Consider the following 57,671-nt stretch of genomic DNA (forward strand, 5'->3'; position numbering starts at 1 on the left):
GTTTAAAAACCCCCCCCCGCCCCGGGGGGGGGGGGGCCCCCCCGCGGGGGGGGGGGGGGGGGGTTTTTTTTTTTCCGGGCGGGGGGGTGGGGGCGCAGAGAACATAGAATCTCTGCGCCTCAGCGCCTCTGCGCGAACCCCATCTCTGTTTCAGTTGACGGGAAAGGCAGGGCCTTCAATCCCCCACCACGGCCCCCCAGGGCGCCACGCCTGCCGGCACCGTAGCAATGGTCTGCCCCGCCACCAGGTCCACCACCGAAACATCGTTCGACAGGCCGTTGGCGGTGTAGGCCCGCGTGCCATCGGCATTGAGCGCGAGATGCCACACGCGCTTGCCCACCGGGATCGTGGTCTTGACCGTGTGGCTCGCCACATCGACCAGGGCGATGCGATCGGCCCGGCCCAGCGCGACCACGGCCGTCTTGCCATCGGGGGTGAAGCGGATGCCGCAGGGCATGATCTTGTAATCGGCCACGCCGGGGATCGCGAAGTGGATCGTGGCCGTGATCGCGCGCGTCTGCGGATCAGCGATCTGCACCACGCCGCCCACTTCGGCCGCGATCCACAGCTGCTTGCCATCGGCGGTGAATTCCACGTGGCGCGGGCGCTTTTCGGTTTCCATGGTGGAAACCACCGCATGGCTGGCCAGGTCGATCCAGCTGACCGCGTTGTCTTCTTCCGAGGTCACGACCAGCCACTTGCCGTCCGGGCTTTGCGCAATGCCTTCCGGCTCCTTGCCCACCGAAACCTGGAACGCCACGCGGCCGCTGGCGAGATCGATCGCGCTGACGGCAGCATCGTTTTCGTTGGCCACGAACACGGTCTTGCCATCCTGGCTCAGGAAGAACTGTTCCGGATCCTGTCCCGCGCCGATTTCGCGCAGGATCTTGCCGGTCTGTCGGTCGATCACTTTGACCGCGTTGTCGTTGCTGACGCAGACCAGCACGAAGCGCCCGTCCTTTGACAGGGTGATGCCGCGCGGGCGTTCGCCCACTGGCCAGGTGGCAAGGGACTTGCCACTCGCGCCGTCGATCACGCTGATCGAATTGCCGCGTTCGTTGCTGACATAGACGGTCTGCGCCTGCGCGGTGGCGAGCGGCAGCAGGGCGGCAATAGCGGCGAGCGCCGCGCGAGCAGTCAAACGCATGGGGCAGGATCCTCTTCCGTCATACGCACCTTAGGCGGCGCCTGCCGGCCTGGGCATTCGACCAAAGGTCAATTTCTCCCATGGCTTGCATGGTTCATCACCATCCGCAGTGTCACGGAGCTTGCCAAGCCCAAGATTCGTGCCAGACCATAAAACTGGGAAAGGGAATGACGCGATGAAGTTCACCGGACGACTGGCGCTCTGCGCGGCAGCCGGGGTTTTTACCCTTGCCGGCGCCACGCATCTCCTGGCCCACGGCGATGTGACGCCGCAGCCCGTCGATACCACGGCGCTGCCCGATATCCAGCCCAACAACGACACCTGGTTGCAGCACAATCCCTATCGCGGCAATGCCAAGGCGATCGAGATCGGCCATCACGCCTATGCCCAGAACTGCGCGCGCTGCCACGGCATCGATGCCATTTCCGGCGGTATCGCGCCCGATCTGCGTTACCTGGAACTGGGCGATTCCGGCGATGAATGGTTCGTTCAGCGCTATCACCATGGGTCGGTGCGCGACGGCAAGGTCTATATGCCGCCGATGGGCGAGATCCTGGGCCAGAAGGCCGGCTGGGCCATCCGCGCCTGGCTTGAAACCGTGCACGAGGAATAAGCCGGTGGCTGTCACGCGCCGCACCCTGCTGGCTGGCCTTGCCGCTGCTGCCGTCCTGCCCCGCGCGGTGGAGGCAGCCCCTCTGGCCAAGGTCAAGGCCAGCGGCATGCTGCGCGTGGCGATCTACCAGGACAACGCGCCATGGTCGTGGGACGAGGGCGGCCAGATCAAGGGCATCGATGCCGATCTCGGTCGCGCCCTGGCCGCAGCACTCGGCGTGAAAGCCGATCTGGCGATCTTCCCGGCCGGCGAAAGCGTCGAAGACGATCTGCGCAATGCAGTGTGGCGTGGCGGGCTGCTGGGGTTCCAGGCAGCCGATGTCATGCTGCATGTGCCGTTCGATCCCGCCTTTGCCGCCGCGCAAGACCAGGTGGCGATCGTCGCGCCCTATGCGCGGGAACGCTTCGGCCTGGCCTGCGCCACCGGCAAGGGCCTGGAATGCGAAGGCATTCCCGTCTCGTTCAAGGGGCACAAGCTGGCCGTCGAAGTGGCCACGATCCCTGATTATTACCTGATGGGCCAGTTCGGCGGCGCGCTCGCCAAGGATGTGGCACATTATCCCAATGGCGTGTCGGCGGTTTCGGCCCTGGTCAAGGGCGATGCCGATGCCGCCATGGCGACCACGGCGCAGCTCGAATACGGGCTCAAAGGCCAGGCCAGCGGCTTTGCCCGGCGCAAGGGGCCCTTGCCGATGATGACCAGCCCCGGCTGGGATGTCGGCATGGCCGTGAAGGAATCCAGCCGCACGCTGGGTGATGCCCTGGAAGAGATCGTGGGCCAGATGCAGAAAGACGGCCGCCTGGCCGCGCTGTGCCAGCCCTATGGCGTGAACTGGCAGGCGCCGCTGGCGGGTTGAGGCCCACCCCTCCGTCAGGCCTACGGCCTGCCACCTCCCCACCATGTGGGGAGGATACGAGATCCTCCCTGGCGCGCAGCGGCGGGGAGGGGGACCGCGCGCGCAGCGCGTGGTGGAGGGGCAATTGTTGCGCAGCAAACCTAGTGCCAAGGTCCAATTGTAGCCCGCGCACGATGGAATAGGTTCCCAGATGTCAGGTGGGCGGGGCAGGGGGCACCGGCCGCAGCAAACCACCATCCGCCCCCCATAATCAGCGCAACGTGATCAGCCCGCACGAGAGGCTGCACGATCAATCGGAGGTGTGATGATGAAGGGATTTTTCAAGGCGACTGCAGCCTGTGTGCTGGCCATCGCCATGGCCGCTCCTGCGCTGGCCGATGGCGCGCCCGCTGCGGGCCCTGGCGATGCCGACCTGATGGCCGATGCCACCACCACGGGCGACGTGCTGACCTATGGCATGGGGCCGCAGGCGCACCGGTTCAGCCCGCTCACGCAGATCAACACCGTCAATGTCGCCAAGATGGTGCCGGCTTTCGCAGCCTCGCTCGGCGGGGAAAAGCAGCGCGGCCAGGAATCGCAGCCGATCGTCTATGACGGCATGATCTATGTCACCGGCTCCTATTCGCGCGTCTTTGCGTTCGATGCGCGCACTGGTGAAAAGCAGTGGGAATACGATGCCCGCCTGCCCGACGGCATCATGCCCTGCTGCGACGTGGTCAACCGCGGCGCGGCAATCTATGGCGACAAGATCATCTTCGGCACGCTGGATGCGCACGTCGTGGCGCTCAACCGCAAGACCGGCAAGGTCATCTGGAACAAGACCGTGGCCGATTACCAGGCCGGCTACAGCCAGACCGCCGCGCCGCTGATCGTCAAGGGCCTGGTCATCACCGGGGTATCGGGCGGTGAATTCGGCGCGGTCGGCGTGGTCGAGGCGCGCGACGTGAACACTGGCGAACTGGTGTGGAGCCGCCCGGTGATCGAAGGCCACATGGGCACTCTGCGTGGCCAGCCCAACGGCATGACCGGCAAGCTCAATGCCACCTGGCCGGGTGACTTGTGGAAGACCGGCGGCGGCGCCACCTGGCTTGGCGGCACCTATGACCCGGAAACCAACCTGATCTTCTTCGGCACCGGCAACCCGGCGCCGTGGAACAGCCACCTGCGCCAGGGCGACAATCTCTATACCGCCTCGACGCTGGCGATTAACCCCGACAACGGCCAGATCGTCTGGCATTACCAGACCACGCCGCACGATGGCTGGGACTTTGACGGGGTGAACGAATTCATTCCGTTCGACGCCACGGTCAACGGCAAGGCGATGAAGCTGGGCGCCAAGGCCGATCGCAACGGCTATTTCTTCGTGCTCGACCGCACCAACGGCAAGTTCATCAGCGCCAGCAAGTTCGTCATGCAGACGACCTGGGCCAACGGCTTCAACGCCAAGACCGGCCGCCCCAACTATATCGACGACAACCGCCCCGGCGCGCCTGACATGGCCGGCGGCAGCGAGGCCAAGGGCAAGACCGTGTTCGCCAGCCCTTCGTTCCTGGGCGGCAAGAACTGGATGCCGATGGCCTATTCCGACCAGACCGGCCTGTTCTACATCCCGTCGAACGATTGGGGCATGGACATCTGGAACACGCCGATCGCCTACAAGAAGGGCGCGGCCTATCTCGGCGCCAGCTTCACGATCAAGCCGATTGCCGAAGATCACATCGGCGCCCTGCGCGCGATGGACCCCAAGACCGGCAAGATTGTGTGGGAATACAAGAACAAGGCGCCGCTGTGGGGCGGGGTGATGAGCACCGCTGGCGGCCTGGTCTTTACCGGTACGCCGGAAGGCTATCTCAAGGCCTTCGACGCCAAGACCGGCCAGGAGTTGTGGAAGTTCAACACCGGCTCGGGCGTGGTTGGTTCGCCGATCACCTGGGAACAGGACGGCGAACAGTATGTCGCCGTGATGTCGGGCTGGGGCGGCGCCGTGCCGCTGTGGGGTGGCGAGGTCGCCAAGACCTTCAAGGAAATCAGCCAGGGCGGCGCGCTCTGGGTGTTCAAGCTGCCCAAGTCATGATGGGTCGGGGCGGAAGCTGGGGGGCTTCCCGCCCCTTGCCCTTCACCGGGGTGCTGGCAACAGCGCCCCGGGCCGTTGTGGGGCCCGTTGTGGAAGGCGGCGGGTCCCGCACACCCTTGCGGGTGCGGAGCGCACCTTCCCCCTCTTGCTTTTCCGCGCGGCCGGCCGATAGTGCCGCCATGGCCAACGCCACACCCGAACGCATCCTAGTTGTCGATGATCACCCGCTGGTGCGGGACGGGCTGCGCAGCCTGCTTGCCGTTACGTTCGAGCATTGCGACATCCTGGAAGCGGCAGGTGTCGAAGAAGCCGCCACGGTGCTTGCCAGCCATGGCGATTGCGATCTTGTCCTCCTCGATCTCAACATGCCCGATGCCACGCGCCTGTCAGGCCTGGTGCAACTGCGCGAAGCATTTCCGATGGTGCCGGTGCTGATGGTCTCGGGCAGCTTTGACCGCGCCCTGGTGCAAGAGGCGCTCTCGGCCGGCGCGGCGGGTTTCCTGCCCAAGTCGATGAAGCGCGATGGTATCGTCAATGCGCTGCACATGGTCATGGCCGGCGAAATCTACATTCCCGATACCGGCCTTGAAGAAACGCCTGCCAGCGCCGAGGAAGCGCAGATCCGCACGCGGATCGACAGCCTGACCCCGCAGCAGAAAGTGGTGCTGCACCATCTCGTGCACGGCCGGCTCAACAAGCAGATCGCCCATGATCTCGATGTCTCGCTCACCACGGTCAAGGCCCACGTCTCGGCCATCCTGCAAAAGCTGGGCGTGTTCAGCCGCACCCAGGCCGTGATCCTGGCCAACCGCGTCCATTTCGATTGACGGTATGCGTGGATTTCCACCACCCCCCGACCCCCTCCTCTGAAGAGGAGGGCGAGTTAAGGCGTTGATCTGAAAGCCCCATCCTCTTTAGAGGAGGGGGTTGGGGGTGGTGCGAAGCCTGAAACTACGGTCCCGCGCAGGGGCTTCGACAAGCTCAGCCCGAACGGGCTTTAATGAAAAACCTCCGTTCGCCCTGAGCCTGTCGAAGGGCCTGTCCTGAGCCTGTCGAAGGGCGCCAAACTCCGCCCGTTTCAATGCATCATCGTCTGCAACAGCGCGCGCAACTGCGCCGGCTTTACCGGCTTGCCCAGCAGGGGCAGCTTCTGCCCGGCTAGGCGTTCCTTCAGTTCCTCGCTGCGATCGGCCGAAATGATGATCGCGGGCACGCTGCGGCCCAGGCTGGCGCGCACATCGTGCACGGCCTGGTCGCCGGTTTCGGCGTGATCGAGGTGAAAGTCGGCAATGATCACGTCGGGCGTTTCGGCGCCCAGCCGGTCGATCGCGGCCGGCCCGCTGCCGGCGACCAGCACCTGGCAACCCCAACCGGTCAACAGCGTTTCCATGCCCAGCTGGATCTGCGTTTCGTTGTCGATCACCAGGATGCGCCGGCCCTGGATGGCGCGATCGCGCACCGGCTTGGCCGTGGTGGGAGCAGTATCGGCCTGGCTTTCGCCCAGGGGAACGGTGATGGCAAAGCACGCGCCAGCGCCCGCGTCCGAGGTCAATTCCAGCGGATGCTGCAGCATGGCCGTGGCGCGGCGCACGATCGCCAGGCCCAGCCCTTTGCCGGGAATGCGGTGGCTGTTGTCGAGCCGGCGGAACTCTTCGAAAATGCGCTCCTGCTGGTCCTTGGGGATGCCCGGGCCGGTATCGGCCACGCTGATCCGCACTTGGCCCGGGGTGGGGCTGTCGGTCTTCACGCGCACGTGCCCGCTGCCGGTATAGCGGATAGCGTTGGACACCAGGTTCTGCAGGATGCGGCGCAGCAGGCGCGCGTCGCTGCGCACCCATACCGGCTCGGCTTCCACAGTAAAGGTCAGGCCCGCCGCGTGTGCGGTGGGGGCAAATTCAGTCTGCAACGTGCCGAGCAGGCCGGCCAGGTTCACGTCGGTGAGGTTGGGGGTGATGGCGCCGGCATCAAGGCGCGAGATTTCGAACAGGGTTTCCAGCAGGTCTTCCACCGAATTGAGCGAGGTGGAGGCCTGGTTGACCAGCGCGCGGGTGGGCAGGGCAAGCCGCCGCTCGGTCAGCGCTGCGATGAACAGCCGCGCGGCATTGAGCGGCTGGAGCAGATCGTGGCTGGCGGCGGCAAGAAAGCTGGTCTTTGACCGGTTGGCCATTTCCGCGGCGGTCTTGGCCTCCAGCAGCTGCGCCTCGATCGCGCGGCGTTCGGCCACTTCGGATGCCAGGCGGCGGTTAAGCGCGGTCAACTCGGTGGTGCGCTCGGCCACGCGGCGTTCCAGCGTTTCGGCGGTATTCTGCAGGATCTGCCGGGCGGTGGTCGGCTCTGTCACATCCAGGAAGCCCACCACCATGCCGCCCAGCGCCGTAGCGGTGGTGCGCACTTCCCAGATGCGATCGCCCACCGTGGCCAGGCGGTTGCGCACCGTGCCCTCGGCCTCGGTGCGCCAAGCCAGTGCGTCGGCCCCGTCCATCGCCAGGGTCTGGGCGCAGAAGCGCACCAGGTCTTCGTGGTTGCCGATCGCCGCGCTCGCGTCGCCGGCCAGGCCCAGCAGGCGTTGCAGGGCGCCGTTCCACGCCGTCAGGCGGCGGCCGGCATCGAACATGCACACGCCTTCCACCAGGTTGTCGAGCAGGGCCTGCAACGCCAGGTTCTGTTCGGCCAGATCGCGGGCACGGGCGCGGGCATCCTCGGCCTTGGCCTCGGTAATGTCGGTATAGATGCCAACGATGCCGCCCTCGCTGGTGCGCAGCTCGTTGATCTGGATCCAGCGCCCGTCCGACAGGGCCTGGACATGGCCGCCCGATGCCACGGCATGGCGCGCCAGCCGGTCTGACACCCAGCGATCGGGCGCCGACAGCGCGCCGGCCGGACGGCGCTGCTGTGCCAGCAGGCTGATGATTTCGTGGAACGTGGGATTTTCCGGCAGCAGTTCGGCCACTTCGGGCCAGAAGCCCATATAGGCCTCGTTGAACAGGACCAGGCGATCCTCGGCATCGAACAGCGCAAAGCCCTCGTTGATCGACTCAATCGCATCGCGCAGCCGCGTCTCGGCCGCTTCGGCATTGGCATGGGCCTGGGCCAGCTTGGCATTGACCGTGGCGAGTTCGCCCATGGCCTGTTCGAGCGCGCGGGTGCGATCGCGCACCAGTTGCTCCAGCGTGATCGCCCGCTCGAACATCGAAAAGGCCGAATGCGACAGGTCGGTCGATCGCTCCACCCGGTCGATCAGCGTGGCGTTGATCTTGCGCAGCTTGCGCAACTCGCCTTCCAGCCGCGCGATATGCTGCGCGGCATCCTCTGGCGCAGCCGTGGTAAAAGGCGCGCTATCCGTCATCGCCCGATCGCCAGCCCGCTGAACGTCTGGTTGACATGCAGCGCATGGAACTGCTCGCCATAAGTGTTGAAGCCCACCACGCCGTTGCGGCGATAGATTTCTGAAATCGGCCGGCCCAGCTGGCGCCGCTCGGCATTGATGCGGTTGAGCACGCAGTCGAAGGCGATGATGTGGTCGATTTCGCCCACCGCCTCGCGAATTTCCGCCATCGTCGCATTCAGGCTTTCCAGCTGGTCGACCGGCTCGCCCAAGGTCAGCACGATGCCTTCGTCGATCGCGCAATAGAACGTGAGGCTGCCGTCGGCATGCGCGGTCTGCACCGCCCGCACGTGATAATCGCCCCCGGCGCGCACCATCGGCGGACAGGCGGCAAACAGCGCCATGTCGGGCTTGCGCATGTCGATCCCGCCATAGACCGTGCTGGCCAGGCGCAGGTATTCCTCGGCCGCCGGCTCGGCATTGATCTCGGTTACGCGGCGGGCGCCGGCATCGGCGCCGGTCACCACCATCTTGACCGCGCCGGGCTTGTAGTGCTGGCGGCGGAACACGTGCAGCGGCCGCGTGGTCGACACGATCGCCACCACCGCGCCGGCTGCATGAAACATGCCATCGGAATAGATGCCGGTTTCCTTGAACATCAGCCCATCGCCCGATGATCCCCCCACCAGCGGAATTTCGCCCAGCGCATCCTGCACGGTCATCGCCAGCAATTCCTCGCTGTGCGACAGGCCATCGACCAGGAACAGCGCGGCGTGGTTCACTTTGCGGCCCAAGGACTGGATCGAGAGGCGCTCGCTGCCCACTTCCGCGCGCGCCACCAGGTCGCGCACTGCCGCCCGCGCCGCGCCGGCATCGAAGTGCGCCAGATCGTCAAACCGGTGGCTGACCATGTGGAAACTGTCGGCCGGAAACGCGATCAGGCTGATCGAATCCTCGTCATAGCCGGCCTCGGTCAACTCGCCCGAACTGGTGCAACCGATCATCGGAAACCGTTCCATCGACCAGCCGCGCGCCGCCCGTGCCAGCATTTCCCGGTCATAGCGGTGGGAACAGAACATCACGGCCCCCGCCAGATGTTCTGGCGCGATCGACCGGCTGATCTGGGCAAAGGCCTCGAAAGGATCGGATGCATGGGATGAAGCCACGCCAACCTCGCAGGTGCGAATATCCAAGACCCTCTCCAATCGCCGCTATTGTCTTGTTATCGTTGCCTTCGCGCGCACAGGGCGGCGATCAAGGCAGGGTCACAATACAATGGTTCGGCCGCTATCGGAAAGGGCGGCGATACAAAAATATGATGGCTTGCTCAGGATTCTCCGCGCGGCGGTGGCCCGCCTTCTTCCAGGGCCAGGGCCTCGGCATCGGTGAACAGCCGCGCATGGCCGAGAAAGCGAACACCTTCGGGCGTTTCCAACGACATGCCGGCGCCGCGCCCCGGCGCGACATCGATGGTAAGCTGGGTGTTCCGCGCATATTCGAACTGCGCCGCGCCGATCCACACCGGCACATCGCCGGCAATATGGCCCAGCAACACGTCCTGCCCGCCCACCTTGAACTCGCCGCGGGGATAGCACATCGGCACCGATCCATCGCAGCAGCCGCCCGACTGGTGGAACATCAGCGGTCCGTGCATGGCCGTCAGCCGGGCAATCCATGCATCGGCTGCCGGCGTTGACGTCACGCGGGGCGGAATATCTGCCATGGCATCGCTGCTCCAAGCCAAGCGGGGCGGGCGCTTGCCGCACCCGCCCCGGAAAATGCGCCCCTGTTGTCCGCCGGGGGCGCCTTTCATCGCGGCGCCTCAGAAGAAGCCGAGCGCCTTGGTGCTGTAGCTGACCAGCAGGTTCTTGGTCTGCTGATAGTGATCGAGCATCATCTTGTGGGTTTCGCGCCCGATGCCCGACTGCTTGTAGCCACCGAAGGCAGCATGGGCAGGATAGAGGTGATAGCAGTTGGTCCACACGCGCCCGGCCTGGATTTCGCGGCCGAAGCGATAGGCGCGGTTGCCATTGCGGGTCCATACACCCGCGCCCAGGCCGAACTGCGTGTCGTTGGCAATGGCCAGCGCCTCGGCTTCGTCCTTGAACGTGGTCACGGCCAGCACCGGGCCAAAGATTTCTTCCTGGAACACGCGCATCTTGTTGTGACCTTCCAGGATGGTAGGGGTCACGTAATAGCCATCGGCCAGGTCGCCCGAAAGCGTGGCGCGGCTGCCGCCGGTCAGCACCTTGGCGCCTTCGCCCCGACCGATGTCGATGTACGAGAGGATCTTTTCCATCTGCTCTTGCGAGGCCTGCGCGCCGATCATCGTGGACGGATCGAGCGGGCTGCCCTGGCGGATCTTCTGCACGCGGGCCACGGCGCGTTCCATGAACTTTTCATAGATCGATTCCTGCACCAGCGCGCGCGACGGGCAGGTGCACACTTCGCCCTGGTTCAGGCCGAACATGGCAAAGCCTTCGAGCACCTTGTCGAAATAGTCGTCGTCGGCGTCCATCACGTCGGCAAAGAAGATGTTCGGGCTCTTGCCGCCCAGTTCCAGCGTCACCGGGATCAGGTTTTCGCTGGCATACTGCATGATCAGCCGGCCGGTGGAGGTTTCGCCGGTAAAGGCGATCTTGGCGATGCGCTTGCTGGTGGCGAGCGGCTTGCCCGCTTCGATGCCAAAGCCGTTGACGATGTTGAGCGTGCCCTCGGGCAGGATGTCGGCGACCAGTTCGGCAAACACCAGGATCGACATCGGGGTCTGCTCGGCGGGCTTGAGCACCACGCAGTTGCCGGCGGCAAGGGCCGGGGCCAGCTTCCACGCGGCCATCAGCAGCGGGAAGTTCCACGGAATGATCTGGCCGACCACGCCCAGCGGTTCGTGATAGTGATAGGCCACGGTGTCGTGGTCGATTTCGCCCAGGGTGCCTTCCTGGCTGCGCACGCAGGCGGCGAAATAGCGGAAGTGGTCGATCGCCAGCGGCACGTCGGCAGCGGTGGTTTCGCGGATCGGCTTGCCGTTGTCGATGGTTTCCACCATCGCCAGCAGGTCGAGGTTGTCCTCCATCCGCTGCGCCACCTTGAGCAGGATATTGGCGCGATCAGCCGGCGAGGTGCGGCCCCAGGCTTCGCGTGCCTTGTGCGCGGCATCAAGCGCCAGTTCGATATCTTCGGCTGTGCCGCGCGCCACCTGGCACACCGGCTTGCCGGTTACGGGCGAGACGTTGTCGAAGTACTGGCCGCGAACCGGCGCGACCCACTTGCCTCCGATGAAGTTGTCGAACTTGGCCTTGATCGGGCTTTGGGCCGAAAACTTGGTCATGGCTTCCTGCAACATGGGGCCTCTCCTTGCATATGCTTTAAGGCGAATGACGTGTGAAACGGTGGCATGCTATGCGACCTGCCACGAAGCCCTGCGGCCCGTTCCGTGTTCTGGCCGAGAATGCGCAAAGGGGCCCCGTTCGGGCAATTGTACCTTGGGTCGAACGGGCGGATGCTGCCGCGGATTCCGCACGGTTGGCCTGTCCGAATTCGGCGTTTTTGTGCGGGGTTCCCGATTGACCGGCGCAACATCGGCGCTAGGGGGCGGATATGGGCGGACACCAACTGCAAAACGACATGACGCTGCACGGTTTTCTGGCGGCTGCGGCGGCGCGGCATCCGCAGGCGTGCGCCATCTTCGTGCCGGCCGGCAAGGGCCGCGATATCGACCAGGCGATCAGCTATGCCGATCTCGCCGCGCAAAGCGACATTCTGGCCCAGGCGATCCTGGCGCGCCTGCCGGCCGCTGCGCCCGGCGGCGAACCGGTCGTGGCGCTGCAGCTGCCGCGCACGTCGCCACTGCTCTATCTGGCGCAATTGGCCGTGCTCAAGGCCGGATGTGCGTTCACCTGCCTCGATCCCTCGTTTCCCGATGGCCGTGTCGTCGATATCCTGGAAGACGCGCAGCCCGCGCTGATCCTGGCCGAACCTGCCGCCCTGGAACGGCTGGCGGGCCTGGCCCATGGCGCCTGCGCGGTGCATGATCCGGCGCAATTGCTGGCCCAAGCGCCTGCTGGCGGTGCGGCTCTGCCCCAGGTCGGCCCGGCGCAGCTGGCCTATCTGATCTATACCTCGGGCACCACGGGCAAACCCAAGGGAGTGATGATCGAGCATCGCCAGATCGCCAATCTGGTCGCGTCCGATCTGGCCGAATTTGCGCTGGGGCCGGGAGACCGCGTGGTCCAGGGCTCGTCGGTCGCCTATGACAGTTCGATCGAGGAAATCTGGCTGGCACTGGCCAGTGGCGCCACGCTGCTGGTGATGGATGATGCGGCCGCGCGGCTGGGGCCAGATATCGTTGCCTGGCTGGCCGATCACCGCGCCAGCGTGTTTTGCCCGCCGCCAACCCTGCTGCGCAGCAGTGGCTGCAGCAATCCCCAGGCGGCGCTGCCCGATCTCAAGCTGCTCTATGTCGGTGGGGAAGCCTTGCCCGCCGATATCGCCGCGCTGTGGGCGCAGGGGCGGCGGCTGGTCAATGGCTATGGCCCGACCGAATGCGCGGTCACCTGTCTGCGCGGCGATATCGTGCGGGGTGGGCCGATCACCATCGGCCGCCCCGTGCCGGGCATGCACGCCTATGTGCTCGACGATGCGCTGGACGATGTGGCTGAGGGCGCGCAGGGCGAGTTGTGCATCGGCGGCGCCGGGGTGGCGCGCGGCTATCGCCATCGCCCCGATCTGACGGCCGAGAAGTTCATCGATCATCCGCGCCACGGGCGGCTCTATCGCACCGGCGACCTGGTGCACCGCGACGAGACCGGCAACCTGTTCTATCACGGGCGCATCGATGCCCAGGTCAAGATCCGCGGCTATCGCGTGGAACTGGGCGAGATCGAGGCGCAGCTTGCCGCACTGCCCGGCGTGCGCGCGGCCGGAGCCACGGTGCAGGATCGCGGCGGCGTGCCCGAACTGGTGGCCTATGTCGTGCCGGTCGATCCCGCCGCACCGCCCCTGGGGGATACGTTGCGCCAGGCGCTGGCCGCCAGCCTGCCGCCCTACATGGTCCCGCGCCAGATCGGCCTGATCGCGGCACTGCCCACCACCGTGGGGGGCAAGCTTGACCGCAAGGCGCTGCCGCCGATGAACCTTGCGGCCCAGCGCAGCGGGCCGGGCCGCGAGGAAGAGGCGCTGGTCCTGCCCGAGGGCGAGCTGGAGGCATTGATCGCCCGCGCGATGGCCGATGTGCTCAAGCGCCCCGATGGCGTTTCGGTCACTGCCGATTTCTTCGAAGGGCTGGGCGGGGATTCGCTCAGCGCGGCGATGCTGGTTACTCTGCTGCGCGAAGACTGGCGCACCGATTGGGTGACGGTCAGCGACATCTATGATGCGCGCACCGTGCGGGCCCTGGCCCTGCGCGCGCCCGAACCGGCAGAAACCATTGCCGATGCGGCGCTGCCGCTGCTGCGCGAAGGCGTGGCGCGCCCGCTGCTGGCCAATCTGGTGCAGGGCGGCTGGCTGGCGATGACGGTGCTGGTGGCGGCCTGGGCCTCGTGGTTCGCCGCGTTCCGCGTCGCGCCGCTGGCCTTTGCGCACCTGGGCCTGGCCACGCTGGTGCTGGTGGCGCCGCTGATCGGCCTGGCCGGGTTCCTGGTCTATCTGCCGGTGTCGGTGGCTTTTGCCGTGGCGGTCAAGTGGCTGGCGATCGGCCGCTATCGCCCGGTGCGCGCGCCGGTGTGGAGCGCCTATTACCTGCGCCACTGGATGGTGATGCAGGCGGTGCGGCTGATCCCCTGGCCGCTGTTGGCCGGCACTGAACTCAACAACGCGATCCTGCGCCTGCTCGGCGCGCGGATCGGGCAGCGCGTGCACATTCACCGCAACGTCGATCTGCGCCGGGGCGGCTGGGACCTGCTCGACCTGGGCGATGATGTCGCGCTGGGGCAGGGCGCCCACCTGGGCCTGGTCGAACTCGATCGCGGCGATATCGTGGTGGCGCCGATCACGCTGGAAACGGGCGCTGCATTGATGGTGCGCGCGGGCGTGGAAGGCCCAGCACGCATGGGCGCAGGCAGTGTGCTGACAGCGCTTTCCGTGCTCAATGCCGGCGGCACGGTGCCGGCGGGCGAAGTGTGGGACGGCGTACCGGCACAGCGCGTGGGCGTGGCGCCGCCGCCTCCGGTGATCACGCGCGCCGCCACGCGGCTCGGGCCCTGGCGCCATGGCCTGCTGCTGCTTCTCGGGCAGGGGCTGTTCACCGCGCTGGCCGCGCTGCCGGGGGAGTTGCTGCTGCTGGGCTTGTGCCTGGGCGGCGAAGTGAGCGCCAAGGCGATCTGGCACTGGATGGCAGCGCCCTCGCTCGACGGGCGGGTGATTGCGGCGCTGCTCGCCACCACGGTCCTTGCCGTGCCGCTCAACGTCTTCTGGTCGGCAGTCCTGCTGCGCGCGATGGGCCGCGTGCGGCCCGGCGTGATCGACCGCTGGAGCCTTGGCTACATCCGCCTGTGGATCAAGGCCGGCGCGGTCTTTGCCGCCGGAGAATGGCTGTCAGGCACCTTGATGTATAAACATTGGCTGCGCCTGGCGGGCATGAAGCTGGGCGACAAGTGCGAGATCAGCACGATCTTTGACGTCACCCCCGAACTCGTCAGCATCGGCGCGGAAACCTTCTTTGCCGATGGCATCTATCTCGGCGGGGCGGAACTCCGCCAGGGCACGGTGCGGGTCGCGCCGATTCGCCTTGGCCGCAATACCTTCCTGGGCAATCACGCGGTGATCCCGGCGGGCGAGACCTTGCCCGATGATATCCTCATCGGCATTTCCACGGTGGCCGATGCCACGCTGATCGCGCGCGGGCAGTCGCGCTTTGGCCATCCCAGTTTCGATCTGCCGCGCCGCCAGGTGGTGGAGGCCGATCGCAGCGTGACGCACGATCCTTCGCTGATCCGCCAGGCCAACCGCTGGTTCTGGGAACTGGCGCGCTTTTTCCTGCCGGTGGTGCCGCTGGTGCTGGGCGCCCTGTGGTTCGCCGCGATCGGCGCGGCTGCGGCGCGTGGGGCCAGCCTGGCACTGATGACCTGGGTGGTGGTGCCCGGTGCCACGCTCGCCACGATGGTGGCGCTGTGCCTGGTGGTGATGGTCCTCAAGTGGGGCCTGATCGGCCGGGTGCGGCCTGGCCAGCACGCGCTGTGGTCGTGCTGGTGCAGCCGCTGGGATTTCGTCTACGTGGCCTGGGCGCGCTATGCCAATTTCATACTGCAACAGCTGGAAGGCACGTTCCTGCTGCTGGTCTATCTGCGGCTGATGGGCCTCAAGATCGGGCGCCGCGCCGTGCTCGGGCCGCTGTTTGCCCAGGTCGTCGATCCCGACATGATCGAGATCGGCGACGGCGCCACGGTCCATGCCAATTTCCAGGCCCACACGTTCGAGGATCGCGTACTCAAGGTGGACAAGGTGCGGATCGGCACCGGCGCCACCGTCCATGCCGGCACCGTGCCGCTCTATGGCGCGGTGATCGATTCGGGCACCCGCGTGCTGGGCGGCAGCGTGGTGATGAAGCACGAACACCTGCGTCCTGGCCTTGCCTATCAGGGCGTTCCAGTGCGCGTGGTTGGCTGAAAACCGCAGAAAACCGGCGCTAAACCAGCGCGCGCTGCCGGGCGCCTATTGCTGGCATGTGTCTGCTTACCTGCCGGGCTGACAGAGTTTGCTGCAAGCGCCCGCTATTTGGCGCGCGAACAACTGCCAATTTGGATGAAATATTACACGAAAAACTGCGCCTTGTTGGCCAAATTCAGTTTGCGATCAGTTCGATAACGTAAAAGTTTACCAATTGGAAATTGGCCACCCGTAACCTCCAAGGTGTGGAGGGCGGATATGATCGATGATCGTACCAGCAGTATCAACGCGACTTGCCATCGCGCCGTAGCCGCATCGGGCCACGGTGCGATGCCTGCGCCGCCGCCGCGCACGATCGCTGCTCCCGCCATCGTTAGCATATGGCCCGCCGCCGCCCTGATGCTGGCCGGCGTGGCTGGCCTGGCCTGGGCCTCCGTCCCGCCGATCCAGCCGGGTGACCAGGTGGTGGTCATTGCTCCACCCGGTACCCCGCAGATACAGACTTTGGCCATGGTTGCCGGCGCGCAAGGCGCGCTGGTGGCACCGGGCCGCTTTGCCAATATCGCTATCGCCACGTCCCCCCGTGTGGATTTTCCTGCCGCACTGCGCCGAGAAGGGGCCTGGTTCATCTTCGCTTCGCCACGTCTGGCGGGCTGCCTCGGCGCTGCCAAGGAAGAAACGGCCCTATGACGATCCCCTCATCGCCGCGTTTCGTGCCCACTGCGTTATCCGCTCCGATGGTTGCGGCCGTGCCGCTACCGGCCACCGAACTGGATGACGTGCGCCACCGCTTCGGCCATTTTCTGGTCTATCTGCTGTGGGCGCACGTGCCGCTGCTGGCGGTCGTTGCCTGGCTGGCGGGCCAGTCGCCGATCGGGGCGGGCGTTGCTGGCGGCGTTCTGGCGCTCGCCTACCACCTGATGTGGTGGCGCCACGGCATTGCCCGGTCCACGCGCTATCTTTCCGCCGTGGCGCTGGTGGGCGAGCCGGCGCTGCTGCTGTTCCTGATGCAGGGCCATGCCTGGCAGATGGACATGCACATGTACTTCTTTGCCATGCTGGCGCTGACCATTGCCTGGTGCGATCGCGGCGCCATCCTGATGGCGGCCACGGCCACGGCGCTGCATCACCTCGTGCTGCTCTATGCCTTGCCCTATGCGGTCTTTCCCGGCGAGGGCAACATTGCCCGCGTGCTGCTTCACGCCGTGATCGTTGCATTCCAGACCGCGGTGCTGGTCTGGCTCAGCGACCGGCTGGTCGAATCCGTGCAGCGTGTCACCGCCATGGGCGAGGAAATCCGCGCCAAGAACCTGGCGCTGGAAGAACGCACCCGCGAGGCCGAGGATGCCACGCGCGCCAAGAGCATGTTCCTGGCCAACATGAGCCACGAAATCCGCACGCCGATGAACGCCATCCTGGGCTTTTGCCACCTGGCGCAGCGCACCGCGCTCAATCCCCGGCAGCAGGTCTATGTCGCGCGGATTGCCGATGCTGGCGCCTCGCTGCTGCGCCTGATCAACGACATTCTCGATTATTCCAAGAACGAGGCAGGCAAGCTCACGCTTGAGGCGCGGCCGTTCGATGTGCGCGCCACGGTGGAGCACCAGGCCCAGATGCTCAATCTCGATGCAGAGGCCAAGGGTGTGGCGCTGCGCGTTACCGTCGGCCCGCGCGTGCCGCAGATGGTGGTGGGCGATGAACTGCGCTTTGGCCAGGTCTTGCTCAACCTGCTCAGCAATGCGGTCAAGTTCACCGAAAAGGGCGTGGTCATGGTCGGCGTCGATCTGGTGGCGACGGGAGAGGGCACCGTCACCCTGGAATGCACCGTGCGCAATACCGGCATCGGCATGACCGCCGAAGCGCGCGACGCGCTGTTCACCTCGTTTACCCAGGCCGACAGTTCGATGACCCGGCGCTTTGGTGGCACCGGGCTGGGCCTGGCCATCTCGCGCCAGATTGTTGAGCAGATGGGCGGCGGCATCACCGTGGAAAGCACGCCCGGCATGGGCAGCGTGTTTACCTTCCGCGTGGTGATGGGCGATGCCGGCACGCTGGCCCGCGCCGGGCTGCTGCCGCCGCCGGGCCTGGCGGGCCTGCGCGTGCTTGCTGCCGATGACAATGCCGCCTCGCGCCAGATCGTGCACGAATTGTTGACCGGATGGAGCATGGCGGTCGATCTCGTTGCCTCGGGCGAGGAAGCCCTGGCAGCGATCGATGCAGCGGCCGCCGCCGGGCGTCCGTTCGATCTTGTCCTGCTCGACTGGAAGATGCCGGGCTTGAGCGGGATGGACACGGTCAAGGCCATGCGCACCCGCGTGCCGCATGGGCGCCTGCCGGCAACACTGCTGGTGACGGCCTATGGCGCCGACGAGTTCCTGGGGTCGGTCGATCGCGCCGATGTCGATGCGTTCCTCACCAAGCCTCTGCAACCACGCGCGCTGATCGAAACGCTGTGCGATCTGTTCCCCGAACGGGCTGAACGCGCGCCCGCCAAGGGCTCCGCTGCCGCGCCCGCGCCTGCGGCAATGGCAGACGCGGTGGCGCAGGCGCCAAGCCTGCCACAGCGCCTGTGCGGCCTGCGCGTGCTGCTGGCCGAAGACAACGAGATCAACCGCGAAATCGCCATGGAACTGCTCGGCGATGCCGGGCTCGAGGTGGACTGCGCCGAAAACGGCCGCATCGCCTGCGCCATGGTGGCGGCGCAGAACGGGGCCTATGCCGCTGTGCTGATGGATGTGCAGATGCCCGAGATGGACGGCATCGAAGCCACCGCGCGCATTCGTCGCACGTGGAGCGCCGACGCCTTGCCGATCATCGCGATGACGGCGCATGCCTATGACGAAGAACGCCAGCGGTGCCTTGACGCCGGCATGAACGATCATATCGCCAAGCCGGTTGAGCCTGCGCTGCTGGTTCGCACGCTGGAACGCTGGTTGCGCCGGCCCGATGCCGCGCCTGCCGGGGCAGTGGCCGGCCAGGGGACCGATGCCGCCTGGACCGGCCCTGTGGCAAACGACGCCGTGGCCAACGATGCGGCCGGCGCGTCCGAGGCGGTCTTGCCCGATCACCTGCCGCCCTTCGGCATTCCTGCGGCCCTGGCGCGGGTTAATGGCAAGCGCACGCTGTTGCTCAAGCTGATCGGCGATTTCGGCGATATCTATGCCGCCACGCCCGGTGCGCTGACCAGCCTGGTGGACGAAGGCCGCCTGGCCGAGGCGCGGCGCCTGGCCCATTCGCTCAAGGGCGTGGCCGGTTCGCTCGAACTGCCGCAGGTCCAGGCCGTGGCCGCGCGCATCGAGCGCTTGCTGGCCGCCGAACAGACCTTTGGCCTCGACCGCGAGATTGCCCTGCTGGCCCGCGAACTGGCCCCGGCGATCGAGGCGGCGCGCAGCCTGGCGCCACCGCTTCCGGCTCATGTCCCGTCGATCACGGAGGCAGATGGCTCGTGCGCAGATGCCGGCGCCGTTGCCCAGGCGCGCGACGGGCTGATCGATCTGGTGCAGCGGCGCAGCCTGGCGGCGCGGGCTGCCTTTGTCGTCTATGCTGATGCGCTGGGCCTGCCCGAGCCGGCGCGCCAGGGCCATCCGGTGCGCCAGGCGCTGGAACGGCTCGACTATGGCCGCGCGCTGGCCCTGCTCGAAGCAGAAGGCAGCCTTGCCGATGATGCGCCGATACAGGGGGCCGTTGCCTAATGGGCCAGGCGCTTCCCCCCTTGTCGCGGCGCGGTCTGGTGATGATCGTCGACGATGAAATCGCCAATATCGAGATCATCAATGCCGTGCTCGAAGACGAATACGACGTCTGCTTTGCCCTGTCGGGGCAAGAGGCGCTGGATCTGGCGCGCACCGCGCAGCCCGATCTCATCCTGCTCGATGTGCTGATGCCGGGCATGGATGGCTTTGCCGTCTGTGCCGCGCTCAAGCAGGATGCCACGCTGACCGATGTGCCGGTGATCTTCACCACCGGCCTGGGGGACAGCGAGGACGAGATGCGCGGTCTGTCGCTGGGCGCGATCGACTATGTGACCAAGCCGGTGCAGCCGCCGATCCTGCGCGCGCGGGTGGCCAATCATGTTGAACTCAAGCGCCTGCGCGATCAACTGGCACGGATGGCGGTGACCGATGCGCTCACCGGCTTGTCCAATCGCCGGCACCTGGAACGCACGCTGGAGGTGGAGACCACGCGGCTGGCGCGGCAGCAGGAATGGCTGTCGGTGGTCATGCTCGATATCGACTTCTTCAAGCAGTTCAACGATGCCTATGGCCACCCGGCCGGCGACCGCTGCATTGCCATGGTCGCCGCCGCGCTCACCCGCGCGGTGCGCCGTGCGACCGATCTTTCGGCCCGCTATGGCGGGGAAGAGTTCGTCTGCGTGCTGCCCGGCGCAGACCTGGCCACGGCCCAATCCGTTGCGGCCGAGATCGGGCGCCAGGTGCGCCAGCTGGGTATTCCGCACGCGCGATCGGGCGTGGATGCGTTCGTCACGGTCAGCATCGGCATCGCCAGTGCGCGCAGCGTCGCCGGGGCCAAGCCGCAGGAGTGGATCGATATGGCTGATGCGCAGCTCTATCGCAGCAAGAGCGAGGGCCGCAATCGCATCACCGCGACCGTGTTCGAACATGGCCTGCCCGGGCATGGTCAACCCGCGGGCAACGATCGCGCGGCCTATCCGACCGCGCAACTTGGCCTTCGCGCCACAGGCTGATCGCCGCGGCGCGGGCGGCGCACTGTCCAGGCCGCGCTTGCCAGCTGCTTTCCCGGCAGGCTGATCTCGTTTCATTGCCCTTTGTCACGGCTGGCAACGCCGGGTGCTTGACAAAGTGAACGTTCACGCGCATGCGTCATCACAGTTGAGAACGTTCACAAGCCGGACGCAAAGCGCCGGGTGAAAACGGGGAGAGGGATCTGATGAGCACACGTTGCCATTCTTTGCGCGCGCGCCTGGTACTGGGGGCTTCGGTCATGGCCGTGGGCCTGGCAGCCAATCCGGCCTTGGCGCAGGACACCGCCGGCGCGGCATCGGCCGCCCAGCCGGCCGCCAATCCGCAAGCTGCCACCGAAGCGCCGGAAAACGCCATCGTCGTCACCGGCATCCGTGCCAGCCTTTCGGCCGCTGCCAATATCAAGCGCAGCGCCCAGGGCGTGGTCGATGCGATTTCGGCCGAAGACATGGGCAAGTTCCCCGACACCAACCTGGCCGAATCGCTTCAGCGCATCACCGGCGTGTCGATCGACCGCTCCAACGGCGAAGGCTCTACCGTTACCGTTCGTGGCTTTGGCCCCGAATTCAACCTGGTGCTGCTCAACGGCCGGCAGATGCCCACGTCCAGCCTGGGCGATGGCGCCAGCGCGCCGTCCACGCGCAGCTTCGATTTCGCCAACTTGGCATCCGAAGGCGTGGCTGGGGTCGAAGTCTACAAGTCCGGCCGGGCCACGCTGCCCACCGGCGGCATCGGTTCGACGATCAACATCAAGACCCCGCGCCCGCTCGATCGGCCCGGCCTGCATGGCAGCCTGGCGATCAAGGGCATGATCGATACCTCGCGCAACGAAGGCAGCCCGATCACGCCAGAAGTGTCGGGCATCATCAGCGACACCTTTGCCGACGGCAAAGTGGGCGTGCTGGTCACCGGCGTGTGGCAAAAGCGCAAGGCGAGCAACAACCAGGCCAATGTCGGCTGGCGCGATGGCTATCTCGGATCGGAAAACAACTGGGGCTCGCTGCCGCAGCAGGGCGATCCGCGCTATGCCAACATCGTCAACCGGCCCGGCCCCAACGATGTCTATCAGGTGCCGCAGAACGCCAGCTATGACATTACCGACATCGATCGCGAGCGCATCAACGGCCAGCTCGTGCTGCAACTGCGCCCCACCGATACGCTGACCGCCACGTTCGACTATACCTATTCCCAGAACACCGTGCGCGCGCGCACCAACAGCGTGGGCATCTGGTTCAACTTCAACGACGTTTCCAGCCAGTGGACCGATGGCCCGGTGGCCGGCCCGGTGTTCTATGCCGAACACTTCGGCGCCAACGAAGGCAAGGACCTGTCGTATAGCGCGGCGCTTACCGAAAACCGCTCGATCAACCGCTCGATCGGCGGCAACCTCAAGTGGGACGGCATCGATCGCCTGACGCTGGAGTTGGACGCGCATCATTCGACGGCCGAATCCAAGCCCAACAATCCCTATGGCACCAGCGTGTCGGTGGGCTCTGCGGTGTTCGGCATCGCCAACCAGAAGATCGATTTTACCCACGATCTGCCGGTCATTTCGGTGGGCATGAACCCGGGCATCGATGCGCTCGATCCGGCCAATATCACGCCCACGGGCAATGCCTTCCGCAACGCCTATTTCCGTGACGAGATCAACGAGGCGCGGCTTTCGGGCCAGTTCAAGTTCGACAGCGGGGTGATCGACAGCCTCGATTTTGGCGCGGACTACACCGAGAACAAGGTGCGTTCGGCCTATGGCTATATCCAGCATGATACCTGGGGTGGCTCGCTGCCGGCCAGCCAGACGCCTGATGACCTGTTCAGCCTGGTTTCGGTGCCGGACAAGTTCAAGGGCGTTTCGGGCGCCAACGATCCCAACATCATCAAGCAGTTCTACAGCTTCAACTTCGAGAAGATGGTGAGCCTGCTCGATAGCAAGAACCAGATCTGCGGCGGCACCGGCAATTGCCTGGCGCCTTACACCGTCGATCGCCGCATCAAGGAACGCACGATCGCGCCTTATGTGCAGGTGAACACCAAGTTCGACCTGCTCGGTCGCGAGGCGCATTTCCGTGCTGGCCTGCGCTATGAAAACACCCGCGTCACCTCGTCGGCGCTGGTGCCGGTGCCCACCGGCACGCAGTGGGTCTCGGCCAACGAATTCGGCCTGATCTATGGCGGTGACAGCGCGTTCACCACCTTTGCCGGCAGCTATGACAACTTCCTGCCCGCGTTCGACTTTGACATGCAGCCCGCGCGCAACGTCAAGTTCCGTGCGTCCTACAGCCACACCATCACGCGGGCCGATTATGCCAGCCTCCAGGGTGGCCGCACGCTGGACCAGCTGTTCCGCATCGGCGGTGGCACCGGCAGCCAGGGCAATCCGGGCCTGATGCCCTACAAGTCGAAGAACATCGATGTCAGCCTCGAATGGTATTACGCGCCGACGAGCTATGTCTCGGTGGGCTTCTTCCACAAGGGCGTGTCGAATTTCATCTCGTCAGCCCGCGTCGACAGCCCGGCCTTCGGCCTGACCAACCCGGCCAATGGCCCGCGTTACCAGGCGGCGATTTCCGCGCTGGGGGCTGATGCCAGCACGGCGGCGATCCGCAACTACATCTTCACCCATTACCCTGAAAGCTCGCAGATCACCGGCACCGATGCCACCGGCAACCTGACGGGCAACATCTTTGGCACGCCTCAGGACGCGGCGGTCAATTTCCAGATCGCCACGCCGGTCAATTCCTCGCAGACCGCCACGCTTTATGGCTGGGAATTTGCCATCCAGCACTCGTTCTGGAACACCGGTTTCGGTGCAATCCTGAACTATACGATCGTGCGCGGCGATGCGACCTACGACAACACCAAGCCGTCGAGCGTCACGCAGTTCGCGCTGACCGGGCTGTCTGACAGTGCCAACGCGGTGCTGTTCTATGACAAGCACGGGCTGCAGGCGCGCGTTGCCTACAACTGGCGCGCGCAGTTCCTCTCGGGCACGGGGCCCAACCCCTATTATGTCGAGCCTTATGGCCAGGTCGATGCCAGCGCCAGCTGGGAATTCCGCAAGGGCTTCACCGTCTTTGCCGATGCCATCAACCTGACCAACCAGGGCCGGCGTGGGCACCTGCGGTCTGACAACAACGTGTTCTTCGCCTCCAGCGGCTATGCCCGCTATTCGGCTGGTTTCCGCGTCAACTTCTGACGCGGCCCTCCCCATCCGGCCGGGCGACACTGCCCGTCAGCCCGGCCGGATGGCCCTCTTTTCAACGCACTTGCCTGTGGCAGTGGGCGATGAAACAAGGGGGCAGGATTGGAAGAGCCACAAGAGAGAGGACGCCCGCACCGTGACCAGCAGCAGCCACGCCCTGCTCGACAATGCCAGCCATCGCGATCTTGCCGTGGGCACCACCGCCGGGGCGCAATGGGGCGACGGGGTAATGGGATGCCTGGTCGTCCCTTCGGAATTTCGCGCGGTGGCCGCGCACTATCCCATCGTCTTTCGCCGCGACGGGCAGAGCGGGCAGTTTGCTGCGCTGGCCCTGTTCGGTTTTGATCAGGGCGAGAACCTGTTCCTGGCCGGCGATCGCTGGGACGCGGCCTACGTGCCTTTGGCCCACGCCGTGCAGCCGTTCCTGATCGGCCGCACCCGCGATGAAGACGAAGTGCCCCAGGTGCATATCGATCTGGCCCATGCCCGCGTCGGAGCACCCGGTGGGCAGCGGCTGTTCGATGACGCCGGTGCCCCGACGCCCTATCTCGCCGCCAAGGCAGAGCAACTGGGCGCGCTCGACGCTGGCTGGCGCGCCACGCCGGCGTTTCTCGCCGCGCTCGAACACCATGGCCTGCTCGAACCCTTCACGCTCGATGTGCCCCTGGCCGAAGGCTCCACCCGCAGCCTGGTGGGCTATCACATCATTGCCGAAGATCGCCTGGCCGCGCTGGATGGCGCGGCGCTGGGCGAACTCAACGCCCAGGGCTATCTGCTGCCGATCTACATGGCGGTGGCCGCGCTTGGGCGCTTTGCCGATCTGATGGCGCGCCTTGGCCGTGCCTGAAGGCCTTCCTTGCGTGGCAGAGGTGGCGCTGGCCGATCATGGCGGCGCTCTCGATGCCGTGCTGGCCGCCGCCACAACGCCCTGCGTGGTGCGCGGCCTGGCAGCGCATTGGCCGCTGGTACAGGCCGGGCGCGACAGCGCCGCGGCGGCGCGCGCCCACCTTGCCAGCCACGCCCGGCCACGCGCCTTCACCGTGTCGCTGGCCCCGCCGCAAGCCGGCGGGCGCCTGTTCTATGACCAGGCGATGCAGGTCAATTTCCAGACCGTGCAGGAACCGCTCGATGCCATCTGGGCGCGCTTTGCCGCGGCCGAACAGGCGGCAGACGGGCGCGCGATCTACATGGGATCGATCGATATTCCCGGCTGGTTCGAAGGATTGGACGAGGCCAATCCGATGCCGCTGGAGGCAGGGCTGCCAGCCACGCAAGATGCACTGGCCAGCGTGTGGATCGGCACCGCCAGCCGCGTTGCCGTGCACAACGATTTTCCCCACAACCTGGCCGTCTGCGCCGTGGGGCAGCGGCGCTTCACGCTGTTTCCGCCCGATCAGTTCGCCAATCTCTATCTCGGCCCGTTGGACAACACCCCGGCCGGCCGCGCCGTCAGCATGGTCGATCCCGATGCGCCCGATCTGCTGCGCCATCCCGGCTATGCCACCGCGCTGGCCCATGCCCAGGTGGCCGATCTGGCACCGGGCGACGCGCTGTTCATTCCCAGCGGCTGGTATCATGCGGTCGATGCGCTGGCGCCGTTCAACGTGCTGGTCAACTATTGGTGGCGCGATACGCCGCGCTGGCTGGGCCAGCCGCAGGATGCGCTGATCCATGCGATCCTCGCCATCCGCGATCTGCCGCCGGCAGAGCGTGCGCAGTGGCACGCCCTGTTCGATCACTATGCCTTTTCCGGTGGAGAGGCCGCGCGGGCCCATCTGCCGCCCGCCGGGCAGGGCATTCTCGCCCCGCTCGATGCCGCTGCCGCCGGGCGCATCCGTGCCTTCCTGCTCAGGAGTCTCAGCCGATGACCGATAGACCCTTGCGTATCGTCGTGGCCGGTGGCGGCACCGCCGGATGGATGACCGCCGCCGCGCTGGCGCGCACGCTGGGCCCGGTCGCAACGGTCACACTGGTGGAAAGCGAGGCAATTGGCACGGTGGGCGTGGGCGAAAGCACCATTCCGCCGCTGGTCGCCTACAACCGCCTGCTCAATATTGCCGAGGCCGATTTCATGCGTGCCACCTCGGCCACGTTCAAGCTGGGCATCGCGTTCGAAAACTGGAAGGCGCCGGGCGAAAGCTATTTCCATTCGTTTGGCGGCACCGGCCGCGATCACTGGAGCGCTGGGTTCCAGCATTTCTGGCTGCACGGGCTCGCGCGCGGGCATGCCGCCCCCTATGGCGACTATTGCCTGGAACTGATGGCGGCCCAGGCCGGGCGCTTTGCCCATCTGCCCGATGGGCGGATGAACTATGCCTACCAGCTCGATTCCGGGCGCTATGCCGCGTTCCTGCGCCGCCTGGCCGAGGGCGACGGCGCCACCCGGATCGAGGGGCGCATCGCCCGCGTCGAACTGGACGGTGACAGCGGGGAAATCGCTGCGCTGCACCTGGACGGTGATCGCCGCGTGGAAGGCGATCTCTTTGTCGATTGCACCGGTTTCCGCGCGCTGCTGATCGAAGGCGCGCTGCACGCCGGCTTTGACGATTGGACGCATTGGCTGCCATGCGACCGCGCCATTGCCGTGCAAACCGCCAGTGTGCGCCCGCCCGTGCCCTATACCCGCGCCATTGCCCACGATGCCGGCTGGCAATGGCGCATCCCGCTGCAGCATCGCCAGGGCAACGGCATCGTCTGGTGCAGCCGCTATCTCGATGAAGACCAGGCGCTCGACCGCCTGCTGTCGAGCGTGGAAGGGCAGGTCCTGACCGAGCCCAACCGCATCCGCTTCACCACCGGGGCACGGCGCCGGCAGTGGGTGAAGAACTGCGTGGCGGTGGGCCTGTCGGGCGGGTTCATGGAGCCGCTCGAATCCACCTCGATCCACCTGATCCAGCGCGCGGTGCTGCGCCTGTTGCGGCTGCTGCCGGTGGGCACGCGGCCCGATCCAGCCGATATTGCCGAATTCAACGAACAGCAGTGGGCCGACATGGTCCAGATCCGCGATTTCCTGATCCTGCACTACAAGGCCACCGAGCGGCGCGACAGCCCGTTCTGGCGCCACTGCGCGGGGATGGAGGTGCCGGAAAGCCTGTCGCATCGGATGGATCTGTTCGCCCGCACCGGCCGGGTGTTCCGCAAGAATGAGGAACTGTTCGCCGAAAACAGCTGGGTGCAGGTGATGATGGGGCAGGGCATCACGCCGGCCGCCTATCATCCCGTCGCGGCCAAGCTGCGCGATGATGAACTGGAACGGCTGCTTGCTAGCCTCCGCCGCGAAGTGGCCGATACCGTACAGGGCCTGCCCGGGCACGCCGCCTATGTCGATCACTATTGCGGCGCGCGCACCGGGGCTGCTGCATGAGCCTGGCGCTTGTCCTGCTGGCCGCCGGTGCTGCCGCCGCCACGCCGGCACACGCCGCACCATCGCCACCGGGGCCCGGCTGGCACCTGGTCTGGGCTGACGAGTTTAACGGCACCGGCATCGATCTCACGCGCTGGACGCTGGCCGATGATTGCTGGGGCGGCGGCAACCAGGAACGGCAGTGCTATACGCCGCGCGCCACCAATGCCCATGTCGCCCACGGCCAACTGGTGATTACCGCGCGCAAGCAGGCCTGGCGCGGCCCCACCTATCCGCAAGACTTGCGCGACAGCGCGGAAAAGGCGGCGGCGCGGGCGGAAAAGCCGTTCACCTCGGCCCGGCTCAGCACCAAGGGCAAGGCGGCATGGCGCTATGGCCGGGTGGAGGTCCGCGCCAAGCTGCCTGGCGGGCAGGGTAGCTGGCCGGCGATCTGGATGCTGCCGGCCCACGATCGCTATGGCCATTGGGCCGCCTCGGGCGAGATCGACATTCTGGAAACCGTCAACCTCGGCGTGCCTTGCGCAGGCTGTACCGCGGGGCGCGAAGACCATGCCCTGGGCACGATCCATTTCGGCGGCGTGCCCCCGGCCAACCGCCATATCGGATCGGAAACCCCGATTCCCGCCCCGGTCGATGGCTATCATGTCTATGCCGTGGATTGGGCGCCCGGCGCCATCACCTGGAGCATCGATGGCGTGCCCTATGAAACCCGCCATGCCGGCGAATGGTCCACCACCGGCAGCGCCGATCCCCTGGCGCCGTTCGATCAGCCGTTCTACCTCGTGCTCAACCTTGCCATCGGCGGCGGCCTGCCCGAAAGCCGCAACGGCGGCGGGGTGGACAGCAGCGGCTTTCCGCGCACGATGATGGTGGATTGGGTTCATGTCTGGCAAAGCGATGCCGCTGCGGCTGCCCCCGCCGCCGCGCAGTAAAGGATAGCAGCAGGATGGCGCGCCGCCGTCAGACCGTGACGATCAAGCATGTCGCCGCCGATGCCGGGGTCTCGCTGCAGACCGTCAGCCGGGTGATCAACAACGAGCCCAACGTGCGCCCCGAAATGCAGGAGCGCGTGCGCGAGGCGATTGCCCGCCTGGGCTATGTCCCCTCGATCGCGGCCCAGCGGATGAGCGGCTCGCGCTCGTACCTGATCCTGGCGCTCAACGATCGCACGCGCACCATCGCCGATTGGCGCGCACGCCAGGGCAGCGACTGGGTGGACCAGATGCTTCTGGGCGGCATGCTCAAGTGTGCCGAACACGGCTATCGCATGATCTTCGAACTGGTCGATACCCACAACGACCATGTCGAGCGCGAACTGCTGGCCGCGATCGCCGCGTTGCAGCCCGATGGCGTGGTCCTGACGCCGCCCCATTCCGACAATCCGCTGATCGTGGGCGTGCTGACGCGCCAGGGCATCCCGTTTGCCCGCATCGGTTCGCTGGGGCAGGGCGGGGGCATCCCGTTGATCATGGATGACGAAGGCTCGGCACGAAAGGCCACGCAGGCGCTGATCGATCTGGGCCACCGCCGTATCGGCTTCATCGCTGGCGACGCGGAATACAGTCTCAGCCAGTGGCGCGTGGAAGGCTGGCGTGTGGCGATGGCCGATGCCGGCCTGCCCACGCAGGGCCTTTTGGCGCAAAGCGATTTCAGCTTTGCCATGGGCGCACAGGCGGCGCGCGACCTGCTGGGCCAGGCGCAGGCGCCCACCGCGATCATCGCCAGCAACGATCAGACCGCGCTGGCGAGCCTCGATGTCGCCCATGCCCTGGGCCTGGCCGTGCCCGATGACCTCTCGCTGATCAGCTTCGACAATACCCCGGTGGTGCGCTTTGCCCGCCCGGCATTGAGCGCGGTGGATCAACCGGTGGCGGAGACCGTGGCGCGCGCGGTCGATCTGATCATCGCCGCGCAGCGCGATGGCACGGTGCCCGATGGCCCGGTGGTCGTGCCCGCAGGCCTGGTGATGCGCGAATCCGTGGCGGTGGCGCCGCGTGGCTGAGGCGGCCATCCCGGTGGCCGGCCAACACCCCGGCCCGGGCCACGGCGATTGGCCGTTCCTGCTGTGTTATGCCCTGGCCTGGGCCGGGGCAGTGGCCGGCTATGGTCCGCTGCTCACGCTGCTGCTGCCGCTGCGCGTGGCAGAGCTGGCCGGGCCAGCGGCCGTGCCGTGGCTCGCCACGCTGACGTTCATCGGCGCGGTCTCGGCCAGCCTCACCAATATCGCCTGGGGCTGGGCCAGCGATCGCACCGCCAATCGCCGGGGCTGGGTGGCGGCCGGGCTGGTGCTGTCGTGCGCGTTGCTGCTCGCCATGCCGCTGGCGACCACGCTGCCGGCGCTGATCATGGTCGTGGTGGCGTGGCAGGCCGCGCTCAACATGGTGCTGGGTCCGTTGGCCGCCTGGGCGGGCGATTGCGTGCCCGATCGCCACAAGGGGGTGCTCGGTGGCCTGCTGGCCTTTGCCCCGGCGTGGTCGGGCACGATGGGCGCGCTGGTCACCTTGCCCGGCCTCCATTCCGGGCCGGGCGTGGGGTTTGCCACCCGCGTGAGCGTGCTGGCGGTGATCGTTGCGCTGTCCATCCTGCCACTGCTGCTGATCAGCCCACGGCTCACTCCGCTGCCGGAACCGGCGCCGCTGCCCGATCCTGGCGCGGCGCCGCGTGCGCTGCCGGTGCGGCGCATGTGGCTGGCGCGGCTGCTGGTGCAACTGGCCGAAGCCACGCTGTTTGCTTTCATTGCCTATTGGTTCCTGGCGATCGATCCCACCATGCATGCGGCCACCATGGCGCGCATCTATGGCCTGCTGCTGGCGCTGTCGGTGCCGCTGGCGCTGGTGGTCGGGCATTGGGCCGATCGCCGCGCCCGTCCCTGGCGCCCGCTGGCCGCGCTGGCGGGCCTGGTCGCAGTGGGGCTGGTGATCATGGCGCTGGCGCCGGGCAGGGGGGTGGCGCTGGCCGGCTATGCCCTGTTCGCCCTGGCCATGGCCGTGTTCCTGGCGCTCCATGCGGGGCAGACGCTGCGTGTACTGCCCCGGCCGGATCGGCGTGGCCGCGATCTTGGGCTGTTCAACCTGACCAACACGTTTCCCTCGCTGATCGTGCCGTGGCTGGCAGTGGGCCTGGTGCCCACGCTCGGCTTTGGCGCGCTGTTCCTGGTCCTGGCGGCTTGCGCTGGGCTGGCGGCACTTTTGCTGCTGTCCATCCGCCAGGCCTGACGCACCACACAAGCAGTTGATCTGGCCGGCCTACCGTGTCAGAAACCGAAATTGAGAACGTTCACAAGTAATCTGCCCGAGAGGATAAGACATGACCCTGCGCCGCCTGTTGCTGGCCGCATCCGGCCTGATGGCCCTGACCCAGCCGGTGCTGGCCGCCGATGGTCCGGGCGCGGCCCAGGCCGATCGCGCCACGGCCCATCCCGCGCAATGGCCCGCCGCGCACAGCCCGGCCGCGATCACCGATCCGGCGACAGAGGCGCAGATCACCGCGCTCATGGCGCGGATGACGCTGGCGCAAAAGGTTGGCCAGATGATCCAGGCCGATATCAGCGCGATCACCCCGGCCGATCTGCAGCGCTATCCGCTCGGCTCGATCCTCGCCGGCGGCAACAGCGGGCCTTATGGCAACGAGCGTGCGGGCGGGGCAGACTGGGCGCGCCTGGTGGGCGAATATCGCGCCGCGTCGGCCAAGTCCGGGGCGGGCATCCCGATCATCTTTGGCGTCGATGCCGTCCATGGGCACAGCAATCTGCCCGGCGCCACGATCTTTCCACACAACATCGGCCTGGGCGCGATGCACGATCCTGCCCTGGTGCAGAAGATCGGCGCCGCCACCGCCGCCGAAATTGCCGCCACCGGCATCGAATGGACCTTTGCCCCCACGCTCGCCGTGCCACAGGATCTGCGTTGGGGCCGCAGCTATGAAGGCTATGCCGCCGATCCCGCCCTGGTTGCGGCCTATGCCCGCGCCATGGTGCTGGGCCTGCAAGGCCCGCTGCACGCCGGGCAGGCGGTGGACGCCACCCACGTGGCGGCCACGGCCAAGCACTTCCTCGCCGATGGCGGCACGTTCGAGGGCAAGGACCAGGGCGATGCGCGGATCACCGAGGCGCAACTGGTGGCCACCCATGCCCAGGGCTATCCCGCCGCGATCGATGCCGGCGCGCTCACCGTCATGGCCAGTTTTTCCAGCTGGAACGGGGTGAAGAACCACGGCAACCGCTCGCTGCTGACCGACGTGCTCAAGGGCCGCATGGGCTTTGGCGGGTTCGTGGTCGGCGATTGGAACGGCCATGGCCAGGTTGAAGGCTGCACGGTCACGGCCTGCGCGGCCAGCTTCAACGCCGGGCTGGACATGGCGATGGCGCCCGACAGCTGGAAGGGCCTGTTCGACAGCACCCTGGCCCAGGCCCAGCAGGGCACGATTCCGGCTGCGCGCATCGATGATGCCGTGCGCCGCATCCTGCGCGTGAAATTCAAGCTCGGCCTGATGGGCCCGGCGCCGGTGGCGCGGGGCGATGCCGCCGGGCTGGGCGCCCCCGCGCATCTTGCCATCGCGCGCGAGGCAGTGGCCAAGTCCTTGGTGCTGCTCAAGAACAATGGCGGGTTGCTGCCGCTCAAGCCCGGCGCGCGGGTTCTGGTGGCAGGGCCGGGGGCAGACAGCATGGCGATGCAGGCCGGCGGCTGGACCATCACCTGGCAGGGCACCGATACCACGGCGGCTGATTTCCCGCATGGACAGACCATCGGCCGCGCCCTGGTCGATGCGCTGGGGCAGGCCGGTGGCCAGGCTACGCTGGCGCCCGATGGCCAGTTTACGCAAAAGCCCGACGTTGCCGTGGTCGTCTATGGCGAGGCGCCCTACGCCGAATTCCAGGGGGACGTGGCCAACCTCGCGTTCCGGCCGCGCAATGGCGAGGATGCCCTGATCGCCCGGCTCAAGGCGCAGGGCATTCCGGTGGTTTCGGTATTCCTGTCCGGTCGGCCGCTGTTTGCCGGGCCGCTGATCAACGCCTCTGACGCGTTTGTCGCGGCCTGGCTGCCGGGCACCCAGGGCGCCGGCGTGGCCGATGTGCTGGTCGCCGGGCGCGATGGCAAGCCGGCGCACGATTTTGCCGGCACGCTGCCATTTCCCTGGCCCGCCGATGCCCGTTCGCCAGTGACCAAGCCGCTGTTTCCGGCAGGCTTTGGCCTGACCTATGCCCATCCCGCGCCGCTGGGCCGGGTGAACGAAGATCCGCGCGTCGATCTTTCGGCCGCAGCCAGCGACAACCTGTGGTTCAACCGCGGGCAGGCGCCATCGCCCTGGCACCTCGGCCTCGACAATGCCGTGACCTCGCGCTCGATTGATCTGACGGCGCAGGAAGACGCGCGCCAGTTCACCTGGGCCGCGCCCGGTGCCCTGGTGATCGACGGTCCGCCGGTCGATCTCACCCGCCAGGCCGACGAAGGCTTTGAAGTTCGGCTCGATTGGCGAATCGATGCGCTGCCGGCCGGGCCGATCAAGGTTTCCGTTGGCACGGGCAGCCTGGATGTGGCATCGCTCCTGCGTCTTGCGCCGCAGGGGGCCGTCACCCAGACACGAATTCCGTTGCGCTGTTTTGCTCAGGCCGGGGCCGATCTCAAGAAGGTTGGAACGCCGCTTCGCATCACGGCGCCGCAGGGATTTGTCGTGACGCTCCGCAATGCGCGTGTCGAGGCAACTGGAAGCGTCGCTGCCTGTCCGACCCAAGGATAACGCAGCGTTAGGAGAGAAATCACAATGGCCCTTGCCCCCGATCTTGCTGCGGGCACCCATCCCGATGGCCCCGACGGAGCCGCCCATATCGATGCCCCGCAGCTGCAGGTCTTCGTCATTGGGCTGTTCTTCATCTTCGGCGGGATCACGTCGCTCAACGACGTGATCATTCCCAAGCTCAAGGAGCTTTTTACGCTGAACTACACCCAGGCCATGCTGGTGCAGTTCTGCTTCTTTACCGCCTATGCCGTGATCGGCATTCCCGGTGCCCGCCTGGTCAAGCGCATCGGCTATATGCGCGGCGCGGTGGTGGGCCTGCTCACGATGATGGCCGGCTGCCTGCTGTTCATCCCCGCCTCGCAAAGCGCCACCTATGGCGTGTTCCTGCTGGCGCTGTTCGTGCTGGCGAGCGGCGTGGTGGTGGTCCAGGTCGTGGCCAACCCGCTGATTTCGCTGCTCGGGCCCGCACGTACCGCGTCCAGCCGGTTGACCTTTGCGCAAGGCTTCAACTCGCTGGGCACCACGCTGTTTCCCTGGTTCGGCGCCGCGCTGATCCTGGGCAGCCTGGCCAAGGTTTCGGCCGCCGATCTCACCGGCCCGGCGCTCGATGCCTATCGCACGGCGGAAAGCGGTGCGATCGTGAAGGGCTACATCGGCCTGGCCGTCGCCCTTGCCGTGGTTGCTGCCGTGGTGTGGTCGTTCCGCAACCGCCTGCCTGCTGAAAAGCATGCCGAAAGCGCCGGCCTTGCCGGGCTCGACCTGCTCAAGCGTCCGCGCTTCGGCTTTGGCGCGCTGTGCATCTTCCTCTATGTCGGTGCCGAAGTCTCGATCGGCTCGCTGATCGTCAACTATCTGCGCCAGGCGCATGTCATGGGCCTGGAAGAAGCTGCCGCCGGCAAGCTGATCAGCGTGTACTGGGGCGGGGCGATGATCGGCCGCTTCATCGGCTCGGCCGTCCTGCGCAAGGTTTCGCCGGGCAAGGCGCTCGCCTGCAACGCTATCCTTGCCATCGCGTTGATAGCGCTGTCTACCCACACCAACGGCCTGCTTTCGGGCTACAGCCTGCTCGCCATCGGCCTGATGAACTCGATCATGTTCCCCACGATCTTCAGCCTCGCCTGCGAAAAGCTGGGATCGCGCGCGGCCGATGGTTCGGGCATCATCAACGTGGCGATCTTTGGTGGCGCGGTGCTGCCGCTGCTGACCGGCGGCGTTGCCGACGTGACGCACAGCCTAGCGCTGGCCCTGGTCATTCCGGCGGTCTGCTATGCCGTGATCGCCAGCTATGGCTGGTATGCGCGGCGCCCGGTGGCGTGATCGCGCCAGCCTGACAAACCTGCCAGTTGCATGCACTGCCAAGGGGCGCGACCATCAGGTCGTGCCCCTTTTTTGCACAACCGATGCGACCAAAAAGGCATTTGTGCCGCTACCGGCGCTGGGCCATGGTGCCCGCCAAACAGAAACACCGCGTTTAGATGCGGGAGCAGGAGCGCCCTTGATGTCTCAGGCTTTTGCCCTGACCGAAGACCAGCTTGCCATCCAGGACATGACACGCCGGTTTACCGCCGATGAGATTACCCCCCATGCCGCGCGCTGGGACGAAGAGCATATTTTCCCGCGCGAGGTGATCCGCGCCACCGGCGAACTGGGCCTGGGCGGCATCTATGTGTCCGAAGCCGGTGGCGGGGTGGGCCTGGGCCGCCTGGAAGCGGCCCTGGTGTTCGAGGCGATGTCCTATGGCTGCCCCACCACCGCCGCGTTCCTGTCGATCCACAACATGGCCGCCTGGATGCTCGACAGTTTCGGCCCCGACGCGCTCAAGGCCCAGCACCTGCCCGGCCTCTTGGCGATGGACAAGTTGGGCTCCTACTGCCTGACCGAGCCTGGCTCCGGGTCCGATGCCGCAGCGCTCGCTACCACGGCGCGGCGCGATGGTGATGACTATGTGATCAATGGAACGAAGCAGTTCATTTCCGGCGGCGGGGTGAACGATATCTACCTGATCATGGTGCGCACCGGCGAGGATGGCCCGCGCGGCATTTCCTGCGTGCTGGTGGAAAAGGACACGCCGGGCCTTTCCTTCGGCGCGCCCGAACGCAAGCTGGGCTGGAATGCTTCGCCCACCGCGCAGGTGATCCTGGAAAACGTGCGCGTGCCAGTCACCAACCGTTTGGGCGCGGAGGGCGAAGGCTTCCGCATCGCCATGGCCGGGCTCGACGGCGGGCGGCTGAACATCGGCGCCTGCTCGCTGGGCGGGGCGCAGCGCTGCCTGGATGAAGCCATCGCTTATGTGAAGGAACGCCGCCAGTTCGGCCGCGCCGTGGCCGAATTCCAGAATACCCAGTTCGTGCTGGCCGACATGGCCACCGAACTGGAGGCGGCGCGCGCGCTGCTCTATCTGGCCGCAACCAAGGTTACCGCCGGCGCGCCCGACAAGACGCGCTTTTCCGCCATGGCCAAGCGCTTTGCCACCGATACCGGCTCGGCCGTGGTCGATCGCGCGCTGCAGCTGTTCGGCGGCTATGGCTATCTGCGCGATTATCCGATCGAGCGGTTCTGGCGCGACCTGCGCGTGCACCGCATCCTGGAAGGAACCAACGAAGTCATGCGCCTGATCGTCGGCCGGGACCTGCTGCAATGACGCCTGATGTAATCGTGCGCCGTGACGGCGCGGCCGGCATCCTCTCACTCAACCGTCCGCGCGCCATCCATGCGCTGACCCTGCCGATGGTCAAGGCGATGACCGATGCCTTGCTCGCCTGGCAGGATGATCCGGCGATCACCGCCGTGATCATCGATCATGCCGCCGCCCCCGATGGCGATCCCAAGCTGTCGCGCGGGTTCTGCGCTGGGGGTGACATTGCCCTGCTGCGCGGCTCTGCGCTGGAAGATGGCGGCGCGGCGGGGCGTGATTTCTTCTTTCACGAATATCGCCTCAACCACCTGCTGTTCACCTATGCCAAACCGGTGGTGGCTTTCATGGACGGCATCACCATGGGCGGGGGCGTGGGCATCTCGCAGCCGGCGCGCTGGCGTGTGGCCACGGCCAAGACGCGGCTGGCCATGCCCGAAACCGGGATCGGCCTGTTTCCTGACGTCGGCGGTGGCTGGTATCTCTCGCGCCTGCAAGGGCGGCTGGGCCAATACCTGGCGCTGACCGGCGCGCGGCTCGATGGCGGGGAATGCCTGTGGGCCGGGCTTGCCACGCACTATCTGGACGAAAGCGCCCTAGCCAAGGCCAAGGCGCAGATCGCCGCTGGCGAGAGCGTTGGCGCCGCGCTCGATGCGCTGTCGGCCACGCCCGGGCCGGCGCCGATTGCGGCCCATGCCGACGATATCGCGCGCCATTTCATCCATGACGGCCTGGCTGACACGCTGGCTTCGCTGGCCCGCGATCCCGGCAGCTTTGCCCAGGCCACGCTGGCAACGCTCGCCACGCGGTCACCGTTCTCCTGCGCGGTCTCGCTGCGGCAGCTGGCCACCAGCCTGGCCCTGCCCGATTTTGCCGCGAACATGGCAATGGAATACCGCATCGGCGGGCGCATGATCGTGCGGCCCGATTTTGCCGAGGGCGTGCGCGCGGTGATCGTTGACAAGGACAATGCCCCGCGCTGGAACCCGGCCAGCGCCGCTGACGTGGCGCCCGCCGAACTCGACGCGATCTTTGCGCCCCTGCCGCATCAAGAGGAATGGACCCCGCTATGAGCTTTGAAACGATCTTGGTCGAAACCCAGGGGCCGGTGACGCTGATCACGCTCAACCGCCCGCAGGCCCTTAATGCGTTGAGCAGCCAGGTCCTGGCCGATCTGATCGCTGCCTTCGCCGCGTTCGAGGCTGATCCGGCCCAGCGCTGCGCGGTGCTGACCGGCAGCGGCGACAAGGCCTTTGCCGCCGGTGCCGATATCAAGGAAATGGCCGACAAGCCGGCAGCGGCTTTCTATGCCGAAGACTTTTTCGAAGGCTGGACGAGCAAGCTGGTCAAGGCCACCCGCAAGCCGTGGATCGCGGCAGTCAACGGCTTTGCCCTGGGCGGCGGTTGCGAACTGGCGATGATGGCCGATTTCATTATCGCGAGCGACAATGCCAAGTTCGGCCAGCCGGAAATCAAGCTGGGCGTGGCGCCGGGCATGGGCGGTTCGCAGCGCCTGGCGCGCGCCGTGGGCAAGGCCAAGGCGATGGACATGTGCCTGACCGGGCGCATGATGGACGCGGCCGAGGCCGAGCGCGGCGGCTTGGTCAGCCGCGTGGTGCCCCATGCCGATCTCATGACCGAAGCGCTCAAGACCGCGCAGGCGATTGCCGGCATGCCCCCGCTGGCGGCGATGATGAACAAGGAAATGGTCAACCTGGCGTTCGAAACCACGCTCGACCAGGGTCTTCTGGCCGAACGCCGCATGTTCCAGGTGCTCACCGCCACGCAGGACAAGGCCGAAGGCATGGCTGCCTTCGTGGAAAAGCGCCCCGCCAACTGGCAGGGCCGCTGAAACCTACACGAACATAACGGGAGAGGCTGCCATGGCGGCAATTGCATTCATTGGCCTGGGCAACATGGGCGGCGGCATGGCCGCCAACCTGGCAAAGGCCGGGCACGGCGTGCGCGCGTTCGATCTTTCGGCGCCGGCGCTGGCCGCCGCGCAGGACGCGGGCTGCACGCCCTGTTCCACCGTGGCCGATGCCGTGACCGGCGCCGATGTGGTGGTGACGATGCTGCCCAACGGGGCGATCGTGGGTGACGTGATCGAAAACCAGGTGATCGGCACGGCGCCAGGCGGCGCGCTGCTGATCGATTGCTCCACCATCGATGTCGCCACCGCGCGCCGCCTGGCCGAGGTGGCCAGCGCGGCGGGCCATCCCATCGTCGACGCGCCGGTTTCCGGTGGCATCGCGGCGGCGCGGGGCGGCACGCTGACTTTCATGGTCGGCGGCACCGACCAGGCCTTTGCCGCCGCGCAGCCGATCCTGGCGGCAATGGGCAAGGCGGTGATCCATGCGGGGGCGGACGGAGCAGGGCAGGCGGCCAAGATCTGCAACAACATGCTGCTGGGCGCGACCATGGTGGCGACGTGCGAAAGCTTCCGCCTGGCCGAGCGGCTGGGGCTGGACCTGCAGACCTTTTACGACATCGCGTCAAAGGCTTCGGGCCAGTCGTGGTCGATGACCAGCTATTGCCCGGTGCCCGGCGTTGGGCCGCAGACCCCGGCGGACAATGACTACCAGGGCGGCTTTGCCACGGCGCTGATGCTCAAGGACCTGCGCCTGGCGATGGGCGCAGCGCAGGAAGCCGGCGCGCCGGTGCCGATGGGGCACCTGGCGGAAAAGCTTTATGCCGCCTTTGCCGCCGATGGCCATGCTGACCGCGATTTTTCGGCGATCATCAAGACGCTTTGACTGGCGGCAAGGGGGCTTGATCGCCACCACCCCCAACCCCCTCCTCTAAAGAGGAGGGGGCTTTCAAATCAGCATCTTACTTCCCCCTCTTCTTCAGAGGAGGGGGTCGGGGGGTGGTGGAAGGCATGCCCAATCCCCGGATCAACCCGCCGGCAAGGTCACCTTGGCTTGTGGTGCATCGCGCAGGCGCAGATGCAGGGCGCCATCGGCCGGGCGGGGCACTTTCAGGCTCGATCCGGTAAAGCCGGGCTGCACTGTTGCCGCGCGGGTGAAATCGCCATCGGCGCCCACGGCATCAAGCAGGAACAGGTTGCGCCCGGTCAGCGTGCAGGGCAGCGAGCCGCCACTGTCGCAGGCAAAGCCGGTGATGCGCGGCAGGCGCGCCAGCGTGGCAAGCGGCTGCCATGCACCCAACTGGCCATCGGCCTTGACCAGGCGATAGCGCAGCGGGCCAAAGCTGGCCGCCGGCAGATCGCTGGCGCGCATCGTGGCGACCAGCACCGTGGGGTCGGTGGCCATCAGGCCCTTGGCCGTGGTCAGGCGCAACCCGCTCTGGCTGCCGGCCGGGGCCACCTCGATCGCATCGCCGCTGCCCAGCACGGTATTGGCGCCAGCGCGCACCGAGAAAACCAGCTCGGCGTCTTCGGGCAGCAGGTCGTCAGAGGCAAAGCGCAGGGGCCGCGTGCCGGGTGGCACGGGCGCGGCGTTGACCGTGCGACTGATCAGGTCGATGCGCGGCCGCGCGGGGCCGATCTTGATCGACACGGTCTGGGTGCGGCCATCGTCCAGCTTGATCTGTGCCTTGGCCGCCGTGCCGGCGTCACCGGCGCGGGTGTTGCCGCTCGTCGCCAGATGCAGGCGGTCGATCCGCCCGTCGCGCACCAGGCCATCGGGGCGGAACTCAACATCGCCCAGCGTCAGCGCCACCACCTGTTCCAGGCGCTGGCCGGTGATCATCGCCTCGCTGTCGCCCGCGCGGATATCGACCGAATCGATCCGGCTGCTTTCCGCCCGCGCGCGCAGCGTGACATTGGCGGGCGTGCCCAGGCTCTGCTGGTGAATGTCCAGGCGCACTTCGCCGGTTTCACCCTCGGCCAAGGGCACGGTGACGGCCAGGTGCGTGGCATCGATCGCGCGATAGGTCACGCTGCGGCCGGTGGCGCTGTTGCCGATGCGCAGGCTGACATCATCGACGCAGCCCGGTGCCGCGCCTTCCAGGATCACTTCGTTGTCGCGCCCGGCCACCAGTGGCCCGGTGGCATTGGCGGCGCGTGTCCAAGGCCCGCCATCGGGGCGCTGCACTACATAATCGGGCCCGTCGAACGTGTCGAAGCCCCAGCGGCCGTGCATGTGCATGGTCAGCGTGGCGCCGGGCGGCAGGCTATCGGCGACCACGGCATAGCCGCCAAGGTCTGCCCGCGGGGTCAGGGGATATTCGCGCGTCGATCCATCGGTGGCGGTCACTTTCACCGCCATGTCGTGGGCAAAGCCGGTGGCAAAGACCAGCGGCGCTCCTTCCACTGGTAGGACCAGGGCATTGCCCGGCGCGCAGATCGGGCCCTTGGTGGGATTGCGCAACTGCGGCGGGCTGTCTGCCCCGATCGCCGGCATGGCCATGACCATCACCGACTTGGGCTTGTTGAACGAGGGCGCGCTGTTGAGCTTGAGCGAGGCGGTCTCGCCCTTGAGTTCGGACAGCGTCGGCAGATAGTTGAACTGCGGGTTGCTGAACGCGCCGAACAGCTTGGCCAGATCACGCACCACGCCGATATAGGGGCTGTAGAGGCCGGCACCGCCCTGTTGCGTGGTGCTGAGCGAGAGCGCCAGCGTGGTCGGCGCGCCGGTCAGCGTGTCGGTCAGCGAATTGGTGTGGATGTCGCTGAGTACCAGGGTGTCGCGATCTTCCACCAGGCACGAGGCCTGCTGGTCTACCACCTTGGTCAGGCATTCCTCGTTCAGCTTGATCGACAGGCTGCGCGCCAGCGTCGGCGCCATGCGCTGCAGGTCTTCAGGGTGGGTGGCATTGTCGCCATTGATCGCGTTGATGAAGGCGATCAGGCGCGCATGATCGAGCGAGGCCTGGTTGAGATCCTGGCTGGCGCGCACGAACTCACCCGGCTTGCCGCGCACCGCATCCACCAGCGTGCCTTGCGCACCGCTGGTTTCCGGCACAATCAGCACCACCATCTGGCGCGCGCCCTTGGGCACGGTCAGGTTGAGCGAATGCTCGTTCGCCTTGTCCTTCCACGTGCGCGCCACGCCGATCCATTCGCGTGGCGGCGGGTTGGTGGCGCCGCGCAGGAACGCCGAAACCACCATCAGGTGCGCGCCCTGGTCCCCAGGCAGCGCGGCCGAAATGCGCAGGGTATCGCCTTCGGCCAGGCTGGGCACGCTGCTGATCGGCAGGTCCTGGCCATTGCGGGTGACCATCACCTTGATATCCGGCCCGATCAGCTCAAAGCGGGAATCGGCGGCCCTGGCGCCGTTCATCGGCACTGCAGCGGCCAAACCGGCCAGTGCCAGTGCCGAAGCGGCAGTGCGGAAACGAGAAAGGCCCGGTGCAAAGGATCTGGCAAACATCATCTGCGATTGTGTCCGCTGTGCCATGAAGGTCAAGGAATTATGGTCCGGTCCACTGCCCATCGCAGCGGATCTGCGCTGAACGGGGGATGAGCCAGGTTTCGGCCACCTGCTGGCCACGCCCGCCGCCGCCGGCGCCGGCCTGCCCGGCAAAGGCCAGCGCGAGGCGGCCCTGCCGCGTCAAGGCGGCGGGGATCGCCACTTCGACAAAGGCGGGATTGCTGGGGCGCTGCCGGGGCGGCAGGATCATCTGCCCGTTGGCATAGACCGCCATCGTCCGCCAGTAATCCTCGCCCGCCCAGGTTAAGCGCAGGCACCAGGCGCGCCCGCGCGGCAGGCGATAGGCCAGCCGCAGCGGATTTTCATAGAGCGTTTCGGCATAGGTCAGCGTGGCCAGCGGCCAGCCATCGGCCGGCAGGTGGTCGGCCACGCCCACGATGCTGCTGTGGCGGCCCTGCGGATCGGCCAGTTCGCCCCACCCGCGCAGCAGGTGCGGCTGCGCGCCGGGCATGCCCAGGTCATCATAGAGCGCGCCGTGGCGCCGGTCGGCGCGGTCGGCCAGGGCGATGAGTGCGGCCTGCCGCGCCGCTTCGCCGGGGGCGGCCATGGCACTGGCCAGGCGCGGCAGCAGCGCGGCGCGATCGGTCAGGTCGGCCATGGCGCGATCGAGGTTGGCGCCACGCTCCCAGTTGGAGGCGCCATAGCGCGGAACGCTCAATTGCATGCGCGCCTTGTCCCACAGCCGCGCTGCCAGGGCTTCGAGCTGGTGATAGAGCGCCAGGGTGGCGCGTGGTTCCGGCCGATCGAGCGCGGCGCGCGCGCGGGCCACGGCTTGCGCGCTGCCCGTGATGGCGGCCCGGGCCAGCGCCGCGCGGGCGGCGCGATCAGCCGCTTGCGCCGCGGCCCAGCGCCGGGCGACCAGCGCATCATAGACCGCGCGATAGCGATAGAGATCGATCCGCCAATCGGCCCATGGCGCCGGGTGCAGCGCGCGCGTGGCCCCCAGCGTGGCGGCAATGCCGGGGTTGCGTGCTGGATCGCCGCGCCAGTTCTGCTCCAGCGCCTGGGGCAGGGTGGCAAAGCGATCATCGCCGATGAAGCGGCGGGCATGGGCGAGGGCAATGGCACGCGTGCTGGCATGGGGGTTCCACGCCAGGGCCAGCCACTGCGCCAGGTTCCAATCGTCGTTCACCCCTTCGGAATAGGCGATGAACCCGCGCGTGCCGGGCGCCTGATCGGCAAAGGCGGCAGCCATCGCGCGCGGGCGCGGGTTCACCGGTTCGCGCCCTTCGGTCAGGGCAAAGGCCGGGTGCCAGCGTTGCAGCGGCAACTGCGCGTGCATGGCATGGGCGGTGTCGGGATAAAGTTCCAGCGGCACCACCCCGGCAAACAGCGCACGGTGAGCGGCAATCGGGCTGCGCGTCTGCGGCCCGACGAATACGGCGGACAGCCAGGGCGGGCGCTGGCGCACTTGCGCCACGAAGGCGTCAAACCCGGCAGCATCGAACCCTTGCGAGGATACCAGCATTTCAGCGGCCGGAAAGCGCGCGTGCAGCGGCGCAGCGAGCTGCCCCAGCACGGCAAACAGTGGCGCGGGCGCGGTATGGCCAGGGTCGCCGCCGGGGAAATAGACCGCATCCAGCGCGGGAAAATCCGCCACCAGCGCGGCAAAGTCGGCCTGTTCGGCCGTGACATCGCCCGGCCGCTTGTAATCGCGCAGCAGCGGATAATAGAGCGCCACCTGCAGGCCCAGGGCGTGGGCGGCCCGCGCCGTGGCCAGGATCGCCGTGCGGGCCGGCACCGGGGCGAGCGGGGATGCGGTGGCATCGTCGGAAACCGGCGCCACCAGTTGCACGCGGTTGGCACCCATCAGCGCCAGGTCTTCCACCTGCCGCGTCAGCATCGCCGGGGTCCAGGCGTCAAAGCTGTTGTTCTTGGCGCGAATACCGATCTGGTCACCGCGCACGGCCATGGCCGGGGCGCTGTGCACCGGCCCGGCCAGTGCGAGACGCGTCCCGTGCAGATGGCCCAGTACCCAGCCAGCGGCATAGGCCGCGCTGCGGGGCTGCCCTACGGCGATGGCGATGGTGCGGCCACGCCGCGCCAGGGCAAAGCCTTCGCCCAGCGCGGGCCTGGTGATGAACTGCAGGGTCAGCGGGCAGGCGGGCGCAGGATCGATCCCCCGCTCGCGCAGGCGCCGCGCCAGCAGGTCTGCCCCGGCGCGGGCCGGGGCATCGGCCTGGATGCAGGCGCCGGCAAGATCGGGCGCCGCCAGCGCCGCCGCCGGCCCAGCCATGGCCAGGGCCGGCGCCAGCAGAGGCCGCACCACGCGTGCCGGCAGCGGCATCAGGCCGAAGCCTGGGGCCGGTCTGCCGGAGCGCGGGCAAAGCTCTTGTCCGGCTCTGCCTGCATGTGGAACACCAATGTGCCGCCGGCGGCCAGTTCGGCATGGCGCAGCCATGACCGCGTCAACGGCTGGCCGTTCCATTCCACTTTGCCGTAATAAGGGCGATCCGGCCCCTGGCCGCGCGCCTCGATTAGCAGTTCGCGGCCCCCGCCCACGCGCACCCGCGCGCTGTCGAACAGCGGGCTGCCCAGCACATAGACCGCGCTGACCGGATCGACCGGATAGAAGCCGAGCGCCGAGAGGATGAACCACGCGCTCATCTGCCCGCAATCGTCGTTGCCGATGATGCCATCGGGCTTGGCGGTGTACATCGTCGTCAGCAGGCGGCGCACCAGGGCTTGCGTTTTCCAGTGCGCGCCGCACCAGGCATAGAGATAGGCCACGTGGTGCGAGGGTTCGTTGCCGTGGGCATATTGGCCGAGCATGCCCGAGATATCGGGCGGCGCGCCCTTGGGCAGGGTGGACGGCGCGGAAAACAGCGCGTCGAGCTTGGCTTCGAATGCGGCGTCGCCGCCCATCGCCGCCATCAGGCCGGGCACGTCATGCTGGTTGAGGAAGGTGGCCTGCCAGCCATTGCTTTCGGTATAGTCGCGCCACTTGGACGAATGGCCCAGCTGCACCGGGTCATAGGGGCTGGTCCAGGTGCCATCGGCCAGGCGCGGGCGAGCAAAGCCCACACTGGCATCAAACACGTTGCGCCAGTTGCTGCTGCGCTTTTTAAGGTGGGCGGCATCCTGCGTGGCACCGGCCGCGCGCGCGATCTTGGCGGCGGCGTAATCGTCATAGCTGTATTCCAGCGTGCGGCTGACGCTTTCAAACACCAGGTCTGCCGGCACATAGCCCAGCTGATCATAAAAAGGGATGCCCAGCGAATTGTCGAGCGTGGGCGTGGTGAAATCCAGCGCGCGGCGGCGGATGCCCGGCCAGGCGGCGGCATAATCGGCGGGGATGCCCTTGGCCATCGCCTCGGCCAGCACCGGCACGGCGTGCCAGCCGATCATGCAGCCGGTTTCCACGCCCTGCAGCGGCCAGACCGGCGGGCCATAGGGGCTTTGCTGCGTCTGGCGGATGAGATCGGCCATCATCACCGCGGCGTGATCGGGGCGGATCAGCGTCTGCAACGGGTGGAATGCGCGATAGGTATCCCACAGCGAATAGGCGCTATAGGCCGCCTCGCCTTTCGCCAGGGTGTGGACCTGGCGATCGAGCCCGATCGTGCGCCCGTCCACATCGCTCAGCAGCGTGGGGCCCAGCGCGGCATGGTATTGCGCGGTGGCCATGATGGTCTGCTGCGCGGGGGTGCCGCCGCGCACGGCGATGCGCGCCAGTTCGCCATCCCAGGCGGCCTGGGCGGCGCGGGCATAGGTGTCGAAATCGAAATGCGGCGCTTCGGCTGCCAGGTTGGCGCGGGCGCCGGCCACGTCCACCGCCGAAATGCCGGTGCGGATCACGATCGGCGCGCTGCCGGCATCGGGGAACCAGGCCACGGCCTTGAGCCGCTTGCCGCTGATGGCATGGGTGGCGCCTGCCACGGCGGCAGGGGCCGGGGCGTTGTCGTCGCCATAGAAATCGACGCGTGACGGCGCGCGCGAAAACTGCATCGCGAAAAAGATCTCGCGCCCCTTGGCCCAGCGCCACACCCGGCGCCGGCCCACCAGCGTGCCATCGGGCAGCCATTCCAGCGCAGCGGCATCGATCAGCGGCGGATAGTCGGAACTGTCGAGCACCAGGTGCGACAGGTCGATCAGCACATGGCCTTCGCCCGCTGGAAAGGCATGGCGCTGCACGCCGGTGCGCAAGGTGGCGGTCAGTTCGCTGGTGACGCCGTTTTCCAGCGCCACGCGGTAATAGCCGGGCCGCGCTTCTTCCTGGGTATAGCGCAGGCGATAGCCGGGCGCGGCAGGGTTCTGCTTGGCCGAATCGAGCGGGCCGGGATCGAGCCGCACCGGCCCACGCGCCGGCAGCACCAGCACGTCGAGCATGTCACCAATGCCGGTGCCCGACAGATGGGTGTGCGAAAAGCCCAGCAGCGAGGGATCGCCATGGTGATAGCCCGAACAGGTATCCCAGCGCGCGGTGTCGGTATCCGGGCTCACCTGCACCATGCCGAACGGCATGCTGGCGCCGGGGAAAGTGTGGCCATCGCCGCCCGTGCCGATGAACAGATCGGGCTGTCCTGCCGTGGTGCGCCCAGGGCTGCGGCGCGTGGCGGCCAGGGCTGGCGTTCCGGCGGCGGCGGCCAGGGCCATGTGGCAGGAGGCGCGAAGAAGACTGCGGCGGGCAAGTGCGATCATGGCTGGCTCCTGGCTGGGCGGTGCCGTCTGGACATGACAACGCCTGCCGGAGCGGTGCATCCGGCAGGCATTGCGGTTGGCGCATGGCAAGGGAGGAAACATGCCATGCGCCGATAGGGTTTGCCGTGTCCGCTCAATAGGCGAACTGCAGCGTAGCGGCAAACACGCGACCGTTCTTGTAGAAGGCGGTCGGCGCGTTCTTGGTGCCGCTGTAGGAGTAGTAGGTGGAGTCCAGCAGGTTCTGGGCATTGGCCTGAACCGTCAGGTTTTCGGTGATCTTGTACCCGATCGAGGCGTCGAGCTGGTGATAGCCAGCGGTCTTGTCCACCGAGTTCAGACGGCCGATCCCGGTGAAGTAGTCGCTGCGCCAGTTCCAGCTGATGCGGGCCTGGAAACCGTCCTTTTCGAAGTACGGGATCACGTTGACCGTGTGCTTCGAAAGGTAGGGCAGGTTGACCACGTTGCCGTCGCTATCCACGCCGCTCTTGGCATCGGCATAGGTATAGTTGGTCAGGATGCCAAAGCCGCCCCAGATCGGCGTCTGGAAGCCGACCGACACGCCGTTGACCGTGGCGTTGGTGGCGTTGACCGGCAGCGTGACCTGGTATTCCACCGGCGTGGTGCCACCGAGCGGGGTAAGCATCTGCGACACGGTCTTGGTCACGATGTACGAGCTGATCTGGCGGCGGAAGTATTCCACCGACAGCAGCGAGCCGGGACGGAAATACCATTCGCCAGACAGTTCGTAGTTGGTCGACTGATAGGGATTGAGATCCGGGTTGCCGCCAGCCGCGGTGAAGTTGGTGTCATTGCGGCTGAACGCACCAGCCAGCTGGGCATAGCGCGGACGGGCGATCACTTCGGCCACGGCACCGCGCAGCTTGAAATTATCGCTGATATCCCACGACACGTTCAGGCTGGGCAGGAACTTGAGATAGTCCTTGTTGCTGACGATCGGGCTATAGCTCGCGCCGTTGTCGGTCGAGTTGAAGTAGTTCGACCGATCGCTGGTATAGACCATGCGATACCCGCCCGAACCGTGGATCGGGCCGCTGCCGAAGTCCAGCTGGACATAGGCATTGGCAACCTTTTCACGCACGCTGAACGTCGAGCCCTTGTCGATCCCGGTGTCGACATAGAGGCCGTTGTTGAGCGCATCGACCACGCCCTGTTCGGTCAGCGTGGCGAACTGGTTGGCGTTGCCATTGTCGTTGAGGCCGTTGAACAAGCCACCAGGCGTGAGGTGGGTGGTGAAGTCGGTAAGCGAGATCGGGTTGGTGTAGAACACCTTGGAGCCGGTCACGGTCAGCGCGTTCTGGTGCGTAGAGGCCTTGATGCCCATGCGCACGTCCTTGAAGAACGCGTCGCTCACCTCCCACTTGCCGTCCAGCTGGGCGTAGAACTCTTCGTCCTTCTGGCGCGAATGGGCGATGCCGCCGATCTGGTAGCCGTTGATGGTGGTGCCGTCGGGCAGCTTCTGCGACGAGGTGGAGAAGCGACCCCACTGGCTCGCGTCGGTCGGCGCGGTGTTGTAGTTCACGCTGGTCGACGTGCCGGTATAGTCGAAGGTGTAGCCACCGTTCGAATAGAGCGACATCAGGTATTCGGGGTTGGTGCCGCCGGTCGCCTTGCTCCAGCCGCCGTTGCCCGACAGGGTGAAGCGGTCGCTGACATGCCAGGTGCCCGCCAGGTTATAGCTGTCGTTGGTCACCTTGGTCTTGCGATAGTTCATGTCCAGCTCCGCCTGGGTGCTGGTGCCATTGGCCATCGTTGCCGAGCTGATCAGGCCGTTCGACAGCGTGACTGCCGAAATGTTGCCCGGGTTGTAGTTCGGATAGATGAATTCTGACTGCGAGAAGTTGTTGTAGGTGCCCTGGATGTGCATGCCCGTGGCGATCAGCTCGAAATCGCTGGTGGGTGCATATTGCACGGCAAACTGGCCGCCGATGCGCTGGCGCGTCTGCTTGAAATAGGCGTGGTTGATGCCGGCCGGATAACGGGCATTGGCCAGGTCCTGCGTCGTGCCGCCGTTGATGGCGAGCGCCGAGTTCTTCGGCACGTAGTTGCCGTTGCCGTCGGTCAGCAGGTCGCCGTTGGCGTCCTTTTGCAGGAAGTCCTTGCCGGTGGAGTAGCCGAAGTATTCGATCCCGGCGCGGGCCAGCGAATCCTTGTCATAGGTGCCGGCCACCATGATGCCAAAGGTTTCGTCCTTGTTCTTCCAGCTGTAAAGCAGCGAGCCGCGCGGGTTGGCGATCTTGGAGCGATCGTTGTAGTTCACGCCGATCGAACCGTTCAGCGAATTCGCCTTCATGTCGAGCGGCTTGCGCGTGCGCACCAGCACGGTGCCGCCCAGCGCGCCTTCATCGATCCACGGTTCGGGCGACTTGTAGACTTCCACGCGCGAAATCACTTCGGGCGCAAGCAGCGAATAGTTGAACGTGCGGCCGGTCACGTCGCCGGGGTTGCCACCCCAGTCGGCCGAGGCGATCGAGTGCCCGTCGATCAGGATGCGGTTGAGCGCCGGATCGGTGCCCTGGATCGACACGCGTTCGCCGATGCCGAACTGGTGGTCCACCGACACGCCCGGAATGTGCGAGAGCGATTCGGCCACGTTGCGATCGGGGAACTTGCCCACGCCTTCGGCGGTGATCACGTCCATCACGGCAATCGCGCTGCGCTTCACGTCGATCGCGTTCTTGAGCGAGGCGCGAATGCCGGACACGACAATCGCCTGGCCCGGATCGCTGCCCTGATCGGCGGAATCGGCGGCGGCGCTGTTGGGCGCTGTGGCCTGGGCATCCTGCGCGATGGCTGGCGACGACACGATCGTGGCAAAGGTGCTTGCCAGCAATGCTGCACGAAAGAATGACATGTTTTAACCCTCAATCCCGCCCGTATCCCGGGCACGAATGTGTTGAACCCTGAAACGGTGTTGCTTACCCCTCGCGGCTGTTTCCCGGATGTGGTCTGTAACCAATCTAAGTCCAACCGCCACGCAATATGTCACTTAAATGAAACCGGCTGTCCACCAAAACTTGGCCTGACACATCCGCCAACAGAATGAAACAATGTGAAAAAATATACGAAATCCGCCGTTTTCCGGTCTTTTTGCGGGTTGAGGGGTGCGGCATATTGGCCGCAGTCCCAAAAAAATTTACACGGGTTTGGTAGGGACCAAAACAAAGCCACATCGCGCAAAGGTGATTCGCTGGTGCGGTGGACCGCAAAAGGAGCAGGCCAATGAATGCCGATCAGCCCATGAAGAAGGCCGGCCGCGATGCTTGAAGTGTGCGTGGAAGACGGTGCCGGCATGGCTGCGGCGCTGGCCGGTGGCGCGGATCGGCTGGAACTGTGCGTGGCGCTGGACCTGGGTGGGCTGACGCCGCCATCGTCCCTGCTCGATCTTGCAGCGCGCCAGCCCTTGCCGGTCCATGCCCTGTCGCGCCCGCGCCCTGGTGATTTTGCCTACAACGCCCGTGATTGTGCGCTGGTGCAGGCCGATCTGGCCGAATTTGCCAAGGCTGGCCTTGCCGGTGCGGTGATCGGTTGCGGCGGGCGGCAGGGGCTGGATCGCGGGGCGCTGGCCGAATGGGTCGACCATGCCCGCGCGCTGGGCGAGGCACGCGGGCGGCCGCTGTCGCTTACGCTGCACCGCGTGTTCGATCTGCTCGACGATCCGTTCGCCGGCCTGGAAGTCGCGGTGGAACTGGGCTTTGACCGCATCCTGACTTCGGCCGGCGCGGTGCGCGCGGGTGATGGCGTGGCGCGCTTTGCCGCGCTGGTGAAAGCGGCCAGCGGGCGCATCACGATCATGGCCGGCGGCGGCCTGGAACCGGCCGCCGTGGCCGCCTTGCGCGCCGCCGGCGTGCACGAATTCCACGCCTCGTGCCGCAGCCCGGTGCCCAAGGCCTGCGTCGATGCGCGGTTGATCGACCTTGGCTTCCAGGCCGGGCGTGGGCGCCAGACCGATGTGTCGCGCGTGGCCGCCTTCGTTGCCGCCACAAGCTGAAATGGTATTGAAAAGGAATTAAATTTTCTAAAGCTCCAGGTCCACCGGCCCGGCAATTCCTGACACGCTCCCGTCCCGCGCCGCCACGATCACCACCAGTTCGCGCGGGCCGGCACCAGCGGGCAGCGCCAGGGTGAGGGGGGCGGGCGCCGGGCTGGTCTTGCGGCCCAGCGGCGCGCCGTCCAGCCACACTTCGGCCGTGCCCGCCAGGCTGGCAAAACGCAGGCTGCCGCCGCGCGCCGCCAACGCTCGCCACGGGGTGAGCGTGGCGCGATAGAGATGCCATTGTTCGCTGCTGCCGGCCGTCGTGGTGGCCGCTTCGCTGCTGCCCACGCTGTCCCAAGAATTGTTGTCGCCCGCCGCGGGGGCCAGGCGCGGGTCGGGCCGCGCGGGCAGGGCGGGGGAGCGCAGCCAGCGATCCAGGCGTTGCCGTGGCGCTTCAGCCACCACCGTTGGTGCGGCGCTTCTGCCCTCGCGGCCTACCACCAGCCGGGCCGGGGCCAAGCCGGGCGCGCGCGCTTCCAGCACGAGTGGGGCAAGGCCCGCGTCCCCCTGCACGATCGCCTGGGCCAGACCGTTGAACAGGCTGCGCACGGCGCCTTTCTCGCTTTCGTGGCTATTGGGATCGCCATTGCCCAGCCCGATGATCGCCCCACCTTGCACCGCCAGGTGCACCATGTCCTGCGCCACCGGCACATGGCGGCCATGCGCATCGATGGCATCGATGGTAATGGCCATGGCATCATCGCTCTCGCTGCCCAGCGCAGTATGCGTTGGGGTCAGCCGCAGCGCCTTGGCCGGGCCAGCGGTCTCGTGCACCATGCGCGCCACTACCTTGCCGCTGTCGATCGCCAGGGCTTCCAGCCGGCCGGGGGCATAGGGGATGTGCAGCGTGTGGCCCATGATGCGATCGGCCTGGGCAATGCGGGCGACGGTGCGCCCGTTCAGCCGCACTTCCAGCGCCGGCGCATTGGTGATCGCCAGCATCTCGATCGGCTGGCCTTCGCGGCCGGGCCAGGTCCAGTGCGGATCGATCCACACCATCGGCGCGCTGTCCAGCCATTGCGCCTGGCGGATGCCGAACGCGGTCTTGGGAAAGCCGCACAGGTCCATGATGCCGAAAAAGCTGCTCACGCTGGGCCAGGCATAGGGCGTGGGCTCGCCATGGTAATCCAGCCCGGTCCAGACAAAGCCGCCGGCCACGAAGGGCCGCGCCGTGATTGCCTGCCACGATTGGCGGTGGGTGGCGCCCCAGCCAGCGGCTTCCTTGTCCAGCGCGGTGATCACGTGGGCCTGCGGATCGCTGGCAAAGGCACCGCGCGTGCCATAGGCGCTGGTGTCCTCGCTGCTCAGCATCGGCTGGTCGGGATGCAGCGCGTGATAGCGATCGTAATCGCCCTGGTAATAGTTGAAGCCCATGAGGTCGACCGCCTGGCCGACGTTTTCGGGATTGAAGAAGCCGCCACTCATCGCCGCGGTCACCGGGCGGTCCGGGTCGAGCCGGCGCACGGCGGCGCGCAGGCGGCGCACCATTTCCTTGCCGGCATGGGTGCCCTGCATCGGTTCTTCGTTGAACACCGACCAGGCGAACACGCATGGATGGTTGCGGTCGCGCCGCACCAGCCATTCCAGCTGCGCCAGGTAATCGGGCGCGGGGTTGAACAGGCGGTTTTCGGCCATGACCAGAAAACCCAGCCGGTCGCACCAGTCCATCACATCGGGCGCGCAGGCGCCATGCGTCATGCGAATGGCGTTGCAGCCCAGCTGCTTGAGGCGCTGCAACCGCCACAGCACCAAGGCATCGGGCACGGCCACGCCCACCCCGGCGTGGTCCTGGTGCAGGCAGACGCCCTTGATCTTGGTGGTCACGCCATTGAGCAGCAGGCCGCGCGCCGGATCGAACACCACCGCACGAAAACCGATCGCCACGCGGCGGCGGTCGATCACCACGCCATCGCGTTCCACTTCCACCACCAGGTCGTGCAGCACCGGATCATCGGGCGACCAGAGCGCCACCGCGCCATCAGGCCGCAGCGTGATCTGCGCCTTGCCCTGGTCCAGTCCAGCCACTTGCGCCGTGGCACTGCCCTGGCACAGCAGGCGTCCATCGCCATCGCGCACACTGACGCGCACCACGGCACTGGCCGGTGCGTCGGCGATATTGCCCAGCGTCACGCTGACCGGCACCGTCCAAGTGCCATCGGCCTGGCGCACCGGATGGCCATGCACGCCCTGTTCGGCAATGTGCAGCGGCGGGCGGGTTACCAGCCAGGCATGGCGATAGATCCCCGCGCCTTCATACCACCAGCCCTCGCGCACGGTGGCATCGGCGCGCACGGCGATCCAGTTGAGGTCGTCGCCATAGCGGGCAAACGGGGTCAGATCGATCGTCACCCCGGTATAGCCCGACCAGGAGTGCGCCACCTCGCTGCCGTTGACCCACACCGTGGCGTGGCTGGCAATGCCGTCAAAGCGCAGCTCGATCTTCTGCCCTTCCAGCGCCGGGTCGAGCCGGATCAGGCGGCGATACCAGCCGATCCCGCGCGGGCGATAGCCTTGCGAGACATTGGCAGCGGGATCGAAGCCCTGCGCGCTGGCCCAATCGTGCGGCAGCGTAACCGCCTGCCAGTCTGACGCATCGAAATCGAGCGCTGCCGGCCCGCCGGCATTGCCCGCCTTGACCGACAGATAAGTGGCATTGTGATCGGCGGGCACGGGAAAGGGGATGTCGCCCTCGTGAAACAGCCATCCCTGGTCGAGTGACTGGCGCCCCGGCTCTGTTGCCGGAAGGCGCGGCGCGGCGCCGGGCAGGGGGGCTGGCATGCGCAAGCCGCCAGGCATCATGTCCGTCGGGGCGATCAGCAGTGCCGCGCCGCTGTTTGCGCTGGGCAGGGCCATCGCGCTGCCGCCCCAGCCCAGCCGCATGGCCATGGCCATGGCCCAGCCCGCTGCGCCTTTCAGCAGGGCGCGGCGCGATGCCAGCGTGGCGGCGCGCGGCAAGGCATTGTCGGCTGGCGGCATGGCGGTATCCTGGCTTGCGGCGTAACGTCCGAAAGGATTTACATTGGTAATGTCGTTCGGGCAACGCTTGCGCGCCGGTTGGAGCGTAGTCGTATAAGCTCCGGCTTGGCGCCTGACGATTTTTTGTTGCGGCGGGCACAATACCTGTTGTCGCATTGGATATATTTTGGTTACCTCTCTGCCCAAGGGTAGAGACAAGCAGGCGCGAGGGAATCAGGCATGATGGTGGCAGGATCGAACGGGCGGGGATCGCGCGCCCGCGCTGGAATGACGGCGCTGGCTCTGGGCCTGGCGCTGGCAGTTTCGCCCGTTGCCCTCGCCGCGCCCAGCCACGGTCCCGCCGCCCTGCCGCTGGTGCCTTGGCCCGCCCAGGTGGTGCCGGGCAAGGGCGCGCTCGTACTCGCCAATGGCGCCACGCTGGCCGTGCCGCCGGGCGATACTGCGGCCAAGGCGGCCGCCACTCTGCTCGCCGCGCGTCTTTCTGCGCAGCATGGCCTGTCGCTGCGCGTGGTCGAAGGGGACAAGGGCACAGTGCGCTTCGTGCGTGGCGGCAAGGCGGGTGACGAGGCCTATGCCCTGGCCGTCTCGGCCAGCGGAGCGGTGATTACCGCCTCGGGCGATCATGGCCTGCTCTATGGCGCGATGAGCCTGGAACAACTCGCCGGCGTGCCGGGCAAGGGCGGCGCTGCGGTGCGCGTGCCGGCTCTGGCCGTGACCGATGCACCGCGCTTTGCCTGGCGCGGGCTGATGATCGACACGGCGCGCCATTTCCAGCCGATCGCATCCATCCGCGCGGTGATCGACGGCATGGTGGCGGTCAAGCTCAACGTGCTGCACCTGCATTTGACCGACGACCAGGGCTGGCGCTTTGAAGTGAAGAAGTATCCGCGCCTGACGCAAGTGGGCGCCTGGCGCACCCAGCCTGATACCGGGCAGGGGCCCGATGCCGACAAGGGTGCGCGCAGTGGCGGGTTCTATACCCAGGCGGAACTGCGCGATCTGGTGGCCTATGCCGCCGCGCGCGGCATCACCGTGGTGCCCGAAATCGACTTGCCCGGCCATGCCCAGGCGTTGGTCGCGGCCTATCCCGAACTTGGCGTTCTGGGTGGCACGCCGCCGGTCTCGGGAGACTGGGGCGTCAATCCCTATCTGTTCAACCCCGGCCCGCAGGGCATGGCCTTCGTCAAGGACGTGCTCGATGAACTGATGGCGGTGTTTCCGTCCACGTTCATCCACCTCGGTGGTGACGAGGCGGTGAAGGACCAGTGGGAGCGCGCGCCGCAGGTGCAGGCGCAGATGCGTGACTTGGGCATCAAGACCGAGAATGGTCTGCAAAGCTGGATGATCGATCAGCTCGGCAGCTATCTCGCGCAGCATGGCCGCCGCCTGATCGGCTGGGACGAGATCCTCGAAGGCGGCCTGCCGCCTTCGGCCTCGGTGATGAGCTGGCGGGGCGAGGCCGGCGCGGTCGATGCGGCCAATGCCGGGCACGATGTCGTGCTCAGCCCGGCGCCCAATCTCTATCTCGACAATCTCCAGTCCGATCGCGGTGACGCGCCTCCGGGCCGCATCGCGATCCAGACGCTGGAGGCGGTCTATCGCTATGATCCCATGCCCAAGGGGATTGATGCGCAAAAGGCGGCCCATGTGCTGGGCGCGCAGGCCAATGCCTGGTCGGAATACATCGTCACGCCCTGGCAGATGCAGCACAAGATCTTCCCTCGCATCGGCGCGCTGGCGGAAAGCGTGTGGAGCAATCCGGCCCAGGCCAAGGATTATCCCGGCTTCCTCGCCCGGCTCGATCCGCAGATGCGCCGCTGGCGCCAGGCCGGGCTGGAAGTGGCCGACAGCGCCCTGGCGGTGGATTTCAAGATCGCCGGCACGCGCAGTGCCGCGCTCGATGCCAAGCGCCTGACCGTGGCGCTGGCCACCCAGGCGCCCTATGGCACGATCCGTTACACGCTGGATGGCAAGGCGCCCACGGCCCGCGCGCGCGCCTATGCCGCGCCGCTGGCCGTGGCGCCGGGCACGGTGATCATGGCGGCCGATTTTGCCGCCGATGGCGCCGCGCTGTCTGCCCCGCGCGGGTTCGATGTCACGCGCGATACGCTGCTGACCACGGCCAACGGTGCGCTGTCGGCCTGCCCGCGCGGCGCGCTGGGCCTGCGCGTCCCGCTGAATGCCGATGCCACGGGCAATGCGCCGGCGTTCAACGTCAACATTTTTGACGCCTGCGTGGCCGATGACCATGCGCCGCTGGTCCATGCCAAGGCGATCACCGTCAAGGTGGCGCGCCTGCCGCGCAACTATGGCCTGGCGCACGATCAGCACGCGGTGATCGCGCGCTATGCCACCAGTCCGTTTGGCGAACTGGTGGTGTCGGCCGGCTGCCGCGCCGCGGAAAAGGCGGCAAACGATCAGCAGAAGGAACACGATCCCATGCCCGGCGCGCGGGTGCTGGCCACCTGGCCGCTGCCCGATCCGGCCAAGGCGCCGCAGCAGTTTGCGCTCGACGCCAATCTGCCGCAGCTGGGCCTGGCGGATGAAAGCGACGTCTGCTTCCAGTTCACCGCTTCGCCGGCCGGGCCGTTCTACACGGTGGAGCAGGTGCAGTGGCATGAAACCCCGCGCGGGGCCGCCAAGTGAGGCGGCTGGTCACGCTGGCTGCCCTGGCGCTGGCCGGGGTGGCGCAGGCCGCGCTGGCCGCGCCGGAAAGCCAGTCGCTCGACGCTGGCTGGCAGGCGCGCATCGCCCCTGACGACGGTGCGGCAAAAGCCCATCCCCGCGAGGCGCGCTGGTTTGGCGTGCCCGTGCCCGGCACCGTGCAACAGGCCCTGGTTGAACAGCACCGCGTGCCCGATCCCTTCATCGGCACCAACGAAGGCGCGATCCAGTGGGCAGGCCTGGCCGGTTGGGACATGCGCCGCACGCTGAATGTAACGCCAGCGATGCTGGCGCACGGCCATCTCGATCTGGTGTTCGACGGGATCGACACCTTCGCCACGGTCAGCGTCAACGGGCATGACGTGCTCACGGCCGACAATGCCCATCGCACTTGGCGCGTGCCAGTGCGCGCGCTGCTCCATGCCGGCGCCAATGAAATCCTGGTGCGCTTTGCCTCGCCCATTCGCGCATTGCAGCCGATGGTACTCAAGCAGGCGCATCCGCTGCCGGCCGAGTACGATTCTGCCTTTGGCGACGAGCCCAAGGGCGTGCAGACCTCTGCCTATATCCGCAAGCCCAAGTACCAGTATGGCTGGGACTGGGGCCCGCGCATCGTCAACATCGGGCTGTGGCACGGCGTGCGGCTGGAAGGCTGGGACGGCGCGCGGATCGGCGCGATGGACGTGCAGCAGGATGCCATGGGCAGCGCACAGGCGCGGCTGACCGCGCGCCTGGCGGTAGAGGCCGATGCCACCGCGCCGCTTACCGTCGAGCTGGCGGTGACCGCGCCCGATGGCACGGCGCTGCCGCCGGTCACGCGCAGCGTGTCGGTCGATGCCGGCAGCAACACGATCACCGTTCCACTGACCATCGCCGCGCCGCAGCGCTGGTGGCCCGTTGGCATGGGCGCACAGCCGCTCTACCAGGTATCGGCGCACATCATCGATGGGGCGGGGCAGGGTCAGGCCGCGCAGCGCACGGTGGGCCTGCGCACGGTTGAACTGATCCGTGGCAATGGCGCGTTCGGCTTCAAGATCAACGGCGTGCCGGTCTTTGCCAAGGGCGCCAACCTGATCCCGTTCGACAGCTTCCCCTCGCGCGTGACCGCCGCGACGATGGAACACATGCTGGCCGATGCCAAGGCGGCCAACATGAACATGATCCGGGTGTGGGGCGGCGGCACCTATCTCGACGATGCGTTCTATGCCGCGGCCGATCGCATGGGCCTGATGATCTGGCAGGATTTCATGTTCGGCGGCGCCGTGCCGCCACCCGATCCGGCCTATCGCGCCAGCGTTGCTGCCGAGGCGGACGATCAACTGGCCCGGCTGGGCAGCCATCCTTCCATCGTGGTGTGGACCGGCGGCAACGAAGTGCTGTCGGGCTGGGCCAACTGGTCTGACCGCAAGGAGTTCAAGAAGGCGGTCGGCCCCGACGAGCAGGAGCGCATTGCCACGGCGATGACCGTGCTGTTCGACCGCGTGCTGCGCGATGCCGTGGCCGCGCACAGCCCGCAAACGCCCTATTGGCCGGGTTCGCCCTCGACCGATTATGAAGGCCCGGTCGATACCGATGCCGCCGGTGATCGCCATTTCTGGGATGTCTGGTCCGGCTCCAAGCCGGTGGAGAACTACCTCGACAGCTGCCCGCGCTTCATGTCGGAATACGGCTTCCAGGCGATGCCGGTCATGGCCACGATCGCCGGTTTTGCCGGGTCGAACGTGTCAGACCCGCAAAGCGCGGTGATGAAGGCGCACCAGAAGTTCCTGGCGGGCGAAGGCAACAGCCGCCTGCAATTCTATCTCGATGCGCGGCTGCGCGCGCCACAGGGCAGCGGCCCGGCGCGACTGGCGGATTTCGATTATCTCACCCAGGTCAACCAGATGCAGGCGATCGATATGGCCGCGCGCCACCATCGCGCCTGCGCCCCGGTCACCATGGGGTCGCTCTATTGGCAGTTGAACGATGTCTGGCCGGCGATTTCGTGGTCGAGCATCGATTATGCCGGGCGGTGGAAGCTGCTGCACTATGCCGCGCGGCGGTTCTTTGCGCCGCAGACCGTGGTGGCCGAGCACAAGGGCGCGGCGACGCGCGTGGCACTGGTCTCTGACGCGCAAACACCGCTCGCGGCGCATTGGCGCCTGACCGGCCGCGCCATGGACGGCACCACGTTGGGCACCGCGCAAGGCGATGTGCAACTGGCCGCCAATGGCGTGACCCAAGCGGCAGAGGTGCCCGATGCCACGGTCTTTGGCAGCGCGGCGCCCGGCGCGGCTTATGCCGTGGCCGAACTGCTGGTCGCAGGCCAGCCGGTCGCGCGCCAGATCGTGGAGCGCGCCGTGCCCAAGGCCATGGCCTACCCCGATCCCGGCCTGTCAGTCGCCTGGCACGGGCGCCAGGTGACGGTTTCCGCGCGCAACCTGGCGCGCGCCGTCATGCTCGATTTCGGCACGCTGGATGCAGCGGCCGATGACAATGGCTTTGACCTGCTGCCCGGGGAAAGCCGCACTCTTACCATCGCCGGCCCTGCGCCGGTGGCCGCCCTGCGCCGCGCGCTGGTGCTGCGTACCCTGGCCGGGAGCCACTGATGCGTTCGTTGCCCGTTTCCTCTGCCCTGGCGTCGGTCATGGCGCTGGCTCTCGCCGCGCCGCTGGCCCATGCCGATCCG

General features: G+C 66.9%; 34 protein-coding genes and 1 pseudogene (1 of these 35 running past the window's edge). 25 read left to right on the forward strand and 10 right to left on the reverse strand.

Annotated features, from left to right (window positions below; all coding sequences use genetic code 11):
- Positions 1 to 175 precede the first annotated feature (175 nt).
- Positions 176 to 1,156, reverse strand: a pseudogene (locus tag ABIC78_RS15720) (PQQ-dependent catabolism-associated beta-propeller protein); the annotation flags it as partial.
- 166 nt (positions 1,157 to 1,322) lie between these two features.
- Between ABIC78_RS15720 and pedF the strand changes: the two are divergent.
- The 4 genes from pedF (at position 1,323) to ABIC78_RS15740 (ending at position 5,517) form a co-directional block, all read left to right on the forward strand.
- Positions 1,323 to 1,760: a cytochrome c-550 PedF gene (pedF, locus tag ABIC78_RS15725; RefSeq protein WP_022676627.1), complete on the forward strand. Its 438-nt coding sequence runs from the start codon at positions 1,323 to 1,325 to the stop codon at positions 1,758 to 1,760.
- Between the two features lie 4 nt (positions 1,761 to 1,764).
- Complete coding sequence (locus ABIC78_RS15730; protein ID WP_233251036.1) at positions 1,765 to 2,616, forward strand: substrate-binding periplasmic protein; 852 nt, start codon at positions 1,765 to 1,767, stop codon at positions 2,614 to 2,616.
- A 307-nt stretch (positions 2,617 to 2,923) separates the two neighbouring features.
- Positions 2,924 to 4,690 carry a methanol/ethanol family PQQ-dependent dehydrogenase gene (locus ABIC78_RS15735; protein ID WP_502915685.1) on the forward strand — a complete coding sequence of 589 codons (1,767 nt, stop codon included), beginning with the start codon at positions 2,924 to 2,926 and terminating at the stop codon, positions 4,688 to 4,690.
- Between the two features lie 179 nt (positions 4,691 to 4,869).
- Entirely contained in the window at positions 4,870 to 5,517 is a 648-nt protein-coding gene (locus ABIC78_RS15740) for a response regulator (RefSeq protein WP_054130816.1), read from the forward strand.
- A gap of 251 nt (positions 5,518 to 5,768) precedes the next feature.
- Here ABIC78_RS15740 and ABIC78_RS15745 read toward each other — a convergent pair whose 3' ends face one another.
- The 4 genes from ABIC78_RS15745 to adh form a co-directional block, all read right to left on the reverse strand.
- Entirely contained in the window at positions 5,769 to 8,036 is a 2,268-nt protein-coding gene (locus ABIC78_RS15745; RefSeq protein WP_354490683.1) for a hybrid sensor histidine kinase/response regulator, read from the reverse strand.
- Positions 8,033 to 9,208: an FIST N-terminal domain-containing protein gene (locus ABIC78_RS15750; RefSeq protein ID WP_022676623.1), complete on the reverse strand. Its 1,176-nt coding sequence runs from the start codon at positions 9,206 to 9,208 to the stop codon at positions 8,033 to 8,035. Before ABIC78_RS15750 ends, ABIC78_RS15745 begins: the two co-directional genes overlap by 4 nt.
- Before the next feature lie 134 nt (positions 9,209 to 9,342).
- Positions 9,343 to 9,738, reverse strand: a complete 396-nt coding sequence (locus ABIC78_RS15755; RefSeq protein ID WP_054130935.1) for a DUF779 domain-containing protein — start codon at positions 9,736 to 9,738, stop codon at positions 9,343 to 9,345.
- 99 nt (positions 9,739 to 9,837) lie between these two features.
- On the reverse strand, positions 9,838 to 11,358 hold the full coding sequence (gene adh / locus ABIC78_RS15760; RefSeq protein ID WP_062788517.1) for an aldehyde dehydrogenase: 1,521 nt from the start codon (positions 11,356 to 11,358) through the stop codon (positions 9,838 to 9,840).
- 254 nt (positions 11,359 to 11,612) lie between these two features.
- Between adh and ABIC78_RS15765 the strand changes: the two genes are divergently transcribed.
- From ABIC78_RS15765 to mmsB, 17 genes are all read left to right on the forward strand, one after another.
- On the forward strand, positions 11,613 to 15,617 hold the full coding sequence (locus tag ABIC78_RS15765) for a non-ribosomal peptide synthetase (RefSeq protein WP_354490688.1): 4,005 nt from the start codon (positions 11,613 to 11,615) through the stop codon (positions 15,615 to 15,617).
- Positions 15,618 to 15,875: 258 nt separating this feature from the next.
- Entirely contained in the window at positions 15,876 to 16,307 is a 432-nt protein-coding gene (locus ABIC78_RS15770) for a hypothetical protein (protein ID WP_354490690.1), read from the forward strand.
- The gene (locus tag ABIC78_RS15775) at positions 16,304 to 19,309 is read left to right on the forward strand and encodes a response regulator (protein WP_354490692.1); all 3,006 of its coding nucleotides are present in this window, start codon (positions 16,304 to 16,306) and stop codon (positions 19,307 to 19,309) included. The genes ABIC78_RS15770 and ABIC78_RS15775 overlap by 4 nt, the downstream gene beginning before the upstream one ends.
- Positions 19,310 to 19,329: 20 nt before the next feature.
- Complete coding sequence (locus ABIC78_RS15780; RefSeq protein WP_354490694.1) at positions 19,330 to 20,322, forward strand: diguanylate cyclase; 993 nt, start codon at positions 19,330 to 19,332, stop codon at positions 20,320 to 20,322.
- A 203-nt stretch (positions 20,323 to 20,525) separates the two neighbouring features.
- Entirely contained in the window at positions 20,526 to 23,534 is a 3,009-nt protein-coding gene (locus ABIC78_RS15785) for a TonB-dependent receptor (protein ID WP_354490696.1), read from the forward strand.
- A 142-nt stretch (positions 23,535 to 23,676) separates the two neighbouring features.
- Complete coding sequence (locus ABIC78_RS15790; protein ID WP_354490698.1) at positions 23,677 to 24,387, forward strand: SapC family protein; 711 nt, start codon at positions 23,677 to 23,679, stop codon at positions 24,385 to 24,387.
- Positions 24,380 to 25,408 (forward strand): cupin-like domain-containing protein, encoded by a 1,029-nt coding sequence (locus tag ABIC78_RS15795; RefSeq protein ID WP_354490699.1) that lies wholly within the window; start codon positions 24,380 to 24,382, stop codon positions 25,406 to 25,408. The genes ABIC78_RS15790 and ABIC78_RS15795 overlap by 8 nt, the downstream gene beginning before the upstream one ends.
- On the forward strand, positions 25,405 to 26,904 hold the full coding sequence (locus ABIC78_RS15800; RefSeq protein ID WP_354490701.1) for a tryptophan halogenase family protein: 1,500 nt from the start codon (positions 25,405 to 25,407) through the stop codon (positions 26,902 to 26,904). The genes ABIC78_RS15795 and ABIC78_RS15800 overlap by 4 nt, the downstream gene beginning before the upstream one ends.
- Complete coding sequence (locus ABIC78_RS15805; protein ID WP_354490703.1) at positions 26,901 to 27,836, forward strand: glycoside hydrolase family 16 protein; 936 nt, start codon at positions 26,901 to 26,903, stop codon at positions 27,834 to 27,836. Before ABIC78_RS15800 ends, ABIC78_RS15805 begins: the two co-directional genes overlap by 4 nt.
- A gap of 14 nt (positions 27,837 to 27,850) precedes the next feature.
- Complete coding sequence (locus ABIC78_RS15810; protein ID WP_354490705.1) at positions 27,851 to 28,906, forward strand: LacI family DNA-binding transcriptional regulator; 1,056 nt, start codon at positions 27,851 to 27,853, stop codon at positions 28,904 to 28,906.
- Positions 28,899 to 30,119: an MFS transporter gene (locus tag ABIC78_RS15815; protein WP_354490707.1), complete on the forward strand. Its 1,221-nt coding sequence runs from the start codon at positions 28,899 to 28,901 to the stop codon at positions 30,117 to 30,119. The genes ABIC78_RS15810 and ABIC78_RS15815 overlap by 8 nt, the downstream gene beginning before the upstream one ends.
- A gap of 91 nt (positions 30,120 to 30,210) precedes the next feature.
- Positions 30,211 to 32,640 carry a glycoside hydrolase family 3 protein gene (locus ABIC78_RS15820; protein WP_171792841.1) on the forward strand — a complete coding sequence of 810 codons (2,430 nt, stop codon included), beginning with the start codon at positions 30,211 to 30,213 and terminating at the stop codon, positions 32,638 to 32,640.
- Between the two features lie 24 nt (positions 32,641 to 32,664).
- Positions 32,665 to 33,957 carry a sugar MFS transporter gene (locus tag ABIC78_RS15825; protein ID WP_022674925.1) on the forward strand — a complete coding sequence of 431 codons (1,293 nt, stop codon included), beginning with the start codon at positions 32,665 to 32,667 and terminating at the stop codon, positions 33,955 to 33,957.
- Between the two features lie 181 nt (positions 33,958 to 34,138).
- Positions 34,139 to 35,281 (forward strand): acyl-CoA dehydrogenase family protein, encoded by a 1,143-nt coding sequence (locus tag ABIC78_RS15830; protein WP_354490709.1) that lies wholly within the window; start codon positions 34,139 to 34,141, stop codon positions 35,279 to 35,281.
- Positions 35,278 to 36,345 carry an enoyl-CoA hydratase/isomerase family protein gene (locus tag ABIC78_RS15835; RefSeq protein WP_354490711.1) on the forward strand — a complete coding sequence of 356 codons (1,068 nt, stop codon included), beginning with the start codon at positions 35,278 to 35,280 and terminating at the stop codon, positions 36,343 to 36,345. The genes ABIC78_RS15830 and ABIC78_RS15835 overlap by 4 nt, the downstream gene beginning before the upstream one ends.
- A complete protein-coding gene (locus tag ABIC78_RS15840; RefSeq protein ID WP_354490713.1) occupies positions 36,342 to 37,124 on the forward strand; it encodes an enoyl-CoA hydratase-related protein in 783 nt (260 codons plus the stop codon). The genes ABIC78_RS15835 and ABIC78_RS15840 overlap by 4 nt, the downstream gene beginning before the upstream one ends.
- A gap of 31 nt (positions 37,125 to 37,155) precedes the next feature.
- Positions 37,156 to 38,028 carry a 3-hydroxyisobutyrate dehydrogenase gene (gene mmsB, locus ABIC78_RS15845; RefSeq protein WP_354490715.1) on the forward strand — a complete coding sequence of 291 codons (873 nt, stop codon included), beginning with the start codon at positions 37,156 to 37,158 and terminating at the stop codon, positions 38,026 to 38,028.
- A gap of 141 nt (positions 38,029 to 38,169) precedes the next feature.
- On the opposite strand, the gene ABIC78_RS15850 is transcribed toward mmsB, so the two are convergent.
- The 4 genes from ABIC78_RS15850 to ABIC78_RS15865 form a co-directional block, all read right to left on the reverse strand.
- Positions 38,170 to 40,611: a hypothetical protein gene (locus ABIC78_RS15850; protein WP_354490717.1), complete on the reverse strand. Its 2,442-nt coding sequence runs from the start codon at positions 40,609 to 40,611 to the stop codon at positions 38,170 to 38,172.
- Positions 40,612 to 40,648: 37 nt separating this feature from the next.
- Positions 40,649 to 42,955, reverse strand: coding sequence for a hypothetical protein (locus ABIC78_RS15855; protein WP_354490719.1), 2,307 nt, complete (start codon positions 42,953 to 42,955; stop codon positions 40,649 to 40,651).
- Entirely contained in the window at positions 42,955 to 45,309 is a 2,355-nt protein-coding gene (locus tag ABIC78_RS15860; protein WP_354490721.1) for a GH92 family glycosyl hydrolase, read from the reverse strand. Before ABIC78_RS15860 ends, ABIC78_RS15855 begins: the two co-directional genes overlap by 1 nt.
- Positions 45,310 to 45,442: 133 nt before the next feature.
- Positions 45,443 to 48,181 carry a TonB-dependent receptor gene (locus ABIC78_RS15865; RefSeq protein ID WP_354490723.1) on the reverse strand — a complete coding sequence of 913 codons (2,739 nt, stop codon included), beginning with the start codon at positions 48,179 to 48,181 and terminating at the stop codon, positions 45,443 to 45,445.
- A gap of 405 nt (positions 48,182 to 48,586) precedes the next feature.
- Between ABIC78_RS15865 and ABIC78_RS15870 the strand changes: the two genes are divergently transcribed.
- Positions 48,587 to 49,318, forward strand: coding sequence for a copper homeostasis protein CutC (locus ABIC78_RS15870; RefSeq protein ID WP_062787233.1), 732 nt, complete (start codon positions 48,587 to 48,589; stop codon positions 49,316 to 49,318).
- Positions 49,319 to 49,345: 27 nt separating this feature from the next.
- Here ABIC78_RS15870 and galA read toward each other — a convergent pair whose 3' ends face one another.
- Positions 49,346 to 52,339 (reverse strand): beta-galactosidase GalA, encoded by a 2,994-nt coding sequence (galA, locus tag ABIC78_RS15875; RefSeq protein WP_354490725.1) that lies wholly within the window; start codon positions 52,337 to 52,339, stop codon positions 49,346 to 49,348.
- Between the two features lie 219 nt (positions 52,340 to 52,558).
- On the opposite strand from galA, the gene ABIC78_RS15880 reads away from it, so the two are divergent.
- The 3 genes in view from ABIC78_RS15880 to ABIC78_RS15890 are tightly spaced (each overlapping or abutting the next) and all read left to right on the forward strand, a layout consistent with a single transcriptional unit that may run on beyond the window.
- Positions 52,559 to 54,985 carry a beta-N-acetylhexosaminidase gene (locus ABIC78_RS15880; protein WP_354490727.1) on the forward strand — a complete coding sequence of 809 codons (2,427 nt, stop codon included), beginning with the start codon at positions 52,559 to 52,561 and terminating at the stop codon, positions 54,983 to 54,985.
- A complete protein-coding gene (locus ABIC78_RS15885) occupies positions 54,982 to 57,591 on the forward strand; it encodes a beta-mannosidase (RefSeq protein WP_354490729.1) in 2,610 nt (869 codons plus the stop codon). The genes ABIC78_RS15880 and ABIC78_RS15885 overlap by 4 nt, the downstream gene beginning before the upstream one ends.
- On the forward strand, positions 57,591 to 57,671 hold the start of the coding sequence (locus ABIC78_RS15890; protein ID WP_354490731.1) for a glycoside hydrolase family 3 C-terminal domain-containing protein. 2,517 nt of this gene lie beyond the right edge of the window; 81 of the gene's 2,598 nt are visible here — the first part of the coding sequence; it begins with the start codon at positions 57,591 to 57,593; its stop codon lies beyond the right edge, outside the window. Before ABIC78_RS15885 ends, ABIC78_RS15890 begins: the two co-directional genes overlap by 1 nt.

The sequence above is a fragment of the Novosphingobium sp. 1529 genome (genome assembly GCF_040544855.1).
In the GTDB taxonomy this organism is placed as follows: Bacteria; Pseudomonadota; Alphaproteobacteria; order Sphingomonadales; family Sphingomonadaceae; genus Novosphingobium; species Novosphingobium capsulatum.

What these genes read in the sequence shown, in the direction of transcription:
- pedF (WP_022676627.1), top strand. Translation starts at nt 1,323, where the DNA reads ATGAAGTTCACCGGACGACTGGCGCTCTGCGCGGCAGCCGGGGTTTTT.
- ABIC78_RS15735 (WP_502915685.1), top strand. Translation starts at nt 2,924, where the DNA reads ATGAAGGGATTTTTCAAGGCGACTGCAGCCTGTGTGCTGGCCATCGCC.
- ABIC78_RS15740 (WP_054130816.1), top strand. Translation starts at nt 4,870, where the DNA reads ATGGCCAACGCCACACCCGAACGCATCCTAGTTGTCGATGATCACCCG.
- ABIC78_RS15745 (WP_354490683.1), bottom strand. Translation starts at nt 8,036, where the DNA reads ATGACGGATAGCGCGCCTTTTACCACGGCTGCGCCAGAGGATGCCGCG.
- ABIC78_RS15755 (WP_054130935.1), bottom strand. Translation starts at nt 9,738, where the DNA reads ATGGCAGATATTCCGCCCCGCGTGACGTCAACGCCGGCAGCCGATGCA.
- adh (WP_062788517.1), bottom strand. Translation starts at nt 11,358, where the DNA reads ATGTTGCAGGAAGCCATGACCAAGTTTTCGGCCCAAAGCCCGATCAAG.
- ABIC78_RS15765 (WP_354490688.1), top strand. Translation starts at nt 11,613, where the DNA reads ATGGGCGGACACCAACTGCAAAACGACATGACGCTGCACGGTTTTCTG.
- ABIC78_RS15770 (WP_354490690.1), top strand. Translation starts at nt 15,876, where the DNA reads ATGATCGATGATCGTACCAGCAGTATCAACGCGACTTGCCATCGCGCC.
- ABIC78_RS15775 (WP_354490692.1), top strand. Translation starts at nt 16,304, where the DNA reads ATGACGATCCCCTCATCGCCGCGTTTCGTGCCCACTGCGTTATCCGCT.
- ABIC78_RS15785 (WP_354490696.1), top strand. Translation starts at nt 20,526, where the DNA reads ATGAGCACACGTTGCCATTCTTTGCGCGCGCGCCTGGTACTGGGGGCT.
- ABIC78_RS15800 (WP_354490701.1), top strand. Translation starts at nt 25,405, where the DNA reads ATGACCGATAGACCCTTGCGTATCGTCGTGGCCGGTGGCGGCACCGCC.
- ABIC78_RS15805 (WP_354490703.1), top strand. Translation starts at nt 26,901, where the DNA reads ATGAGCCTGGCGCTTGTCCTGCTGGCCGCCGGTGCTGCCGCCGCCACG.
- ABIC78_RS15810 (WP_354490705.1), top strand. Translation starts at nt 27,851, where the DNA reads ATGGCGCGCCGCCGTCAGACCGTGACGATCAAGCATGTCGCCGCCGAT.
- ABIC78_RS15820 (WP_171792841.1), top strand. Translation starts at nt 30,211, where the DNA reads ATGACCCTGCGCCGCCTGTTGCTGGCCGCATCCGGCCTGATGGCCCTG.
- ABIC78_RS15825 (WP_022674925.1), top strand. Translation starts at nt 32,665, where the DNA reads ATGGCCCTTGCCCCCGATCTTGCTGCGGGCACCCATCCCGATGGCCCC.
- ABIC78_RS15830 (WP_354490709.1), top strand. Translation starts at nt 34,139, where the DNA reads ATGTCTCAGGCTTTTGCCCTGACCGAAGACCAGCTTGCCATCCAGGAC.
- ABIC78_RS15835 (WP_354490711.1), top strand. Translation starts at nt 35,278, where the DNA reads ATGACGCCTGATGTAATCGTGCGCCGTGACGGCGCGGCCGGCATCCTC.
- ABIC78_RS15840 (WP_354490713.1), top strand. Translation starts at nt 36,342, where the DNA reads ATGAGCTTTGAAACGATCTTGGTCGAAACCCAGGGGCCGGTGACGCTG.
- mmsB (WP_354490715.1), top strand. Translation starts at nt 37,156, where the DNA reads ATGGCGGCAATTGCATTCATTGGCCTGGGCAACATGGGCGGCGGCATG.
- ABIC78_RS15850 (WP_354490717.1), bottom strand. Translation starts at nt 40,611, where the DNA reads ATGATGTTTGCCAGATCCTTTGCACCGGGCCTTTCTCGTTTCCGCACT.
- ABIC78_RS15855 (WP_354490719.1), bottom strand. Translation starts at nt 42,955, where the DNA reads ATGCCGCTGCCGGCACGCGTGGTGCGGCCTCTGCTGGCGCCGGCCCTG.
- ABIC78_RS15860 (WP_354490721.1), bottom strand. Translation starts at nt 45,309, where the DNA reads ATGATCGCACTTGCCCGCCGCAGTCTTCTTCGCGCCTCCTGCCACATG.
- ABIC78_RS15865 (WP_354490723.1), bottom strand. Translation starts at nt 48,181, where the DNA reads ATGTCATTCTTTCGTGCAGCATTGCTGGCAAGCACCTTTGCCACGATC.
- ABIC78_RS15870 (WP_062787233.1), top strand. Translation starts at nt 48,587, where the DNA reads ATGCTTGAAGTGTGCGTGGAAGACGGTGCCGGCATGGCTGCGGCGCTG.
- galA (WP_354490725.1), bottom strand. Translation starts at nt 52,339, where the DNA reads ATGCCGCCAGCCGACAATGCCTTGCCGCGCGCCGCCACGCTGGCATCG.
- ABIC78_RS15880 (WP_354490727.1), top strand. Translation starts at nt 52,559, where the DNA reads ATGATGGTGGCAGGATCGAACGGGCGGGGATCGCGCGCCCGCGCTGGA.